General features: G+C 73.5%; 51 protein-coding genes, 1 tRNA gene and 1 riboswitch (2 of these 53 running past the window's edge). Of the genes, 37 read left to right on the top strand and 15 right to left on the bottom strand.

Annotated features, from left to right (window positions below):
- Positions 1–605 carry the start of a UDP-N-acetylglucosamine 1-carboxyvinyltransferase gene (gene murA, locus ACIRBX_RS30980; RefSeq protein WP_402302007.1) on the bottom strand. The gene continues 736 nt to the left of window position 1, outside the view, so only the first 605 of its 1,341 coding nucleotides appear in the window; its start codon is at positions 603–605; the stop codon falls past the left edge of the window.
- Between the two features lie 283 nt (positions 606–888).
- Between murA and ACIRBX_RS30975 the strand changes: the two genes are divergently transcribed.
- The 9 genes from ACIRBX_RS30975 to ACIRBX_RS30935 all read left to right on the top strand — a co-directional run bounded on the left by ACIRBX_RS30975 (position 889) and on the right by ACIRBX_RS30935 (position 11,838).
- Entirely contained in the window at positions 889–1,458 is a 570-nt protein-coding gene (locus tag ACIRBX_RS30975) for a YqgE/AlgH family protein (protein WP_402302006.1), read from the top strand.
- Between the two features lie 73 nt (positions 1,459–1,531).
- Positions 1,532–1,810 (top strand): DUF3039 domain-containing protein, encoded by a 279-nt coding sequence (locus ACIRBX_RS30970; protein ID WP_402302005.1) that lies wholly within the window; start codon positions 1,532–1,534, stop codon positions 1,808–1,810.
- Between the two features lie 73 nt (positions 1,811–1,883).
- The gene (locus ACIRBX_RS30965; RefSeq protein ID WP_402302003.1) at positions 1,884–3,500 is read left to right on the top strand and encodes a beta-N-acetylhexosaminidase; all 1,617 of its coding nucleotides are present in this window, start codon (positions 1,884–1,886) and stop codon (positions 3,498–3,500) included.
- 286 nt (positions 3,501–3,786) lie between these two features.
- On the top strand, positions 3,787–4,647 hold the full coding sequence (locus tag ACIRBX_RS30960; protein WP_402302099.1) for an FAD binding domain-containing protein: 861 nt from the start codon (positions 3,787–3,789) through the stop codon (positions 4,645–4,647).
- Entirely contained in the window at positions 4,644–5,945 is a 1,302-nt protein-coding gene (locus ACIRBX_RS30955) for a (2Fe-2S)-binding protein (RefSeq protein ID WP_402302001.1), read from the top strand. The genes ACIRBX_RS30960 and ACIRBX_RS30955 overlap by 4 nt, the downstream gene beginning before the upstream one ends.
- Positions 5,942–8,281 carry a xanthine dehydrogenase family protein molybdopterin-binding subunit gene (locus ACIRBX_RS30950; RefSeq protein ID WP_402301999.1) on the top strand — a complete coding sequence of 780 codons (2,340 nt, stop codon included), beginning with the start codon at positions 5,942–5,944 and terminating at the stop codon, positions 8,279–8,281. Before ACIRBX_RS30955 ends, ACIRBX_RS30950 begins: the two co-directional genes overlap by 4 nt.
- A 143-nt stretch (positions 8,282–8,424) precedes the next feature.
- Positions 8,425–9,816 carry a S8 family serine peptidase gene (locus tag ACIRBX_RS30945; protein ID WP_402301997.1) on the top strand — a complete coding sequence of 464 codons (1,392 nt, stop codon included), beginning with the start codon at positions 8,425–8,427 and terminating at the stop codon, positions 9,814–9,816.
- A gap of 140 nt (positions 9,817–9,956) precedes the next feature.
- Positions 9,957–10,283, top strand: a complete 327-nt coding sequence (locus tag ACIRBX_RS30940) for a hypothetical protein (protein WP_402301995.1) — start codon at positions 9,957–9,959, stop codon at positions 10,281–10,283.
- 1 nt (position 10,284) lies between these two features.
- Entirely contained in the window at positions 10,285–11,838 is a 1,554-nt protein-coding gene (locus tag ACIRBX_RS30935) for a WXG100 family type VII secretion target (RefSeq protein WP_402301993.1), read from the top strand.
- A gap of 179 nt (positions 11,839–12,017) precedes the next feature.
- Here ACIRBX_RS30935 and ACIRBX_RS30930 read toward each other — a convergent pair.
- A tRNA-Cys gene (locus ACIRBX_RS30930) sits at positions 12,018–12,092 on the bottom strand.
- 263 nt (positions 12,093–12,355) lie between these two features.
- A riboswitch (guanidine-III (ykkC-III) riboswitch) is annotated at positions 12,356–12,416 on the top strand.
- Between the two features lie 34 nt (positions 12,417–12,450).
- Between ACIRBX_RS30930 and ACIRBX_RS30925 the strand changes: the two genes are divergently transcribed.
- Together ACIRBX_RS30925 and ACIRBX_RS30920 are read left to right on the top strand one after the other, a co-directional pair.
- Positions 12,451–12,765 (top strand): DMT family transporter, encoded by a 315-nt coding sequence (locus ACIRBX_RS30925; protein WP_402301991.1) that lies wholly within the window; start codon positions 12,451–12,453, stop codon positions 12,763–12,765.
- A gap of 113 nt (positions 12,766–12,878) precedes the next feature.
- Positions 12,879–14,447 carry an MFS transporter gene (locus ACIRBX_RS30920; RefSeq protein ID WP_402301989.1) on the top strand — a complete coding sequence of 523 codons (1,569 nt, stop codon included), beginning with the start codon at positions 12,879–12,881 and terminating at the stop codon, positions 14,445–14,447.
- Here ACIRBX_RS30920 and ACIRBX_RS30915 read toward each other — a convergent pair.
- Positions 14,444–15,688: a hypothetical protein gene (locus tag ACIRBX_RS30915; protein ID WP_402301987.1), complete on the bottom strand. Its 1,245-nt coding sequence runs from the start codon at positions 15,686–15,688 to the stop codon at positions 14,444–14,446. The two genes, ACIRBX_RS30920 and ACIRBX_RS30915, sit on opposite strands and share 4 nt — an antisense overlap.
- Positions 15,689–15,949: 261 nt before the next feature.
- Between ACIRBX_RS30915 and ACIRBX_RS30910 the strand changes: the two genes are divergently transcribed.
- The 4 genes from ACIRBX_RS30910 to ACIRBX_RS30895 all read left to right on the top strand — a co-directional run bounded on the left by ACIRBX_RS30910 (position 15,950) and on the right by ACIRBX_RS30895 (position 23,242).
- Positions 15,950–18,496, top strand: coding sequence for a phosphatidylglycerol lysyltransferase domain-containing protein (locus tag ACIRBX_RS30910; protein WP_402301985.1), 2,547 nt, complete (start codon positions 15,950–15,952; stop codon positions 18,494–18,496).
- 198 nt (positions 18,497–18,694) lie between these two features.
- Positions 18,695–19,327, top strand: a complete 633-nt coding sequence (locus ACIRBX_RS30905; protein WP_402301983.1) for a class F sortase — start codon at positions 18,695–18,697, stop codon at positions 19,325–19,327.
- A gap of 94 nt (positions 19,328–19,421) precedes the next feature.
- A complete protein-coding gene (locus ACIRBX_RS30900; protein WP_402301981.1) occupies positions 19,422–20,732 on the top strand; it encodes an alpha/beta hydrolase in 1,311 nt (436 codons plus the stop codon).
- Positions 20,729–23,242: a bifunctional lysylphosphatidylglycerol flippase/synthetase MprF gene (locus ACIRBX_RS30895; RefSeq protein ID WP_402301978.1), complete on the top strand. Its 2,514-nt coding sequence runs from the start codon at positions 20,729–20,731 to the stop codon at positions 23,240–23,242. The genes ACIRBX_RS30900 and ACIRBX_RS30895 overlap by 4 nt, the downstream gene beginning before the upstream one ends.
- A 19-nt stretch (positions 23,243–23,261) precedes the next feature.
- Here ACIRBX_RS30895 and ACIRBX_RS30890 read toward each other — a convergent pair whose 3' ends face one another.
- Complete coding sequence (locus ACIRBX_RS30890) at positions 23,262–23,687, bottom strand: SsgA family sporulation/cell division regulator (RefSeq protein WP_402301976.1); 426 nt, start codon at positions 23,685–23,687, stop codon at positions 23,262–23,264.
- Between the two features lie 364 nt (positions 23,688–24,051).
- Between ACIRBX_RS30890 and ACIRBX_RS30885 the strand changes: the two genes are divergently transcribed.
- The 3 genes from ACIRBX_RS30885 to ACIRBX_RS30875 all read left to right on the top strand — a co-directional run bounded on the left by ACIRBX_RS30885 (position 24,052) and on the right by ACIRBX_RS30875 (position 27,865).
- Positions 24,052–25,872 carry a DEAD/DEAH box helicase gene (locus ACIRBX_RS30885; RefSeq protein WP_402302097.1) on the top strand — a complete coding sequence of 607 codons (1,821 nt, stop codon included), beginning with the start codon at positions 24,052–24,054 and terminating at the stop codon, positions 25,870–25,872.
- A 411-nt stretch (positions 25,873–26,283) separates the two neighbouring features.
- Positions 26,284–26,934, top strand: coding sequence for a helix-turn-helix domain-containing protein (locus ACIRBX_RS30880; RefSeq protein ID WP_345290396.1), 651 nt, complete (start codon positions 26,284–26,286; stop codon positions 26,932–26,934).
- Positions 26,935–27,085: 151 nt separating this feature from the next.
- Positions 27,086–27,865, top strand: a complete 780-nt coding sequence (locus ACIRBX_RS30875; protein ID WP_402302096.1) for a S16 family serine protease — start codon at positions 27,086–27,088, stop codon at positions 27,863–27,865.
- A 21-nt stretch (positions 27,866–27,886) separates the two neighbouring features.
- Here the strand turns inward: ACIRBX_RS30875 and ACIRBX_RS30870 are convergent, their stop codons facing one another.
- Positions 27,887–28,453 carry an Lrp/AsnC family transcriptional regulator gene (locus ACIRBX_RS30870; protein WP_402301974.1) on the bottom strand — a complete coding sequence of 189 codons (567 nt, stop codon included), beginning with the start codon at positions 28,451–28,453 and terminating at the stop codon, positions 27,887–27,889.
- A gap of 235 nt (positions 28,454–28,688) precedes the next feature.
- Here ACIRBX_RS30870 and ACIRBX_RS30865 point away from each other — a divergent pair, with 235 nt between their 5' ends.
- Complete coding sequence (locus ACIRBX_RS30865; protein WP_402301971.1) at positions 28,689–29,225, top strand: VOC family protein; 537 nt, start codon at positions 28,689–28,691, stop codon at positions 29,223–29,225.
- Positions 29,226–29,375: 150 nt separating this feature from the next.
- Here the strand turns inward: ACIRBX_RS30865 and ACIRBX_RS30860 are convergent, their stop codons facing one another.
- Positions 29,376–30,752, bottom strand: coding sequence for an ATP-binding protein (locus ACIRBX_RS30860; protein ID WP_402302094.1), 1,377 nt, complete (start codon positions 30,750–30,752; stop codon positions 29,376–29,378).
- Between the two features lie 35 nt (positions 30,753–30,787).
- Positions 30,788–31,561, bottom strand: coding sequence for a response regulator transcription factor (locus ACIRBX_RS30855; protein WP_402301969.1), 774 nt, complete (start codon positions 31,559–31,561; stop codon positions 30,788–30,790).
- 167 nt (positions 31,562–31,728) lie between these two features.
- Here ACIRBX_RS30855 and ACIRBX_RS30850 point away from each other — a divergent pair, with 167 nt between their 5' ends.
- The 3 genes from ACIRBX_RS30850 to ACIRBX_RS30840 all read left to right on the top strand — a co-directional run bounded on the left by ACIRBX_RS30850 (position 31,729) and on the right by ACIRBX_RS30840 (position 35,648).
- Positions 31,729–32,337, top strand: a complete 609-nt coding sequence (locus ACIRBX_RS30850; protein WP_402301967.1) for a hypothetical protein — start codon at positions 31,729–31,731, stop codon at positions 32,335–32,337.
- A 202-nt stretch (positions 32,338–32,539) separates the two neighbouring features.
- Positions 32,540–34,126: a cellulose binding domain-containing protein gene (locus ACIRBX_RS30845; RefSeq protein WP_402301965.1), complete on the top strand. Its 1,587-nt coding sequence runs from the start codon at positions 32,540–32,542 to the stop codon at positions 34,124–34,126.
- Between the two features lie 148 nt (positions 34,127–34,274).
- Positions 34,275–35,648, top strand: a complete 1,374-nt coding sequence (locus ACIRBX_RS30840) for a glycosyltransferase 87 family protein (RefSeq protein WP_402301963.1) — start codon at positions 34,275–34,277, stop codon at positions 35,646–35,648.
- 340 nt (positions 35,649–35,988) lie between these two features.
- Here ACIRBX_RS30840 and ACIRBX_RS30835 read toward each other — a convergent pair whose 3' ends face one another.
- Complete coding sequence (locus ACIRBX_RS30835; RefSeq protein ID WP_345290404.1) at positions 35,989–36,405, bottom strand: SsgA family sporulation/cell division regulator; 417 nt, start codon at positions 36,403–36,405, stop codon at positions 35,989–35,991.
- Between the two features lie 229 nt (positions 36,406–36,634).
- Between ACIRBX_RS30835 and ACIRBX_RS30830 the strand changes: the two genes are divergently transcribed.
- Positions 36,635–38,065: an RDD family protein gene (locus ACIRBX_RS30830; protein ID WP_402301960.1), complete on the top strand. Its 1,431-nt coding sequence runs from the start codon at positions 36,635–36,637 to the stop codon at positions 38,063–38,065.
- An 81-nt stretch (positions 38,066–38,146) separates the two neighbouring features.
- Positions 38,147–38,842 carry an RDD family protein gene (locus tag ACIRBX_RS30825; RefSeq protein WP_402301958.1) on the top strand — a complete coding sequence of 232 codons (696 nt, stop codon included), beginning with the start codon at positions 38,147–38,149 and terminating at the stop codon, positions 38,840–38,842.
- A 77-nt stretch (positions 38,843–38,919) separates the two neighbouring features.
- Here ACIRBX_RS30825 and ACIRBX_RS30820 read toward each other — a convergent pair whose 3' ends face one another.
- Complete coding sequence (locus ACIRBX_RS30820; RefSeq protein ID WP_402301956.1) at positions 38,920–39,210, bottom strand: hypothetical protein; 291 nt, start codon at positions 39,208–39,210, stop codon at positions 38,920–38,922.
- A gap of 333 nt (positions 39,211–39,543) precedes the next feature.
- Between ACIRBX_RS30820 and ACIRBX_RS30815 the strand changes: the two genes are divergently transcribed.
- The 5 genes from ACIRBX_RS30815 to ACIRBX_RS30795 all read left to right on the top strand — a co-directional run bounded on the left by ACIRBX_RS30815 (position 39,544) and on the right by ACIRBX_RS30795 (position 44,293).
- On the top strand, positions 39,544–40,251 hold the full coding sequence (locus ACIRBX_RS30815; protein WP_402301954.1) for an endonuclease V: 708 nt from the start codon (positions 39,544–39,546) through the stop codon (positions 40,249–40,251).
- A 182-nt stretch (positions 40,252–40,433) separates the two neighbouring features.
- Positions 40,434–40,901: a hypothetical protein gene (locus ACIRBX_RS30810; protein WP_402301952.1), complete on the top strand. Its 468-nt coding sequence runs from the start codon at positions 40,434–40,436 to the stop codon at positions 40,899–40,901.
- Between the two features lie 51 nt (positions 40,902–40,952).
- A complete protein-coding gene (locus ACIRBX_RS30805) occupies positions 40,953–42,428 on the top strand; it encodes a WXG100 family type VII secretion target (RefSeq protein ID WP_402301949.1) in 1,476 nt (491 codons plus the stop codon).
- An 83-nt stretch (positions 42,429–42,511) separates the two neighbouring features.
- A complete protein-coding gene (gene mycP / locus ACIRBX_RS30800) occupies positions 42,512–43,948 on the top strand; it encodes a type VII secretion-associated serine protease mycosin (protein ID WP_402301948.1) in 1,437 nt (478 codons plus the stop codon).
- Positions 43,949–44,050: 102 nt separating this feature from the next.
- The gene (locus tag ACIRBX_RS30795; RefSeq protein ID WP_402301947.1) at positions 44,051–44,293 is read left to right on the top strand and encodes a hypothetical protein; all 243 of its coding nucleotides are present in this window, start codon (positions 44,051–44,053) and stop codon (positions 44,291–44,293) included.
- On the opposite strand, the gene ACIRBX_RS30790 is transcribed toward ACIRBX_RS30795, so the two are convergent.
- Positions 44,284–44,868, bottom strand: a complete 585-nt coding sequence (locus ACIRBX_RS30790; RefSeq protein ID WP_402301946.1) for a GNAT family N-acetyltransferase — start codon at positions 44,866–44,868, stop codon at positions 44,284–44,286. The genes ACIRBX_RS30795 and ACIRBX_RS30790 overlap by 10 nt on opposite strands.
- Positions 44,869–44,967: 99 nt before the next feature.
- Here ACIRBX_RS30790 and ACIRBX_RS30785 point away from each other — a divergent pair, with 99 nt between their 5' ends.
- From ACIRBX_RS30785 to ACIRBX_RS30775, 3 genes are all read left to right on the top strand, one after another.
- Positions 44,968–45,471 (top strand): GNAT family N-acetyltransferase, encoded by a 504-nt coding sequence (locus ACIRBX_RS30785; RefSeq protein ID WP_402301944.1) that lies wholly within the window; start codon positions 44,968–44,970, stop codon positions 45,469–45,471.
- A gap of 79 nt (positions 45,472–45,550) precedes the next feature.
- Complete coding sequence (locus ACIRBX_RS30780) at positions 45,551–46,042, top strand: GNAT family N-acetyltransferase (protein ID WP_402301942.1); 492 nt, start codon at positions 45,551–45,553, stop codon at positions 46,040–46,042.
- A gap of 138 nt (positions 46,043–46,180) precedes the next feature.
- Entirely contained in the window at positions 46,181–46,726 is a 546-nt protein-coding gene (locus ACIRBX_RS30775; protein ID WP_402301941.1) for a DinB family protein, read from the top strand.
- Here the strand turns inward: ACIRBX_RS30775 and ACIRBX_RS30770 are convergent.
- From ACIRBX_RS30770 to ACIRBX_RS30760, 3 genes are all read right to left on the bottom strand, one after another.
- Positions 46,719–47,807 (bottom strand): DUF2332 domain-containing protein, encoded by a 1,089-nt coding sequence (locus tag ACIRBX_RS30770; RefSeq protein WP_402301939.1) that lies wholly within the window; start codon positions 47,805–47,807, stop codon positions 46,719–46,721. The two genes, ACIRBX_RS30775 and ACIRBX_RS30770, sit on opposite strands and share 8 nt — an antisense overlap.
- Before the next feature lie 171 nt (positions 47,808–47,978).
- Positions 47,979–48,386 (bottom strand): hypothetical protein, encoded by a 408-nt coding sequence (locus ACIRBX_RS30765; RefSeq protein WP_402301937.1) that lies wholly within the window; start codon positions 48,384–48,386, stop codon positions 47,979–47,981.
- A 631-nt stretch (positions 48,387–49,017) separates the two neighbouring features.
- Positions 49,018–49,449, bottom strand: a complete 432-nt coding sequence (locus tag ACIRBX_RS30760; protein ID WP_402301935.1) for a hypothetical protein — start codon at positions 49,447–49,449, stop codon at positions 49,018–49,020.
- 318 nt (positions 49,450–49,767) lie between these two features.
- On the opposite strand from ACIRBX_RS30760, the gene ACIRBX_RS30755 reads away from it, so the two are divergent.
- The gene (locus ACIRBX_RS30755) at positions 49,768–50,793 is read left to right on the top strand and encodes a hypothetical protein (protein WP_402301932.1); all 1,026 of its coding nucleotides are present in this window, start codon (positions 49,768–49,770) and stop codon (positions 50,791–50,793) included.
- 214 nt (positions 50,794–51,007) lie between these two features.
- On the opposite strand, the gene ACIRBX_RS30750 is transcribed toward ACIRBX_RS30755, so the two are convergent.
- Together ACIRBX_RS30750 and ACIRBX_RS30745 are read right to left on the bottom strand one after the other, a co-directional pair.
- Positions 51,008–51,598: an isochorismatase family protein gene (locus tag ACIRBX_RS30750; RefSeq protein WP_402301931.1), complete on the bottom strand. Its 591-nt coding sequence runs from the start codon at positions 51,596–51,598 to the stop codon at positions 51,008–51,010.
- Positions 51,599–51,764: 166 nt separating this feature from the next.
- Positions 51,765–53,078, bottom strand: coding sequence for a nicotinate phosphoribosyltransferase (locus ACIRBX_RS30745; RefSeq protein ID WP_402301930.1), 1,314 nt, complete (start codon positions 53,076–53,078; stop codon positions 51,765–51,767).
- A gap of 127 nt (positions 53,079–53,205) precedes the next feature.
- Between ACIRBX_RS30745 and clpS the strand changes: the two genes are divergently transcribed.
- The 4 genes from clpS to ACIRBX_RS30725 form a co-directional block, all read left to right on the top strand.
- Complete coding sequence (gene clpS, locus ACIRBX_RS30740; protein WP_402301928.1) at positions 53,206–53,499, top strand: ATP-dependent Clp protease adapter ClpS; 294 nt, start codon at positions 53,206–53,208, stop codon at positions 53,497–53,499.
- Between the two features lie 67 nt (positions 53,500–53,566).
- Positions 53,567–54,139 carry a DUF2017 domain-containing protein gene (locus ACIRBX_RS30735; protein ID WP_402301927.1) on the top strand — a complete coding sequence of 191 codons (573 nt, stop codon included), beginning with the start codon at positions 53,567–53,569 and terminating at the stop codon, positions 54,137–54,139.
- 172 nt (positions 54,140–54,311) lie between these two features.
- Entirely contained in the window at positions 54,312–55,754 is a 1,443-nt protein-coding gene (locus tag ACIRBX_RS30730) for an amino acid permease (RefSeq protein WP_402301925.1), read from the top strand.
- Between the two features lie 44 nt (positions 55,755–55,798).
- Positions 55,799–56,141 carry the 5' portion of a Mov34/MPN/PAD-1 family protein gene (locus ACIRBX_RS30725; protein WP_402301922.1) on the top strand. It continues 83 nt past the right edge of the window, so 343 of the gene's 426 nt are visible here — the first part of the coding sequence; its start codon is at positions 55,799–55,801; the stop codon falls past the right edge of the window.

The raw sequence follows: 56,141 nt of genomic DNA, 5'->3' as shown, positions 1-56,141 counted from the left end.
ATCAGGTCGACGATCTCCGGCTCGACGGCCGCGTTGCGCAGCTCGGTGACGCCCTCGGCGAGCACCGCGGTGAGCAGCACCTGCTCGGTCGCGCCGACCGAGGGGTAGGGCAGCTCGATCTTGGTGCCCTGGAGCCGGGTCTGCGCCACCAGGTAGGTGCCCTGCGGGTGCTTCTCGATGGTGGCGCCGAACTGGCGGAGCACCTCGAAGTGGAAGTCCACCGGCCGGCCGCCGATGTCGCAGCCGCCCAGGCCCGGGATGAAGGCGTGGCCGAGGCGGTGCAGCAGCGGGCCGCAGAACAGGATCGGGATCCGGGAGGAGCCCGCGTGCGCGTCGATGTCGGCGACGTTGGCGCTCTCGACGTGCGAGGGGTCGAGGATCAGCTCGCCCTCCTCGTCGCCGGTGCGCACGGTCACCCCGTGCAGCTGCAGCAGGCCGCGCACGACCTTGACGTCGCGGATGTCCGGGACGTTGCGCAGCCTGCTGGGGCCCGTGCCGAGCAGGGCGGCGACCATGGCCTTGGGGACCAGGTTCTTCGCACCACGGACGCGGATCTCGCCTTCGAGCGGGTTTCCGCCGTGAACCAGCAGGACGTCGTCGGTCATCGTTCTCGCAATCCGGGGTGACTGGGGGAGGAATCGGCTGCGGAGCAGGGCAAACACGAGTGGAAGGAACTTCCACCACGAGGCGAAGGCCCTTCCACCACCCATAGATGGTAATGGCCGGACGGATGGTTCCCTTGCGCCCTAAGGGTGATGGTCGCCTCTCCGGTGCCGGTTCCGCAGCGACACGGCGGTACGGTGCGGCCGTACGGGTGTTCGCCCACGGCGTGTCGGGGCTTCCCGTGTTGTCCGCACCGGGCGGGCCGGACTGGGGGATCATGTGGGCATGACCCCGGCCTCCTCGCACACCGGCCGACTGCTGGTCGCGACCCCGCTGCTGACCGACCCGAACTTCTCCCGGGCCGTGGTGCTGCTGCTGGACCACGACGCGCAGGGCGCGCTCGGCGTGGTGCTCAACCACCCGACCCCGATCGAGGTGGCCGCCGTGCTGGACGGCTGGTCCGCCCTGGCCGGGGCGATGCCGGTGGTCTTCCAGGGCGGCCCGGTCGGCCTGGACTCGGCGCTCGCGGTGGCCGTCGTCCCGGGCGAGCCGGGCGGGGACGAGCCGCTGGGCTGGCGGCGGGTGCACGGGGCGATCGGCCTGGTCGACCTGGAGGCCCCGCCCGAGGTGCTGGCCGGGGAGCTGGGCGGCCTGCGGGTGTTCGCCGGCTACGCGGGCTGGTCGCCCGGCCAGCTGGAGTCCGAGATCGCCGAGGGCGCCTGGTACCTGGTGGACTGCGAGCCCGGCGACATCTCCTCGCCCGAGCCCGAGCGCCTGTGGCGGTCGGTGCTGCGGCGCCAGCGGGGGCCGCTGGCGGTGCTGGCGACGTACCCGGACGACCCGACGCTGAACTGAGCGGGACGGCCGTACGGCCGGTGGTGGGCGCGTGCCTTCTGTTCGGTTCGGCGGGCCCATAGACTTGAGCGTCATGAGCACTCTTGAGCCCGAGCGCGGCCTCGGTACCGGCACCCTGGTCGAGCCCGTCCCCCAGGTCTCCCACGGGGACGGCGACCACGAGCGCTACGCGCACTACGTCCAGAAGGACAAGATCATGGAGAGTGCGCTCTCCGGATCCCCCGTGGTCGCGCTCTGCGGCAAGGTCTGGGTGCCCGGGCGGGACCCGAAGAAGTACCCGGTCTGCCCGATGTGCAAGGAGATCTACGACGGCATCGGCGGCCCGCAGGGCGGGGACGACGACAAGAAGTAGCCTGCGTCAGCATGCAGAACACTTCCCCGATTGGTCTATGCCACTCGGGTGTCAGCGGGGCAGGATGCAGGTCATGGACCTCATCCCTGCCCCGCTGAGTGTCATCCGACCCGAGACTCCCGGCACCTTCGCCCTGGACGCGGGCACCGGCCTGACCGCCGCCCCCGGGCTGGCCCCGGTCGAGACCTGGCTGCGCACCGTGCTCGGTGCCGCCACCGGCCTGCCGCTGCCCGCCGCCCCGGGTGGCATCGAACTCCGCCTCGACCCGGCCGCCGCCCCCGAGGCGTACCGGCTGAGCATCGGCCCCGAGGGCGTGCTGCTCACCGCGAGCACCCCGGCCGGCGCCTTCGCCGGCGCCCAGACGCTCCGTCAGCTGCTCGGTGCCGACGCGTACCGCACCGCCCCGCTGTGCCGCACCGGCTGGGAGCTGCCGTACGCCGAGATCGAGGACGCGCCCCGGTTCGGCTGGCGCGGGGTGATGCTCGACGTCTCCCGGCACTTCATGCCGAAGGCGGGCGTGTTCCGCTTCATCGATCTGATGGCGGCTCACAAGCTGAACGTGCTGCACTTCCACCTGACCGACGACCAGGGCTGGCGGATCGAGGTCAAGCGCTACCCGCGGCTGACCGAAGTGGCCTCCTGGCGGGAGCGGTCGATGGTCGGCTTCCGCGCGGCGGACCGCCGGGACGACCGGCCGCACGGCGGCTACTACACCCAGGACGACCTGCGCGAGATCGTCGCCTACGCGGACGCCCGGCAGATCACCGTGGTGCCGGAGATCGACCTGCCCGGCCACTCGCAGGCCGCCATCACCGCCTACCCCGAGCTGGGCAACACCGACGTGGTGGACACCGCCGCGCTCGGGGTCTGGACCGACTGGGGCGTCAGCGAGAACGTGCTGAACGTCTCCGAGGCCACCCTGCGGTTCTTCGAGGGCGTGCTGGAGGAGGTGCTGGAGATCTTCCCCTCGCAGTTCGTCCACCTGGGCGGGGACGAGTGCGCCAAGGCCCAGTGGCGGGAGAGCGAGGCCGCCCAGGCCCGGATCCGCGAGCTCGGGCTGGCCGACGAGGACGAGCTGCAGAGCCACTTCATCCGGCACTTCGACGGCTGGCTGGCCGAGCGCGGGCGCCGGCTGATCGGCTGGGACGAGATCCTGGAGGGCGGCCTGGCGGAGGGCGCCGCGGTCTCCTCCTGGCGCGGCTACGAGGGCGGCATCGCCGCCGCGAAGGCCGGGCACGACGTGGTGATGTGCCCGGAGACGCACGTCTACCTGGACCACCGGCAGGGCCCGGGCGAGGAGGAGCCGATCCCGGTCGGCTTCGTCCGCACCCTGGAGGACGTCTACCGGTTCGAGCCGGTGCCGGCCGAGCTGACCTCGCTGGAGGACGGGGGAGCCGCCGCCGCGCACGTGATCGGCACCCAGGCGAACATCTGGACCGAGTTCATGGACGACGCCCGGGACGTCGACTTCCGGGCCTTCCCCCGGCTGGCCGCCTTCGCCGAGGTGGCCTGGTCGGCCCTGCCGGCCCCGGCCGAGCGGGACTGGGAGGGCTTCGAGCGGCGGATGGCGGAGCACTACCGGCGCCTGGACGCGCTCGGCGTGGAGTACCGCCCGCCGGGCGGCCCGCACCCGTGGCAGAAGCGCCCCGGAGTGCTCGGCCGTCCACTCGACGGGCCGAAGGGCACCTGACGGAGGGTCGGCGACCTCGGGGAACTCCTGACGGAGGCTCGGACGTCAACAACAGATGAAGATCCGATCCGGTGGCCGCCGGATCGGATCGCTGTGTGCCGGGATTCGTCCGGGATTGACACGGCTTGTTCGCGGGCCGGGAAATGATCTCCGAGCTTTGTGTGCCAGAGTTGCCCAACCCGCACCGATCGCCCGTACCCTACGGGCCAGGCCACACACCGCCGGGGACGGCGGGGCAGTTGATGAGCAAGTGGAGCACGGTGGATTCCTGGTGAACCGGACGATCATGCTGCCGGCCTCGCTCGACGAGGCCGTCGAGGCGCTCGCCGCCACACCCGGCGCGGTGCCGGTGGCCGGAGCCACCGACCTGATGGAGGCGGTCAACGCCGGCCGGCTCCGCCCGGCCGCCCTGATCGGCCTCGGCCGGATCACCGAACTCCGGGGCTGGCGCTACGAGGACGGCGGCACCGCTGTCCTCGGGGCCGGCCTCACCTTCGCCCGGATGGACCGGCCCGACTTCGCCGCGCTGATCCCGGCGCTGGCCGACGCGGCCCGCACCGCCGGCCCCCCGCAGATCCGCAACGTCGGCACCCTCGGCGGCAACGTCGCCACCGCCGCCCCCGGCGGCGACACCCTGCCGGTGCTGGCCGCCCTGGAGGCCGCCGTCACGCTGGCCCGCCCCGGCGGCAGCCGCGAGGTGCCGGTCAGCCACCTGCTCACCGGCCTCGACCCGGTCCGCCCCGGTGAGCTGCTCACCTGGGTGCGGGTGCCGCTGCTGCACGCCCCGCAGGTCTTCCTCAAGTCCACCGGCCGCAACGGCCCGTCCCGGGCCACCGCCTCCGTCGCCCTGGTGCTCGACCCGGCCCGCCGCGCGGTCCGCTGCGCGGTCGGCGCCGTGGCGCCCGTACCGCTGCGCCCGCTGGAGGCCGAGGCCTGGGTGGCCGGCTGCATCGACTGGGACGCCCGGGGCGACCAGGCCGCCGACGCCATCGACCCGGCCGCCGCAGCCGCCTTCGGCGAGTACGTGGCGGCCGCCTGCGTCCCCGACGCGGCGCTGGAGGGTGAGGGGGCCCCGGCCGCCGCCGCCCGGCTGCGGCGTACCGTATCCGTGCTGGCCCGACGGGCGCTGGGAAGGGCACTGAAGTGACGGATCTGGTGAGCGACGGCCTCGGCGCCGTGGTCAGCGGCGACCTGCGTCCGACCGCCTCCTACACCCTGCGGGTCAACGGCTTCGAACGGCCCGTCAGCGACGCCTGGATCGGCGAGAGCCTGCTCTACGTGCTGCGCGAGCGGCTCGGCCTGGCCGGTGCCAAGGACGGCTGCGAGCAGGGCGAGTGCGGGGCCTGCTCGGTGCAGGTGGACGGCCAGTTGGTGGCCGGCTGCCTGGTGCCGGCGGCACTGGCCTCCGAGAGCGAGATCGCCACCGTCGAGGGCCTGAGTGCCGACGGCTCGGCCAGCGACGTCCAGCAGGCCCTGGCCGAGTCGGGCGCGGTGCAGTGCGGCTACTGCACCCCCGGCATGGCGATGGCCGTGCACGACCTGCTCCAGCGCAACCACCGGCCCAGCGAGGTCGAGACCCGGCAGGCGCTCTGCGGCAACCTCTGCCGCTGCACCGGCTACCAGGGCGTGCTGGCCGCGGTGCAGGCGGTGGCCGAGGCGCGCGGGGACGCCGAGGAGGAGGCGCTGGCCGCTGCCGCCGAGGCGGCTGCGGCCGTGTCTGCCGCGTCGGCTTCGGCGTCAGCTTCGGCGTCGGCTTCGGTGGAGGGCGGGGCGAGCCCGTCCGAGATGGCCTCCGCCGCTGCCGCAGCCGCTGCCGCCGCGCAGTCGGTGGCCGATCTGCCGCTGGCCGGTGAGCTGCCGCTGTACGCCGACTCCGAGGTCTGGGTGGAGGCCGAGCCCGCGCAGGCCGAGTACGGCCTGACCACCCATCAGACCGGCGTCTACGAGCCCGGCTTCCCGGCCGGTGCCGCGTACCAGCCCGGCTTCGACGCGGCCTCGTTCGAGCAGGCGGCCTTCGACCCCGGAGCCTTCGAGCAGCCGGCCTTCGAGCAGGCGGCCTTCGACCGGGGCGGCTTCGACCCGGCCCCGTACGACCCGGGCCACGAGGCCGTCTACGAGCCCGCCCGGAGCGAGGCCACCCCCGCCCACGGCACCGCCTTCGACGGCCCGGCCGGCGCCGGGACGCCCGCGCACGGCACCCCGTACGTGCCGACCCCGGCGCACGGCACCGCCTACGACCCCGGCACCCTCTACGAGGGCGGCTTCGAGCAGCAGCAGACGCCGCAACAGCATCAGCAGCAGGGCTACCAGGGCTTCGAGGGCGGCGGCTTCGACGGCGGCGGCTACCCGGCCGGGTACGACCCGGCCGCCACCGGCGCTCCCCACGCCCATGACGGCACCACCCCGCCGCACGGCATCCGGCACCCCGAGGACGATCGCGCATGAGCTCGCCCACCGACCTCACCGCCCCGACGGCGCCCGCCGGCGCGGAGGCCGAACTCCCGGACGGCGCCGAGCCGTTCGGCCTCGGCGCGTCGCCCCGGCGCAGCGACGCCCTGCCCAAGGCGCTCGGCATCTACCCGTACGCCGCCGACCTCTGGGCCGAGGGCCTGCTCTGGGGCGCCGTGCTGCGCTCCCCGCACCCGCACGCCCGGATCGTCTCGGTCGACACCAGCGCGGCCCTGGCCGTCCCCGGCGTGCACGCCGTGGTCACCGCCGCCGACCTGCCCTCCGTACCGGCCGAGGACCTGGCCGAGGCCCCGGCCGACCGCCGGGGCGTCGCCGACCGGCCGGTGCTGGCGGACGGCCTGGTCCGCCACCACGGCGAGCCGGTCGCCGCGGTCGCTGCCGACCACCCCGACACCGCCCGGCTGGCCGCCGCCTCGATCGTGGTCGAGTACGAGCTGCTGGAGCCCGTCACCGACCCCGAGCAGTCCTTCACCTGCCCGCCGCTGCACCCCGACGGCAACCTCTTCCGCCACCTCCCGCTGCGCACCGGCGACCCGGAGGCGGCCGGCGAGATCGTGGTCGAGGGCCTCTACCAGGTCGGCCGCCAGGACCCGGCCCCGATCGGCGCCGAGGCCGGCCTCGCGGTGCCCCGCCCCGACGGCGGCGTCGAGCTGCACCTCTCCTCCACCGACCCGCACGGCGACCGGGACCGTACCGCCGCCTGCCTCGGCCTGGAGCCCGACCGGGTCCGGCTGGTCGCCACCGGCGTGCCCGGTGCCACCGCCGACCGCGAGGACCTCTCCTTCCAGGTGGTGCTGGCGCTGCTCGCGCTGCGCACCGGCCGCCCGGTGAAGATGACCCTCACCCGCGAGGAGTCCTTCCACAGCCACACCAGCCGGCACCCCGCCCTGCTGCGCTACCGCCACCACGCCGACGCCGAGGGCCGCCTGGTCAAGGTCGAGGCCCAGATCCTGCTGGACGGCGGCGCCTACGCCGAGGTCTCGGCGGAGGCGCTGGCCGCCGCCGCCGCCTTCTCGGTCGGCCCCTACACCTGCCCCAACGTCTTCGTGGACGCCTGGGCCGTGCGCACCAACAACCCGCCGGCCGGGCGGATGCGCGGCGAGGGCGCCCTGCAGGTCTGCTTCGCGTACGAGTCCCAGCTCGACCAGCTGGCCGCCCGGATCGGGGTCGACCCGGTCGAGATCCGCCGACGCAACGCGATGGCGACGGGTGACCCGCTGCCCACCGGCCAGGCCGTCACCTGCCCCGCCCCGGTGGCCGCCCTGCTGGACGCCGTCTCCACCGCCCCGCTGCCCGCACTCCCGGTGGACGACCCGGACAGCGAGTGGCTGCTCCCCGGCGGCCCGGGCGGAGCCGGCGACCCGGCCGCCGTCCGGCGCGGCATCGGCTACGCGCTCGGCATGGTCCACATGCTCGGCGCCGAGGGCGAGGACGAGGTCTCCACGGCGACCGTCCGGGTCAGCGGCGACCACGCCACCGTCATCTGCGCCGCCGTCGACGCCGGCCAGGGCTTCGCGACCCTGGCCCGGCAGATCGTCCAGTCCGTGCTCGGCGTCTCCGAGGTGTACGTCGCACCGGTGGACAGCGACCAGTCGGTGGCCGGCCCGTCGGCACGGGGGCGGCACACCTGGGTCAGCGGCGGCGCGGTGGAGCGGGCGGCGGTGATGGTCCGTCACCAGCTGCTCCAGCCGATCGCGGCCAACTTCGGGATGTCGGTCGAACTCCTCACCATCGCCGACGGGAAGATCTCCTCCTACGACGGCGTGCTCGGCATGCCGGTGACGGAGGCACTGGAGGGCAAGGAACTCTGGGCCACCGCCCAGTGCCGCCCGCACCCCACCGAACCGCTCGACGAGAACGGGCAGGGCGACGCCTTCGTCTCCATCGCCTTCTGCGCGATGCGGGCCGTGGTCGACGTCGACATCGAGCTCGGCGCGGTCCGGGTGGTCGACGTGACCGTCGCCCAGGACGTCGGCCGGGCCCTGAACCCCCGTCAGATCGAGGACCGCATCGAGGCGGGCGTCGCCCAGGGCGTCGGCCTCGCCCTCCTGGAGGACCTCCGCACCGAGGACGGACGCCTCCTCAACCCCTCCCTCACCGGCTACCGCCTCCCCACCGCCCTCGACACTCCCGAGGTCCGCATCGCCACCCTCGTCGAGGACCGCGACGTGGTCGCCACCTTCGGCGCCAAGGCCGTCAGCGCCGTCCCCGCCGTCACCGCCCCCGCCGCCGTCGCCGCCGCCGTCCGCGCCGCCACCGGCCTCCCCGTCGCCCGCCTCCCGATCCTCCCGGAGGACGCCATCTCGGCGTGACGCCGCACCGCCGCCGCGTTCGTGCGGAAGCTGTGCAGTCGCGTGGGCTCCTGCCCGGGTGGGCCGATCGGGCGATACGATCGACCGGTCCGTGCCCTGACGGTGCGGCCGTGGGTCTCCAACTGACGGGGTACGGGGTAGGGATGACGCTCAAGAGGACCTGGCGTGCGCTCGGCGCCACGACGCTGGCGGCCGGGTTGCTGGCGACCACCGCTCCGCTGGCCTCGGCGGACGCGGTGCGGGACGGACAGTGGTCGATCCAGCAGTTCGACCTGGTGAAGGCGTGGGGCGTCAGCAAGGGCGACGGCGTTATCGTCGCGGTCATCGACTCGGGGTTGGATCCCACGCACCCCGACCTTGTGGGGCAGGTCCTGCCCGGCTACGACCCCGGTGGCCAGGGACGTGAGCTCAAGCCTGCCGGCGACGGGCACGGCACCTCGATGGCCTCCGTCATCGCGGCCAAGGGGCACGGCAACGGTGAGGGCATGATGGGTGTCGCGCCCGGAGCCAAGATCCTGCCGATCTACAAGAACTCGGCCGACAACCTCGACGCCATCCCGAAGGGCATCCGCTGGGCTGCGGACAACGGCGCGAAGGTCATCAACATCTCGCAGGGCACCAACAACCCGGTCGGAACGTCGGACGACGACCAGGCAGCCATCAACTACGCGCTGTCGAAGGACGTCCTGGTGGTGGTCGCCGCCGGTAACGAGGGGGCGTCACAGGTTTCGAGCCCCGCCAACCTTCCTGGGGTGCTGGCCGTCGGCGGCGCGGGGAAGAACGGCAAGATCTGGGCGAAGTCCAACTCCGGGCCCGAGGTCCTCGTGGTCGCACCCGCGGACGAGGTCGTGTCGGCCGGTGAGTGCTCGGGGTCCAAGTACTGCCTCGGGAACGGTACGTCTCCCGCCACCGCGTTCGTCTCCGGTACGGCGGCGCTCCTGCGGGCCAAGTACCCGAAGCTGTCGGCGGGGCAGATCGCCAATCGCATCGTCAAGTCGGCGAAGGCGCCCGCAGGGGTCACCGTTCCCGATGTGCGGTACGGCTACGGCCTGATCCGCCCGTACGAGGCGCTCACCCTGGACATCCCCGCCGGCCCCGTGCAGGGGCCCCTGGCCGTTCAGGGTGGTACTCCCACGAGCCCCGGTGACAGCAAGCCGACCACGGCTGCGCCGACCGCAGGGGCCGGGGCGCTCGGCGGCACCGGCGTCGGCACGGGTGACCCGGCGCCCGAGGTGAAGGACTCCGACGGTTTCGGGTTCCTGGGCAAGGGCCTGGCGATCGGAGCAGCCGTACTGGTGGGCCTGTTGCTCCTGTTCGTACTCGTCATCGTGCTGGTGGTGAGGGCAGCCAAGCGCCGGCGGACACCCGCCCCTCCGTCCGCTCAGGGCCTGTACGGTCCGCCGCAGCCCCAGCAGCCGTACCCGAACCAGCCTTACGGGCAGCAGCCTCCGGCTCCCGGGTACCCGCCCTACGGCAACCAGGCTCCGCAGCAGCCGCCGTACCAGAATCCTTATGGAACCGGTGGCAACCAGTGACGCTGAGGGTGTGTCAGGCCCTTCCGAACTAGCGATACGATCGAACGTCCTGACCGCGTGACAACAACGGGTCGACCGGGCGTCAGCAGCGTCCGTGACAGTCAGTACGGGGAAGCAGACACTCCAGGGGGAGGAGCCGGATGTCGGACGGATATCGGGTCAACACCGACGAGTTGGAAGCGGTCGTCAGGCGACTGCGGGCACTCCAGCAGAACATCGGTCAGACCGCGAACAGCAGCAAGTACAACACCGTGGTCACTCCGGGCGACTTCGGCGGCAGCGGCTTCAAGGAGGCCAAGGCGCTTGCCGACGCACACGGTGGCATGCAGGCGTTCCTGGCCCGGACCATCGCGGAACTGAACTCGCTCATCAACGAGTTCGGCGACAAGACCCAGACGGTCAACGAGAACTACCGTGGCGTCGAGTACGACCAGACGTCCGCACTGAACTCGCAGAAGGCGGGCTGACATGGGAAGCCGTTCGTACTTCGAGGACCACGCACTGATCCCGCTCCAGGGGATGCTCAGCGGCTCGAACCCCGGTCGTCTCAAGGAAGTTGCCGACCACTGGAAGAACGTCGACGCCGAACTGCGTGCAGCGGCGGACGACTTGCAGAAGGCCGTCCAGCATGCGCTGCAGAACTGGGAGGGCAAGGCGTCCGAGGGGTTCACCCAGGCGGCCACGCGGATCCAGAGCAGCCTGACCAACACCGCGAGCTACGCCGTTCGCACCTCCAGCGCGATGGAGTACGCCGGCAAGGTCCTGGAGCAGAGCAAGTCCACCATGGCCGACATCGACGTCCCCAGTGACTTCGAGAGCGGCATGAAGTGGGTGGGCGACCTCGGTCAGCGTTCCGACGCCCAGTTCAAGGCGGACCTCGCGGCCAACATGGACCGGGCTGCGGCCGTCAACAAGAACTACGACGAGCTGTCGGCCACGGAAATCGCCCACCAGCGGGCCATCGTGGTGATGGAGCACCTCGCGCCGCAGTACAAGGAAGCCGTCGACTTCCTGGGGAAGCCTCCTGCCGGCGACTACAGCGAGGACCCGCGCAAGCCCTTCCCGGCGGAGCCGACCCCGCCGCAGACGCCCCCGCAGCCCAAGCCCCAGCCCCGTATCACTCCGCCCACCCCCAACGTCCCGCCCGGCGGCAGTGACCGTCCCGGCTGGACGCCGCCGGGTACGCCCGGCATGCCGAAGCCGGACGCGCCGAACTCGCCGAACCTCCCGGGCACCCCGGGCGGTCCGGGGACGCCGGACAACACCCGGCCGGGTGTGCACCTGCCGACGCCCGGCGGTCCGCGGCTGGACAGTGTGGTGCCGCCGGTGTCGACCCTGCCGACGCCGGGGCACAACGTGCCGACGATTCCGACCGGCCCTGGGGTCGGTGGTGGCGGTGGCGGGTTGCACCCGACTCCGCCGATCGGCTTCCCGGGGATCCCGGGCGGCGGCGGTGCCGGCGGTGGCCGGGGCGGCGGTGCCGGTGGTGGTCGTGGCATCGGCGGTGGTGTCGGTGGCGGGATCGCCGGTGGTGCCGGTGGCCGTGGGCTCGCCGGTGGTGCGGGTGCCGGGGCGGGCCGTGGTGCCGGTGGCGGGGCTGCCGGCGCGGGTGGTGCCGGTGGTGGCCGTGGGGCTGCTGGCGGTGCGGCCGGGGCTGCCGGTGGTGCGGCGGGTGCCCGCTCGGGTACGCCCGGGATGGGTGGCATGCCGGGTGCCGGTGCGGCCGGTGGCGCTGCGGGCAAGGCCGGGGGCGGCAAGCCCAGCCTGGTCCGTCGTGAGGGCGGTACGGTCGGCGGCGCCAAGGGGGGCGGGGCCAGTGGCCGGGCGTTCACCCAGGGCGGCTCCGGTCTGGGCCAGGCCGGCGGGGCGCGCGGTGGCGCGGCCGGTTCGGCGGGCATGCCCGGGATGGGCGCGGCCGGCGGCGGCAAGAAGAAGGACAAGGGGCAGCGCCCCGACTACCTGGTCGAGGACGAGGACACCTGGCGTACCGGCGGCAAGGCCAACCCGCCGGTGATCGACTGATCCGTCGGGTGGTAGCAGTGGTGGCCGGGGCCCGGCCGCGGGGAGCGATCCCGCGGCCGGGCCCCGGCTTTTCTGCGGAGCCCTTTCTGCGACACCGTCTTTTCGTGATCCCGGAGGATTTCCCGGAAAAGGGAATGCCGAATTCACCCGCCCGGTCCGGGCGGGTGAATTCGGCAACGTGGAGGCCATGACGGGAATTGAACCCGTGTACACCGCTTTGCAGGCGGTTCCCTAAGCCACTCGGGCACACGGCCAGGCAGGGGGTGACGGCAGGTCAGAGACGGCTGCCGGCAAGGGTGGTGCGGGAGGAGAGGTCAGCGACAGGAGGGACAACAGGGAGCGGCACAGGTGCGGTGCGCTGCGATCGCCACCGTCTTCCTGCTCATGGCCTGCTCCCGTCGTCCGGCCCCGGAATCCCCGGGGGCGCTGTTGAATTCATAGTGGCCGATAGGGGGATCCCCCGTCAACAGCCGCATATGAATTCCGTGTGTCGGGTCGGCCGCGTGCTAGCCTCGACGGCAGGTGAGTGATCACCCCGGACGAGGCGCGTCGTACCCGGAACGACAAGACGGCGCAGTAGTGAAGTCGAGACCTACTGCGAGGAGTGCCGTCATGGCCTGGGTCGTGTTGATCGTCGCCGGTGTGCTGGAGACCGTGTGGGCCGTCGCCCTGGAGGCGTCGAAGGGGTTCACCCGGCTGGTGCCGAGCGTGGTGTTCGGGGTGGGCCTGGTGCTGAGCATGGGCGGGCTGGCGTACGCGATGAAGAGCATCCCGCTCGGGACGGGGTACGCGGTCTGGGTCGGGATCGGGGCGATCGGGACGGCGCTGTACGGGATGGCGGTCATGGGGGACGCGGTGACGGCGGCCCGGGTGACCTGTCTGGTGCTGATCCTCGGCGGTGTGGTGGGGCTCAAGGTGCTGCACTGAGGCGAGCAGGGCCCGCAATCAGGCGGCTCGGCAGGGCCTAGGACCAGCGGCGGAGAAGGATCGGAACCGCAGGTCAGGGGCAAATTCCGCATACGGCCCTTACGATGTCGGGCATGACCACAGCAGCCGGCAGCGCCACCCAGTCCGTGTCCCCAACACCCCCGGAAGAAGGGGGCGGGGTGCTCAGTGGCCCGTACCGGGCGCTGACGCTGGGGATCGTCTCGGTGGTGCTGCTGCTGGCCTTCGAGGCGACGGCGGTGAACACCGCGATGCCGGAGGCGGCCCGGCAGTTGGACGGGTTCGGGCTGTACGCCTTCGCCTCCTCGGGGTACTTCACCACCACGCTGTTCGCCATGGTGCTGTCGGGTCAGTGGGCGGACCGACGGGGGCCGGTCGGGCCGCTGTTCAGCGGGATAGCCGTGTTCGCCTCCGGGCTGGTGCTGTCCGGGACGGCGGCGAACATGTGGACCTTCGTAGCGGGCCGGGCGGTGCAGGGGTTCGGCGGCGGGCTGGTGATCGTGGCTCTCTACGTGGTGGTGGGGCGGTCGTTCCCGGAGCGGCTGCGGCCGGCCGTGTTCGCGGCCTTCTCGGCGTCCTGGGTGGTGCCCTCGATCGTCGGGCCGCTGGTCTCGGGTGCGGTGACCGAGCACGTGGGCTGGCGGTGGGTTTTCCTCGCGGTGCCGGTGCTGGTGCTGCTGCCGCTCGCGGTGATGGGGCCGGCCCTGCGGCGGTCCGAACGGGCCGCCGGCGCAAGGGAGTTGCAGACCGATCCGTACGACCTGCGGCGGCTGCGGTTGGCGGCGATGGCGGCGCTCGGTGCGGGGCTGCTCCAGTACGCCGGGCATCGTCGTGACCTGCTCGGCCTGGTGCCGGGCGTGCTCGGAGCGGCGCTGCTGGTGCCCGCCGTGCTGCGACTGCTGCCGGCCGGGACGCTGCGGGCGGCCCGGGGGCTGCCGACGGTGATCCTGCTGCGCGGGGTGGCGGCGGGGGCGTTCTTCGCGGCGGAGCTGTTCATCCCGCTGATGCTGGTCACCCAGCGGGGGCTGTCGGTGACCATGGCCGGGCTGGCGCTGAGCAGCGGCGGGCTGACCTGGGCGGCCGGCTCCTGGCTGCAGGGCCGGCCGTGGGCCCGGGCGCACCGGGCGGCGATGATCCGGCTCGGCTTCCTGCTCACCTCGGCGTCGATCGCGGGGGCGGCGCTGGTGCTGGTGCCGGGTGCGCCAGCCTGGGTGGTGGCGGTGGCCTGGGTGGTCGGCGGGGCCGGGATGGGGATGGCGGTGGCCACGGTCAGCGTCCTGATGATGGACCTGTCGGCGCCGGAGGACGCGGGGGACAACTCGGCCTCTCTCCAGCTCAGCGACGCGTTGGGCAACGTGCTGGTGATGGGCCTGGCCGGGGTGCTGTTCGTCTCGCTCGGCGGCGGCTCGCCGGAGGCGGTGGCCACGGCGGCGAAGGGGGACGTGCCGCCGCTGCCGTTCGCGGTGATCCTGCTGGTGATGGCGGGCCTGGCGCTGGTCGGCGCCCTGCTCTCCGGCCGGGTCCGGCCGTCCGGGGAACGGACGGCCGGAGCACGGGCCGCCGGAGAGCAGGCGCCCGGAGAGTGGACGGCAGCGGCGGAGGCACCCGGAGAGCAGGCAGTGCAGGCAGAGCAGGCAGTCGGGACGACGGCCGAGCGGCGCTAGGGGGTGCCGAGGAAGGTCTCCCAGCCTCCGGTGGGGGCCTGGCCGGGGGTGAGGGTCTGGAGCTTGCGGAGCACGGCCGGGTCCTGCACCTCCAGCCACTCGACGAGCTGACGGAACGACACCATCCGGACCTCCGGCTTGGCCGCGATGGTCCGGATGGTCTGTTCGACGGCGTCCATGTAGATGCCGCCGTTCCACTGCTCGAAGTGGTTGCCGATGTAGAGCGGGGCCCGGTTGCTGGTGTAGGCGCGGTCGAAGCCGGCCAGCAGGGAGCCGGTGGCCTGGGTGCGCCAGGCGTCGTACGAGCCGGGGTTGCCCTTGGTGTTGTTGCCGGACTGGTTGTACATGATGTTGTAGTCCATCGAGAGCACCTGGAAGCTGTGCCCGGGGAACGGGACGGACTGCAGCGGCATGTCCCAGAGCGCGCCGCCCTGGAACTTCTGCGGCCAGACCTGGGTGCCGCCGGGGCCGCTCGAGTCGTACTTCCAGTTCCGCTTGGCGGCGGTCGGCAGCAGGCCGCGCTGGCCCTCCAGGCAGGGGGTGCGGGCGCCGATCAGCTCCTTGCGGTAGTCGAAGGGCAGCGCGGGCAGGTCGGTGAAGCCGGTGTTCGTCTTCCAGTTCATCACGAAGTCCATCGCCTGCTGGATCTCGCTGTCCCACTCCTCGGGTGACCAGCGCCCGCCGCCGTTGGCGCCGCAGAAGTGGCCGTTGAAGTGGGTGCCGACCTCGTGGCCCTCCAGCCAGGCGGCGCCCAACTGCTCGATGGTGTCGTGGATGTGCTGGTCCGACAGGTAGCCGATGTCGCTGGCGCCGACCCGGTGCTGGGGCGGGTGGTAGAGGTCCTTCTTGCTCTCCGGCAGCAGGTAGATGCCGGAGAGGAAGAAGGTCATCGACGCCTTGTGCTCCTTGGCCAGGGCGCGGAAGCGGGTGAACAGGCGGTTGTCCAGCTCGCCCGCGCCGTCCCAGGAGAAGACCACGAACTGCGGCGGCCGCTCACCGGGCTTGAGCTTCTCGGGGGTGGGCTGGTTGGGCTGCGGGCCGGTGTCCGAGGTGGAGCCGTCGCCGATCGGCACCGCGGCCGGTTTGGCGGGGGCGGCCTGCTCGGCGGCGGCCGGGGCTCCGGCGGCGGGCGGTGCGGCCTGCTCGCCCTCGTTGGTGGTGCCGCTGCCGCAGCCGGCCGCCAGGGTGGCGGCGGTGGCTGCTCCGGCGGCCAGCAGACTGCGTCGGGAGATTGCGTCCATAAGCACGTCCGTTCCGGTAGCTCGTCGGAGCAGGGGCAGCGTGGGCTGTTTGTCCGATAAGTGCATGGATGTCGTGGATCGGGCCACAGCTTCCCACGCACCCGGGCGCGAATCGGGTAAGGCGGGGCGGGCGTCCGGGGTGATCCTGCGGGCGTGCACGGCGCGCTCACCCGCGCGGAGTACCCGGCTGGCGCGCCGGGCTGACCGGTCGTCAGATGGGTGGGGGTCACCAGCCGAACCCGGAGGGAGGGCCGGCCGCCGATGTGGCAGTCGCTGCTCGACGCCTACCGGGAACGGATCGTCGACACCGGCCGGGAGCCGCTCTTCCTGCTGCTGCTCGGGCTGATCGGCTCGTTCCTGTTCATCCGGTTCAGCGTCCGGATGATCCGCCGGGGCACCAGTTGGTGGCCCGGCAACGTCACGCCCGGCGGCCTGCACATCCACCACGTGGTCTTCGGCCAGGGGTTGATGGTGGTCTGCGGGGTGGGCGCGTTCGCCGTCCGGGGCGACGGCGGGCAGCTGTGGAACGTGCTGGCGGTCGGCTTCGGGATCGGCTGCGGGCTGGTGCTGGACGAGTTCGCGCTGGTGCTGCACCTGGAGGACGTGTACTGGAGCGAGCAGGGCCGGGCCTCGGTGGACGCGGTGATCCTGGTGGTCTCGCTGATCGGGCTGCTGCTGCTCGGTGAGCTGCCGCTCGGCGGCTTCTCCGGGAAGCTGACCCTCGGTCAGGTCGGGGTGGCCGGGCTGCTGCTGGTGCCGGTGCTGGTCTGCCTGTTCAAGGGGAAGACCTGGACCGGCCTGATCGGGGTGATGCTGCCCCCGCTCGCGGTGGTCGGGATGCTCCGCCTGGCCCGCCCGGCCAGCCCGTGGGCGCGCTGGCGCTACCGCTCCCGGCCCCGCCGCCTGGCCCGGGCGGAGCGGCGGGAGGAGCGCTTCCACCGCCGGGTGGTGAAGGCCAAGACCTCCTTCTACGACGTCCTGGCGGGCGCGCCGGACCCGAGCCCGGCGGGGGAGCCGCCCGCCCCGGCGCCGGTCGCCCCGCCACCGCGCACGGAGCCCGGGCCGGAGCCCGTACCGGAGCCGGCCCCGCCCGCTCCGGTGCCCCGGTGGCGGCAGCGCTGCGCCACCGCCGCCGAGTGGTACCTGCGGGTGGCCGCCCTACTCAACCTGGTGGCCGCCCTGGTCGCCCCGTTCCGGGACCGGGTGCAGCGGGCCAACAGCGGCGAGTACTTCACCCCCGTGCTGATGACCGCCGGCTTCACCGCCGCGCTGCTGGCCGCCCTGCTCGCGGTGATGACCCGCCGTCGCAAGCGGGCCGCCTGGCTGGTCACCACCGCCGTGGTGGCCGGGTACGCGGCGTACTGCGCGCTGGCCCTGGCCGTCCTGCCGGAGGACCGCGCGCACCCCTTCAACTGGGTCTCGATCGCGCTGACCACCGCCCTGCTGCTCGCCCTGCTGGCCGCCCGCCCGGCCTTCCGGGCCCGGGGCGAGCGGGGCAATCTGGCCGCCGCGCTGGCCGTGCTGTTCGGCGGCGGCGCGCTGGTCACCGGCCTCGGCACGGTGCTGCTCCGGCTGGCCGACGACGGCCCGCACCCCGGCTGGTCGGACTGCGTGCAGTACGTGGTGCTGCGGCTGTTCACGCTGGCCCGGATCGTGGAGTACGCCGACCTCGCCGTGCCGCGCTGGCTGGACGTGCTGATCAACGTGCTGGGCGCCGCCGTGCTGCTGTTCGCGGTGCGGATGCTGTTCCGCTCCCCGCGCGGCACCGAGCGGCTGGAGCCGCCCGAGGAGGAGCGGCTGCGCGCGCTGCTGGCCCGGTACGGCGAGCGGGACTCGCTGGGCTACCTGACGCTCCGTCGGGACCGGGCGGTCTGCTGGTCGCCGGACGGGCGGGCCGCCGTGGTGCACCGGGTGCTCAACGGGGTCTCGTTCGCGGCCGGGGACCCGGTCGGCGCCCCGGACGCCTGGGCCGGGGCGGTGGAGTGCTGGCGGGAGCGGGTCCGGGCGGCCGGCTGGGTGCCCGCCGTGATCGGGCCGGCCGGGGCGGGCGCCGAGGCGTACCGGGTGGCGGCGGGGCTGCGGGCGCTGGAGTACGGCACCGAGGGGGTGGTCGCGGTGGCCGGCTTCCGGCCCGGGCCGGAGCTGCGGGCGATCCGGGCCCGGGTCGGTGCGGCCGGGTACCGGGCGGTGATCCGGCGTCACCGGGACGTCCCGGCCGCCGAGTCGGCGGAGCTGGTCCGGCTGGCCGACGCCTGGCGGCACGGCCGGGACGTCCGGGACTTCGCGCTCACCCTCGGGCGGTTCGGCGACCCGGCGGACGGCGACTGCCTGCTCGCGGAGGCACGGGACGAGCGGGGTCGGGTCTGCGCGCTGCTCAGCCTGGTGCCCTGGGGCGGGGACGGGCTGACGCTCGACCTGGTCCGCCGGGACCGCGAGTCGGACGACGGGCTGGTCTCCCACCTGCTCTGCGAACTGCTGCTGCGGGCCGGGGAGTTCAGGGTGCGGCGGATCTCGCTGAACTTCACCATGGCCCCCGGGGCCGGGCACCGGGCGCTCCGCCTGCTCGCCCGCTGGTGGCGGCTGGACGAGCGCTACCGGGCGGCCGAACGGTTCGGCCCGACCCGGCGGGCCCGCCACCTGCTGTACGAGAAGTCCTCCGAACTCCCCGCCATCCTGGCCGCCGGCCTGGTCGGGGACAGCCTGCTGACCCGCCGTCGGCTGCGCGGCGCTCGGGAGGACGGGCGGGAGCACGGGCGGGAGGACGGGCGTGCGCCCGAGCCGGACCGGGCGGTGGCGCCGGGCAACTGAGACCTCGTCGGCACGGCCGGTCCGCCCACCCCCGTCCCCGGCCTCGTCCCCCCGCCCCGCGCCGTCCGCCCGGCCGGGAGCGTGCTGCGGCTCACCCGTTCAGTAGTCCACAGCGGGTGGTCCGGCCCGATGGCGGGTTGACTGGCCGGGCGTGGGTCGGGCGGAGTCGGGTGGACGAAGAGACGAAGAGGAGTGCAGGTGGCGGGTCGTCAACTGGTCTCGGGCTCCTGGGCCGGGGCGGTGCTGGCGGGCGGGGCGTTGGTGCTGGGCGCGTGGCTGCTCGGTGGCGGCGGGCTGGTGCTGCCCCCGGCGCCGGGGGCGGCGCAGGCGATGGACGGGGCCACCTCGGCCGCGCTGCTGGTGCCGCCGAGGGAGCGGGCGGTGCCCACCCGGGTCCGGATCCCGGCGATCGGGGTGGACGCCCCGGTGGCCCGGCTCGGCCTGGACGGAGGCGGCCGGCTGGAGGCCCCGGCGGTCCGGGAACGGAACCTGGCGGGTTGGTACCGCGACGGCATCACCCCAGGTCAGCGTGGAACCGCGATCCTCGCCGGGCACGTCGACACGGCAGAGGGCCCGGCGGTCTTCTACCGGTTGGGAGCCCTGCGCAAGGGCGACCAGGTGGAGGTGGAGGGGGAGGACCGGGGCACCGGCTGGTTCGTGGTGGACGCGGTGGAGAGTTTCGCGAAGCGGGACTTCCCGGACACCCGGGTCTACGGCCAGGGCCGTGACTCCCAACTGCGCCTGATCACCTGCGGCGGCGACTACTCGGCGGCGCAGGGCTGGGAGGCCAACGTGGTGGTCTTCGCCCACCTGGTGCGCAGCGTGACGTAGCCACCCACCCGGGCTGCCCGGCTGCGCCGCGTGCGCACCCGGGACGGCGTCGGCAGCCGGGCCGGAACGGACCGAGACGGAAGAGAAGAGCGGCATGACGATCGCGGCCTGGAACCCGCTGGACTGGCGGATCACTGCCGGGGTGATCCCGTACCTGGTGCTGGCGGTCGGCTGCGCCGCCCTGCTGGGGCTGGCGGTGGCCCGCGGGCGGGGCTGGTGGACCCGGCGCTTCCCGTGCGCGGTGGTGCTCGCCGCCGCGCTCTCGGTGCTGCTGAAGTACGCCGTGGACGACTGGTGGCAGCCGCTGCCCGACGGGCTGCCCCGGCCGACCCTGTACTGGATCTCGGTCGCGATCCTCGGCGTCTGCCTGGCCGCGTTCCGGATGCCGCCGCTGCGCTGGCGCGGGCGGGCCCTGGCGGCGCTGGCCGCCGCGCTGGTGGTGCTGATGTCCTCCTCGCAGATCAACCGGGAGTTCGACCAGTACCCGACCCTGCGGGTGCTGCTGGCGCCGTGGCTGGAGAAGACCGACGCGCTGCCCGCCGGCCGGGTCCGCACCGTCGAGGTGCCGCCGGGCAAGGTGCTCTCCGAGGTCTGGCAGGCCCCGCCCGGGCTGCCGGCCAAGGGCACCGTCTCCACCGCGCCGCTGCCGGGCGTGAAGTCCGGCTTCAAGGCCCGGGACGCGTACGTCTACCTGCCGCCCGCCTACCAGGCCGACCCCCGGCCGCTGCTGCCGGTGCTGGTGCTGATGGCCGGTCAGCCCGGTTCGCCCGCCGACTGGGTGAACTCCGGCGGGATGCCGGAGCTGATGGACGAGTTCGCCGCCGGGCATCAGGGCCTGGCCCCGATCGTGGTGGTGGTGGACCAGATCGGCTCCCAGTGGGGCAACTCGCTCTGCATGAACTCCCGGATCGCCCAGGCCCAGACCTACCTGGCCGAGGACGTGCCGGACTGGATCCGCACCCACCTGCAGACCGCCACCGGCCGGACCGCCACCTCGATCGGCGGCCTCTCGCTGGGCGGCACCTGCGCGCTCCAGCTGGGGGTCAACGCCCCGCAGGTCTACGGCTCCTTCCTGGACATCTCCGGCCAGCAGGAGCCCACCCTGGGCAGCCGGGAGAAGACCGTGGACGAGGCCTTCGGCGGGGACGAGGCGGCCTTCCTGGCGGTCGACCCGGTGCACGTGATGGCGCGTCAGAAGTTCCCCGACACCGCCGCCACCTTCGTGGTCGGCGCGAGCGACGGCGAGTACGGGCCGCAGCAGAAGGTGGTCCACCAGGCGGCGGTGGCCGCCGGGATGAAGGCGCGGGCCCTGACCGTGCCCGGTGGCCACGACTGGGGCACCTTCCGGGCCGGACTCGGCACCAACGTGCCCTGGCTGGCCCAGACGACGGGACTGATCCGATGACCGGTATCCGGGCCGCCGAGGCCCCCACCACCCCCGCCCCGGAGCGGCACCGGCGACTGCGGATGCTGGCCCTGCTGGCGGCCCGGGTCCGTACCGCCCCGCTGACCCTGGCGCTGTTCGCGGCCCTGTGGATCGTCGGCGCGGCCACCGGCAGCCTGGGCTCGGGCCCGGACCAGCCGCTGCTGGAGCAGGTCGGGGCCGGACTGCCGACCCTGGAGGCCGGGCGCTGGTGGACCCCGCTGACCTCGGCGCTGTGGATGCCGGGGATCGGCGCGTACGTGGTGACCGGCCTGGTCCTGCTGCTGGTCGGGCCGGTCGCCGAGCAGCGGCTCGGCCGGGGCCGCAGCGTGCTGGTGCTGACGGTCTGCCAGGTGCTGGGCTCGCTGCTCGCGGCGGCCGTGGTGCGGCTCGGGGTGGCGGCCGACCTGAGCTGGACGCAGGCCATCCAGGACCAGATCGCGGTCAGCCCGGAGCCCGGACTGCTCGGCCTGGCGGCGGTGCTCAGCTACCGGCTGACGGTGCTCTGGCGGCGCCGGCTGCGGCTGCTGGTGGTGCTGATGCCGGTGATCACCATGCTCTACATCGGGCACCTGGAGGGGGTGCGCCGGGTCTGCGCCGTGCTGGTGGGCCTGCTGCTCGGCGCCCTGCTGTATCACCGGGGGCCTGCCCGGCCGCGCGGCATCTCGCACACCGAGGCCCGGGTGCTGGTGGCGCTCTGCCTGGTGGCCACCGCCGTCGGCCCGCTGGTGGCCTCGCTCTACAAGGACGCGATCGGGCCGTTCAACACCATGAGCGAGCTCTACTTCTCGCACGTCCCCTCGGGCGAGGAGGTGGCCGCCGCCTGTGAGGAGTCGGCCCGGGCCTGTGCCGCCGCGCACTCCACCCAGCGGTTCTTCGACTCGCCTGGGCGGCTGATGGCGGCCCTGGTGCCGGCCCTGCTGCTGGTGCTGGCCGAGGGGCTGCGCCGGGGCCTGCGGCTGGCCTGGTGGCTGACCGTGGTCACCGAGCTGGCCTGGGCCGGGGTGCTGACCTGGCTGCTGGTGGACAACTACGACGAGTTCGCCGAATCCGACGGCGCGGGCTTCCTGGTCCAGCTGATGGGGGAGGCGATGCTGCTGCCGGTCCTGGTGCTGGCGCTGCTGCTGATCACCCGTCAGCGCTTCGACCAGCGGCTGCCGGTGCGGGTGGTGCGGCGGCTGTCGGCCGTCATCGGTGCCGCGCTGCTGCTCACCTGCGGCGCGTACGTCGGGATCGGCTGGCTGGTCCGGGACCAGTTCGAACCGGACGCCACCTTCGGCCAACTGGTGGCCGGGCTGCCCTCCGAGCTGCTGCCGCCGGCCTACAACGCGCTGGTGCCGGACTATCCGATCGCGGACGGCGGCACCGCGCAGGCGCTCCAGATCTGGTGCGGGGTGCTGTTCTGGGCGGTGGCGCTGACCACCCTGCTGGTGGCCTTCCGCCGCCCGGTGGTGCACGTGGACGCCGAGGACGCGGCCCGGGCCCGGGCGCTGCTGACCGCGCACGGCGGCTCGACGCTCTCCTTCATCACCACCTGGGACGGCAACCACTACTGGTTCGACGAGCGGGGCGAGGCGGCGGTCGCGTACCGGGTGCTGGCCACCGTCGCCCTGACCACCGGGGACCCGTTCGGCGAGCCGGAGGCCCGGCTGCGCGCGGTGGCCGGCTTCGCCCGGTACTGCGACGAGCGCGGCTGGACGCCGTGCTTCTACAGCGTCACCCCGCAGGTCCAGCAGGAGGCCGAACGGCTCGGCTGGCGCTCGCTCCAGGTGGCCGAGGACACCGTGGTGCCGCTGCCCGACCTGGCCTTCACCGGCAAGAAGTGGCAGGACATCAGGACCTCGCTGAACAAGGCGGGCAAGCAGGGCATCACCGCCGAGTGGTGGAGCTGGGCGGAGGCGCCGATCGCGATCCGGGACCAGATCCGCTCGATCTCCGAGGAGTGGGTCTCGGACAAGGGCCTGCCCGAGATGGGCTTCACCCTGGGCGGCCTGGACGAGCTGGCCGATCCGGCGGTGCGGATCCTGATCGCGGTGGACGCCGACCGCACCGTGCACGGGCTGACCAGCTGGATGCCGGTCCACCGGGACGGCGAGCCGGTCGGCTGGACGCTCGACTTCATGCGCCGCCGCTCGGAGGGCTTCCGGGGCGTGATGGAGTTCCTGATCGCCTCGGCCGCGCTGGGCTTCAAGGAGGAGGGCGCCGAGTGGCTCAGCCTGTCCGGTGCCCCGTTGGCCCGGGTCGAGCGGGGCGGGCAGCCGACCGCGCTGGACCGGCTGATGGACTGGCTGGGCCGGAGCATGGAGCCGGTGTACGGCTTCCGCTCGCTGCTCGCCTTCAAGGCGAAGTTCCAGCCCGAGTACCGCCCGATGTACATGGTGTACCCGGACCCGGCGGCGCTGGCCAGCATCAGCCGGGCGATCGGCAAGGCGTACCTGCCGCACCTGACGCCCGCTCAGGGGGTGCGCCTGATGCGCAAGCTGTCCTCCTAGCGGCCGTCCCCTCCTCTCCTCAGCCCAGCAGTTGGGCGAGCGCCCGGTCGGCGTCCAGGAAGCGGTGCTCCTGGCCGGGGGCCACCAGGGCGTGGCTGCGCCAGAGGAAGCGGCGCAGCTCCGGACTGGGGAAGCGGACCAGCGCGGTGCCCTCGGGGGAGCGCAGCTCCACCAGGGTGTGCCGGGTGGAGGACGGCCGGACGTGCACGTCGCCCTCGCCGCAGGCCCGGTCCACCCCGTCGGCGAGCAGCTCCCGGGCGAACACCCAGGTGATCTCGGGGACGTCGGCCGGGACGGGCTCCCCGTCCAGGGCGAACTCGGCGGGGAAGCCCAGCCGCACCGCCAGCGGATCCCCGGCCAGGTAGCGCAGGGTGGCCCGGAGCGGGACGGCGCGGCGGGTGCTGAGGATCAGGTGGGCCTGGACGGCCTGCTCGACGGCGGACATGGGTTCCTCCCGGTGGTGGTGCGCGGCGGTGCGGGGTGCTGCGGGCGGGCCGCGTTGTCGCGGCCACACCAGGAGAGACGCCGGGGACGCCCGGGGCTTACGCGGTTCGAGGGGTGCGAACGGGTGATCCGCATCACAGTTCGAGGCTCGTCCGGGAGTGCCGGAAGGGGCCGCCGGGAGCCGCTGACCAGGGCTCCGGGGGCACCCGCGCGGCCCCCGTGTCGGGCCGCCCTCCCGGCCCGGCCCCGGTAGGCTAGGCGGGTTGTCCGACCGCCGTCCCACCGTGGATCGGGCCTGCCACACCGGCCCTGACCTGCGACGATCCCCCCCCTCGGAGACCGTGAGTACTGCCGCCAGCTCCGCCATGACCCCGCTCTTCTCGGACGCCCAGCAGCCGCATGCGGCGAAGGCCGCCCACGCGGGCTCGCACCACCTGTCCCCGGCCTTTCCGAGCCGTGCCGCCTACGGCACCGCCGGCAAGCTCCGGGCCTGGCAGCAGGGTGCGCTGGACAAGTACGTCGAGAAGCAGCCGCGCGACTTCCTCGCGGTCGCCACCCCGGGCGCCGGGAAGACCACCTTCGCGCTCACCCTGGCCTCGTACCTGCTGCACAACCACCTGATCCAGCAGATCACCGTGGTCGCCCCGACCGAGCACCTGAAGAAGCAGTGGGCGGAGGCCGCCGCCCGGATAGGGATCAAGCTCGACCCGGCCTACTCCTCCGGCCCGCTGTCGAAGGAGTACCACGGCATCGTGGTCACCTACGCGGGCGTGGGCGTCAACCCGATGCTGCACCGCAACCGGACCGAGGCCCGCAAGACCCTGGTCATCATGGACGAGATCCACCACGCCGGTGACTCCAAGTCCTGGGGCGAGGCCTGCTTCGAGGCCTTCGAGCCGGCCACCCGGCGGCTCGCGCTGACCGGTACGCCGTTCCGCTCCGACACCAACCCGATCCCGTTCGTCCAGTACGGCGTGGACACCGACGGCCTGCGCAAGTCGGTGGCCGACTACACCTACGGCTACGGGCACGCGCTGGCCGACCACGTGGTCCGCCCGGTGATCTTCCTGTCCTACAGCGGGAACATGCGCTGGCGGACCAAGTCCGGCGACGAGCTGGAGGCCCGGCTCGGCGAGCCGATGACCAAGGACCTGATCGCCCAGGCCTGGCGCACCGCGCTGGCCCCGCAGGGCGAGTGGATCCCGAGCGTGCTGGCCGCCGCCGACAAGCGCCTCACCGAGGTCCGCAAGGCCATCCCGGACGCCGGCGGCCTGGTGATCGCCACCGACCAGACCGTGGCCCGGGCCTACGCCAAGATCCTCCGGGAGATCAGCGGGGAGAAGGTCACCCTGGTGCTCTCGGACGAGACCGAGGCGTCCCAGCGGATCTCCGACTACGCGGCCGGCACCTCGCGCTGGATGGTCGCGGTCCGGATGGTGTCCGAGGGCGTCGACGTGCCCCGGCTGTGCGTCGGGGTGTACGCCACCTCGATCTCCACCCCGCTGTTCTTCGCCCAGGCCGTCGGCCGCTTCGTCCGCGCCCGCAAGCGCGGCGAGACCGCCTCGGTCTTCCTGCCCACCGTGCCCACCCTGCTCGGCTTCGCCAACGAGATGGAGCTCCAGCGCGACCACGTGCTGGACCGTCCGAAGAAGGAGGGCGAGGGCCTCTTCGACGAGGAGGACCGGCTGCTCGCCGAGGCCGAGAAGGCCGACGACGGGCCGGACGGCGCGGGCGGCGACGAGTTCAGCTACGAGGCGATCGGCTCGGACGCGGTCTTCGACCGGGTGCTCTACAACGCCATGGAGTTCGGGATGCAGGCGCACCCGGGCAGCGAGGAGGAGGAGGACTACCTCGGCATCCCGGGCCTGCTGGAGCCGGACCAGGTGCAGATGCTGCTGCAGAAGCGCCAGACCCGGCAGATCCAGCGCTCCAAGGGCAAGCCGGCCGAGGAGGCCGACCTGCTCGAACTCCCGGCCGAGCAGCGCCCGGTGGTGACCCATCAGGAGCTGCGCGACCTGCGCAAGGAGCTGAACGGCCTGGTGGCCGGCTGGCACCACCGGACCAACCAGCCGCACGGCACCATCCACAACGAGCTGCGCCGTCAGTGCGGCGGCCCGCTGACCGCCCAGGCCACCGCCAACCAGCTGAAGGCCCGGATCGCCAAGGTCAAGGAGTGGGCCAACTGACGGGCCGCGCCCCGGCGCACGAGGGCCCCGCCGGAACGTTCCGGCGGGGCCCTCTGCGTCTCCGTGCGTTCACGGGCCGTGTCCGGAGTCCGGAATTCCTTCGAACACCTGCCTGAATATGCCATTTGAAATGGGCTGGATGTCCGCTTTTGGCGAGCCTTCGATAACGGATGTTGACCGAATTTTGGACAAGGGGTTCCGCAGCGCACCCTCCGTTCACTACTTTCTCCCCACGCTCTCCCGTACGACCACCCACGGCCGGGACGGGCGCACCGCAAGGCCGTGCGCTCGTCGACGACGCCGACGCGCGGTCGAAGCGCGGAACCCCCCACCTGCGCGCGACACCCCGGTCTCCGGCTTCGATCTCCCCTGCCCGGAGCCCGGCGACCGCCGCAGAAAGGAATGCGCGTCGTGACTGCCGAGACCTCCCAGACCCTGGACCGTGGCGTCCGGGTCCTCAAGCTGCTCGCCGACTCGGAGCGCGGCCTGACCGTCACCGAGCTGGCCGCCCGGCTGGCCGTCAATCGGACCGTGGTCTACCGCCTGCTGGCCACCCTGGAGCAGCACGGCCTGGTCCGCCGCGACATCGGCGGCCGGGCCCGGGTCGGCCTCGGCGTGCTCCGGCTCGCGCACCGGGTCCACCCGCTGCTGCGGGAGGCCGCGCTGCCCGCACTGCGCAGCCTGGCCGAGGACCTCGGTGCCACCGCCCACCTGACCCTGGTGGACGGTGCGGAGGCGCTCGCGGTGGCCGTGGTCGAGCCCAGCTGGACCGACTTCCACGTCGCCTACCGCACCGGTCTGCGGCACCCGCTGGACGAGAGCGCGGCCGGCCGGGCCATCCTGGAGGCCCGCAACTTCCCGGGCCAGCGCCGCCCCGACCAGGGCTTCGTGATCACCCGGGCGGAGGAGCAGTCCGGCGCCAGCGGGGCCGCCGCCGCCCTGATCGGCCTGAGCGGCATCGAGGGCAGCGTAGGCGTGGTGATGCTCAACGGCCTGGTGCCCGAGCGGGTCGGCCCCCGGGTGGTGGAGGCCGCCACCGAGGTGGCCGACGCGCTGCGCTGACCCGCCGCCGCAGGCCCGGCCGATCGGCGCCGGGCCGCACCGGACCGGCCCGGCGGTGAGCACGGCCGGGCGGGCGACCCCGTACGATCTCGGTGTGTCCGATCTCGGTGTGCCCGACCAGAACCCGCCCCAGGCGAAGCCCGCCCGTCGGCTGCCCGGCCCGAGGGCCCGTGCGCTGACCCTGTGCGGGGTGCTGGTCGCGGCGCTGTTCGGGACGGCCGCCTTCGTGCCGCTGCCGTACACCCTGACCATGCCCGGCGACACCGCCGACGTGCTCGGCTCGTACCAGGACCGGACGGTGCTCACCGTCACCGGGGCGCCGGTCCGGCCGACCGAGGGGCAGCTGCGGATGGTCACCATCTCGGCCACCAACCCCGGCGAGCGGCTGTCGCTGGCCGAGGCGGTGAGCGCCTGGATCGACCCGGACGAGGCGGTGCTGCCGTCCGAGGCGGTCTACCCCGACACCGACCCGGTGAAGGCCGAGCAGGTGACGGCCGAACAGATGACGGACTCCCAGGACAGCGCCACGCTGGCCGCCCTGGACTACCTCAAGCTCTCGCCGAGCCAGGTCAAGGTCCAGGTGGACCTCGGCGCGGTCGGCGGCCCCAGCGCCGGGCAGCTGATCGCGCTCGGCATCGTGGACAAGCTGGCCGGCGACGGCAAGGGCGGGGACCTGACCGGCGGCAGGGTGATCGCCGGGACCGGGACCATCGACGAGAAGGGCAACGTCGGCGCGGTCGGCGGGGTCCCGCTGAAGACCCAGGCCGCCGCCCGGGACGGGGCGACGGTCTTCCTGGTGCCCAGGAGCGAGTGCTCGGAGGCGAAGGTCAACCTGCCGGCCGGCCTGCGGCTGGTGCCGGTGGAGACCCTGGCCGGGGCGATCGGCGCACTCACCGCACTGAACGCGGGCGGCGCCGTACCGTCCTGCTGAGCCCGGCTCCGTGACGGCGCGTCAGGCGCTCTGCTCCCGGTTCGCCTGGTCGCGCACCGCCTGTTCCCGGGCCGCCTGCTCGCGCGCGGACTGCTCCCTGGCGGCTTGGTCCCTGGCGGCCTGGTCCACCAGCGGCAGCACCCGGAACGGCACCGGATTCTCCAGCGCGATCGCGGTGGAGGCCCGGACGATCCCGTCGAAGCCCACCACCCGGTCGATCACCCGCTGGAGGTCGGCGTTGGACCGGGCCACGATCCGCACCAGCATGTCGCCGTGCCCGGTGATGGTGTGCAGCTCCAGCACCTCCGGCACCGAGGTCAGGTGCGCCCGGACGTCCACCCCCTGGCCCTGGGAGATCTCCAGGGTGGCGAAGGCCGTCACCGGGTAGCCGATCGCCGCCGGGTCCACCTGCGGGCCGAAGCCGCCGATCACGCCCCGGGCCTGCAGCCGGTCCAGCCGGGCCTGCACGGTGCCGCGCGCGACCTGCAGCCGGCGGGAGCACTCGAGCACGCCGATCCTCGGCTCCTCGCTGAGGAGCCTGATCAGCCTGCCGTCGAGTTGGTCGATGGCGTCGTTCGGCGTCTGCACGGCGGCTGCTCCGTCCGGGGTGGGGGCGGTTGGGGCTGGTGGGGCGGGCCCGTGGGGGCGGGCGGGGGATGGGCAATCTGTCCATCGGTGACCGCCATTCTCCGGCCCCGGGACGCAGCTTGCCCAGGACCGGGAGCACCGGTTGCGTAACGCCGGGCGCCACGGCACGCTCCCTGCACCGCCCCGTGGCACGGGCCCCCACACCGGGCCGCGGGGCCTACCGGGGAGGTACTCGTTGACCGACGTCTCCACCGCACTGCCCGTCCTCCATCCGGACGGGGACGGCCCGCTCCCGGTCCTGCGCACCGACGCGGTGTACGCGGTCCGGGACGCCCACCGCACCGCCCGCGCCTACGCCGTCTCGCTCGCCATGCGCTGCACCGCCTGGGCCGGCCCGGCCACCGGCTGCCCCTCGGTGCTCTCCTACGTCCTGGAGTCCGGCGCGACCCGGCTGGTCGTCAGCTCCGCGCTGTCCGGCGGCAGTTCGCACGCCCGGCGGCTCACCGAGCACGTCCGCCGGCACGGCGACGCTCTGCTGGACCTGGTGATCGAGGTGCCCGACGCCTACGCTGCCTACGACTACGCGGTCGACCGGGGCGCCAGCTCCGTCACCGAACCCTTCGAACTCTCCGACCGCTACGGCACCGCCGTCCTGGCCGTCCTCGGCACCCCCGGCCCGGCCCGCCACCTGCTCGCCGACCGCACCGCCTACCCCGGCCCGTACCTCCCGGGCTACCGCCCGGCCCCGCCGGACTGCCTCGTGGCGGCGTAGCGCTGCCGGGGGCGAGGCCGGTCGCCGGTCGGGTGACGCCCCGTCAGGCCGGTGCTGCCGCCCTGGTTCCCGTACTCCCGCGATCCCGCGCCGGTCGGCTCGGGCCGCTCGGGCCGACCGCCGACCGCCGGCCGACTGCCGACCGGCCGGTCAGCGGCGGCGGCGGGAGAGCCGGGGGGCGGTCGGGCGGGTCTCCAGCCGGAGGCGGAGCTCGGCGCCGCCGAGGCCGGCCGAGCGTCCCAGCGCCAGGTCGCCGCCGGTGGTCTCGGCCAGCTTGCGGACGATGTCCAGGCCGAGGCCGGTGGAGCCCTCGCCGCCCTGGCCCCCGCCGCGCCGCAGGGCGGCCTCCGGGTCGGCGAAGCCGGCCCCTGCGTCGCCGACCAGGACGATCACCGAGCCGTCGGTGACCAGCACGTCCACCGCGAAGGCGGTGCCCACGGGAGTGTGCCGGAAGACGTTGCCGAGCAGGGCGTCGACCGCCGCCGCCAGGTCGCCGCGCTGGACCGGCACCGGCGCCGGGCTCTCCGCCCCGGCCAGCTGCCAGCCGCGGCCCTCGTCCTCGGCGAGCGCGGACCAGAAGCCGACCCGCTCGCGGATCACCTCGGCCGCGTCGCAGCCGATCGCCACCTGCGGCACCTCCTCGGGCGAGCGCCGGGCGGCCCGGATGATCTGGTCCACCTCGCGCTCCAGCTGGGCCACCGCGTGCCGGGCCGCGTCCGCCGCGTCGCCGCTGCCCAGCGACGCGGTGTTCAGCCGGAGCACGGTCAGCGGGGTGCGCAGTCGGTGGGACAGGTCGGCCGCCAACTCCCGTTCGGCAGCCAGCAGATGGACCACCCGGTCGGCCATCGCGTTGAACGCGCGGGCGGCGTCCCGGAGTTCGTTCGGCAGGCCTTCGGTCTCCGGGCCCTCCACCGGGACCCGGACGGCCAGGTTGCCACCGCCCAGCGAGCGGGCCGCGGCGGCCAGCCGCCGGGCCGAGCCGACGATCCGGGCCCCCATCCGGTCCGCCACCAGCACCGAGATGGCCACCAGGCCGACCGCCACCCCCGACAGCACCCACCAGGCGGTGGAGACCCCGTGGCCGAGCTCCTCCTCGGCCACGAACACCTCCACCACCGCCACCCGACTGCCGCTCACCGCAACGGACTTGAGCAGGACGAAGCCGCCGGGCGCCTCGGCCACGAAGGACCGGCCCTGCCCGGAGCGGCCCTGACCGGCCGCGTCCGCCACCGAGGACTGGTCGGCCCGGCCGTGGCCGACCACGGTGCCGGGCCCGAAGCCGGTGACCGGCAGGTGCACCGCGACCCGGTCCTGGGTGGCCGCGTCGGTGGAGGCCAACGCCCGGGCGATGGCGTCCCGTTCGGTGGTGATGGCGAGCGCCGGGCCGAGTGCGGCGGCCTGCCGTTCGGCGGCGGTGAAGGCGCGGTCCCGGGCGGTCTGCTGGACCATCAGGCCCAGCGGGATCAGGAAGGCCAGCGCGACCATGGTGGTCCCGGCCACCGCTGCTCTGACGAGTGCCCAGCGCAGCGAGTGGCCGCCCCCGCCGACCCGGTCGCCCCGCCTCACGTCGCTGCCCCGCCCTCGGGTTCGGAGCCGGTGGAGTCGGTGGTCGGTCCGGCGGCGGGCCCGGCGGTGGGCCCGCCAGTGGGTTCGGCGGCGGGGGCCTCCAGCCGGACTCCCACCCCGCGCACGGTGTGCAGGTAACGCGGCCTGGAGGCGGTCTCACCGAGCTTGCGGCGGAGCCAGGACAGGTGGACGTCGATGGTCTGGTCGCCGCCGTAGGTCTGCCGCCAGACCTCGGCCAGGATCTCCTTGCGCGGCACCACCACGCCCGGCCGGGCGGCCAGGAAGGCCAGCAGGTCGAACTCACGCCGCGTCAGGTCCAGCGGCCGGCCGTCCAGCAGGGCCTCCCGGCGCTGCACGTCGATGGCCAGCCCGCCCACCCGCAGCACCCGCCCGGCCGGTGCGCTGCCGCCGCCGAAGCGGCGCAGCACGGCTGCCATCCGGGCCGTCAGGTGCTCGACGGAGAAAGGTTTCACCAGGTAGTCGTCGGCGCCGTCGTTGAGCAGCCGGACGATCTCCGCCTCGTCGTCCCGCGCGGTGGAGATGATCACCGGGACGTCGGTCAGCCCACGGATCATCTTGAGCGCCTCGCTGCCGTCCAGATCGGGCAGCCCGAGGTCCAGGATCACCAGGTCGCAGCCGACCTGCGCCACCTCGCGGAGCGCCTCCAGCGCGGTGCCGACGCTTCTGACGGCGTGGCCGGACTCGGACAGGTGCCGGATCAGGGCGGAGCGTACGAAGGGGTCGTCCTCGACCACGAGCACTGTTGCCATGGGGCCGCAGGCTACGCCATCCCGGGAGATTGGTCTGTACCTCGGTGGCTCCGGCAGGGAACCGGCCCGTTCGGCACCTGCCACCTCGGTGTCATTTGCGCAACTTCCCTGCCGATTCCCTGACCTGCACTCCTGCCGGTCCCGGTGTTACGGCAGGATGGCACGCGATGCGGAACGGACTCGTACAACTCGGCGCCTGGACGGCTGCCACCGGGGCGGCGGTGGCGCTGTCCTGGTTCGGCGTGCACGCGGTGCTGGCCGAGACCGCCTACGAACAGCCCACCGCCCTCCAACTCCCCAGCTCGGCCGCCAACCCGCCGTCCGACGCCCCGTCAACTCCCGCCGCCCCCAGCGCCGAAGCCGTCTCCACCGAGGCCGTCACCCCGAGCCCGTCGCCGACCGCCTCGGCCCCCGCGATCGCCCCGCTCGGTACCCCGGCCCCCAGCCCCAGCCGCACCCCGGCGAAGAAGCCCAGCCCCACCCCCAGCGCACCGTCCGCGCCCGCCGTCGCCGCCACCACCCCGCCGGCCGACCAGCCGAACCCGGCGCCGGTCTCCTCGGTCAGGAGCTACCGCGTCCCCGGTGGCCTGGTCGCCCTCGACATGCAGCCCACCACCGCCGAACTGGTCTCCGCCACCCCCGACAAGGACTGGCAGATGCAGATCTGGCAGGGCGACAAGTGGCTCCGCGTCGACTTCACCAAGGACGGTGCCACCAACTCCGTCTTCGCCACCTGGAACGGGCACCACCCGGACGTCCAGACCGTCGTCCGCTGACCCCGGCGGGTCGCGGACCCGGCACCGTCGCCGACGGAGGGCACGCCGGTGGCCGCCGTCGCTCTTCTCCCCTTCTTCCTTAACGGGCCCCTAAGAGAGGCGTTCCGCTGGCTGAGGCGCCGCTTCCGGCCGGTCCGCCGGGGCTAGCGTCTGCCGGGTCCGGAGGCGTGGGGCCTCCGGTGACGCCGGAGGTAGCGCGCAGATGAGCCAGCCCACCCGCCACCCGGGACACCGCCGCCGCAGCCGGAAGGGGCCGGCCGTGCTGGGCGCGGCGTTGGCCACCGTGCTCGCCGCCGGGGCCGCCGTCACCTTCGCCACCTCGGCCGGCGCGGCCGGCCTCGGTGCCGTCTACAGCCGCACCAGCACCTGGGACAGCGGCTACACCGGCCAGTACCTGGTGACCAACCCGGGCAGCGAGGCGATCGACGACTGGACCCTCGGCTTCGACCTCCCGGCGGGGGCCCGGATCGACTCGCTGTGGAACGCCTCGGTCAGCACCACGGGGCAGCACGTCACCGTGAAGGCCCAGTCCTGGAACAGGCGGATCGAGCCGGGCCGGACCGTCGAGGTCGGCTTCGTGGTCCAGGGCAGCGGCCCCGCCCAGGCCGAGCCCACCAACTGCACCGTCAACGACGCGCCCTGCAAGGGCGGTTCGACCCCACCGCCGACTCCCTCGGGCCGCCCCACCGTGACCCCGAGCGCGTCCCCCTCCGCCCCGGCCTCCCCGAGCGCCAGTGCCAGCGCCAGCGCCGGCACCACTGCCACGCCCCGGCCGACCGCGACCGTGACGCCGAGTCAGTCCCCGACCGCGACCGCGGCCCCCACCCCGAAGCCGACCCCGACTCCGACGGCCACCACACCGCCCCTGACGGCGGCTCACTTCGCGCCGTACGTCGACACCTCCCTCTGGCCCCCCTTCGACCTGGTGGCCACCGCCAAGGCCGGCGGCGCCAAGGACTACAACCTCGCCTTCGTGGTCTCCGGCGGCGGCTGCACCCCGAAGTGGGGCGGCGTCAGCGACCTCGCCGCCGACCCGGTGGCGGCCCGGATCGGCGAGCTGCGCGCGATCGGCGGTGACGTCCGGGCCTCCTTCGGCGGCGCCAACGGCAGCGAACTCGCCACCGCCTGCACCTCAGTGGCCGACCTGACGGCCGCGTACCAGAAGACCGTGGACGCCTACGCCCTGACCAAGGTCGACTTCGACGTGGAGGGCGGCGCGCTCGGCGACACCGCCGCCAACACCCGCCGCGCCCAGGCCATCGTCCAGCTCCAGAAGAACGCCGCCGCCAAGGGGCGCCCGCTGGACGTCTCCTTCACCCTCCCCGTGCTGCCCAGCGGCCTCACCCAGGACGGCGTGAACCTGGTCGCCGGGGCCAAGGCCGCCGGGGTGGCGATCGGGGCGGTGAACGTGATGGCGATGGACTACGGCGCCGGCGCGGCGCCGAACCCGCAGGGCCGGATGGGCACGTACGCGATCGACGCGGCCACCGCGACCCAGGCGCAGCTGAAGTCGGTGCTCGGCCTGTCCGACGGGGCGGCCTGGGCCAAGGTCGCGGTCACCCCGATGATCGGGGTGAACGACGTCACCACCGAGGTCTTCACCGTCGCCGACGCCGAGCAGCTGGCCGCGTTCGCCAGGACCAAGCACCTGGCCTGGCTGTCGATGTGGTCCGGCACCCGGGACAAGGCCTGCCCCGGCGGCCCGAAGCAGGCGGCGGACGCGACCTGCAGCAGCATCGCCCAGCAGCCGCTGGACTTCACCCGGGCCCTCGGCGCCTACACCGGCTGACGTCCCGTCCGACCGGTGAGCAGCGGCTCCTGACCCACGGGGGGTCAGGAGCCGCTCCGCTCTCCCCTCCTCCCTCCTGCTCGCCGGGCCGGGGCCGGAGGCGGTCGGGTAAGGTCGCTAGCTGGTCGACCGGCGGACGGAGCGGAACGTGACAACGGCGCAGGAACAGCGCAGGGCCCCCGAGCGGGACCCCTCGGATCCGCCTGCCCGCCCGCTCCGGGCCGCTCCGCAGGCGGTCCGGGAGGCGGTCCAGGGAGCACCCCGCCGACTGATGGTCGGCGCCTCCCTGCTGGCCGTGTTCTCCCTGCTGGTCTACGCGGTGCTGCGGCACTTCGTCGGCACCTCGATGGTGGACATGATCGTCTACCGGGCCGAGGGCGCCGCCGTGGCCAACGGCACCGACCTCTACGCGCTGCGCGTGACGGAGTGGAACCTGCCGGCCACCTACCCGCCGTTCGCCGCGATGCTGTTCGTGCCGACCACCTGGTTCGGCGTCCCGTTCCTCCGGGTGGCGATCACCCTGGGGAACGTCGCGCTGCTCGCGCTGCTGGCCCACCTCTCCTTCAAGCTGGTCGGCTGGCCGCGCAAGGACCTGCGCCCGGTCGGTGTGGTGCTGGTGGCCGGGCTCGGCGTCTGGCTGGAGCCGGTCTTCACCACCTTCCGCTACGGCCAGATCAACCTGGCGCTGGCCTGTCTGATCCTCTACGACCTGACCCGCCCGGACGGCAAGCGCTCCAAGGGCGTGGCCATCGGCATCGCCGCCGGCATCAAGCTCACCCCCGGTCTGTTCGCGGTCTACCTGCTGATCACCGGTCGGATCCGGGCCGCCTTCGTCGCGGGCTTCACCTTCCTCGGCACCTTCCTGCTCGGCGCCCTGGTGCTGCCCGACGCCAGCTGGGGCTTCTGGACCAAGTACCTCTACGACTCCTCCCGGGTCGGCAAGACCGAGATCGTCGACAACCAGTCGGTGCGCGGCGCCGTCGCCCGCCTGCTGCACACCGCCGAACCGGGCACCGTGGCCACCCTGGCCGGCGCCCTGGTCGCGGTGGCCGGACTGGCCACCGCCGCCTGGGCCTACCGCAGCGCCCGCTGGGCCCCCCGGGCCGAGGCGTGGGGCGTCTGCTGCGCGGCCGTCACGGCTGTGCTGATCTCGCCGATCAGCTGGACCCACCACTGGGTCTGGTGCGTGCCGATGCTGGTGCTGCTGGCCGCCGAGGCCGCGCACGAGCGCTCCCGCCCGGCCGCCGTCCGGCGGCTGCGGTGGCGGCCGATCTTCGCCGCCACGCTGCTCGCCTTCGTCTCTTTCGGCATGTGGCTGGTGCCCCACAAGGGCGACCTCGATCTGCGCCTCTCCCCGCTCGCCCAGCTCCCCGCAGCCGTCTATCCCCTGGTCGGCCTCTGCTTCCTGCTGACCGCCGCGCTCCGGGTGCGCTCCCGCCGCCGCTCCGCCGGGGCGCCGCTGATCAGCCTGCCGGCCCAGCGCCGGGCCCCGGTCGAGGCCGGGGCCGCCCCGCGACGCTGACCTGACGGTCCCTCAGTGGTCGGCGTCGTCCGCCGGACCGGCCTGTCCCCTCCGAAGGCCGGTCCGCTCGCCGTTGCCCCCGCTCGCCGCTGACCCGGCGCGGTGAGCCCACTCGGCGGGAGTCCCCGCCACCCCGGGCCTCCTCCACCCGGCAGCGCGGCCGCGTGCATCCCCGGGCGGGCGTCGCTGACGGAGCGTCGGCCGGCCCCCACGCCCGGCCGCGCACTCCCCGGCGCGGACCGTGACGGCCCACGCCGCACGAGCCACGCCGCCCGACGACACCCGGCGGTACCTGCTGAGCGGCCGTCCGCCTGCGCCGCTCCGCCGCCGCCCGGCCACCTCACGCGAGCAGCTCCGCCAGCGAGTGGTCCAGGTCCAGCGCCGCCAGCTCCGCACCCGGCGGGACCAGCCGGTGGGCCCGCTCCAGCCAGGCCGCCACGGCCGGCAGCGGCGCCTCCAGCAGCGCGTCCCCGGCCGGGGAACTGAGTGCCATGCAGAGCACGCTGCGCCGCCCGGAGCGGGTCGGCCAGATCCGCACGTCCCCCTGCCCGCACGGCCGGAAGGTCCCCTCCACCAACAGCTCCCGGGCGAACACCCAGGTGACGGGGGTGCCGGTGTCCAGGTGGAAGGTGATGTGCACCGCGTACGGGTCGTGGCTGCCGTACGACAGCCGGGCCGGGACGGGGACGCTGCGCTCGGGGGAGAGCACCAGGTTCAGTTCGAGTTCGTGCTCGACCACGCTCGTGGACCGCTCCATGACGGCATTCCTCTCGGTGTCGGGGGCCCGCCGTCGAGCCCCTCCACCGGAGGAGAGCGCGCTGCGGCGAGGGTCTTACACGCTTTCGGCGGATGTCCTGGGATTCGCCAACTGCCCGCCACAGTGGCGCCGAGGCACTACCCTTTGTGACTGCTCGACGACTGTCCGACCGTGACCGGCCGGTGACGGTCCGTCGCCCCACGGTGCTGCTGCCAGGAGAGAAGACCCCATGACGGAACGCCCCTTCGCGGCACACCAGGGCGAACCGGGGGTGCTGGCCGCCGCTCCGCCGGCCCCGCTTCCGGGCTACTACCCCGACCCCTCCGTCCCCGGCTTCGTCCGCTACTGGGGCGGAGCCGCCTGGGTGCCCGGCACCAGCCGGCCGGCGCCCGGCCCCGGTGAGCACCTGGAGCCGCCCCGGGGTGTCGCCCAGCGGCCCGCCAACCTGGCCGCGGCCGCCCCACCCCCGCCGGTCGTGTTCCCGCCGGCCACCCACCCGGCGGCCGGCCGGCCGGGCCCCTTTCCGGGTGACTCGTACGCCCGGGTGGACGAGACCGGTCCGATGTACTTCGACGAGACCTCGGGCGGCGCGTCCTTCGTCATGACACCGTTCCCGGCCGGCCCCGTCACCGCCCAGGTCCCGGCGCCCGCGTCCGCGCCGACCCCTGCTTCGGCTTCGGCTCCGGCTCCGGTACCGGTGGCGATCCCGGCGCCGGCCTCGGCCGCGACCGCCGGGGCGGCGGCGGGGTGGCAGGCGGCCCAGGTCCGGCCGGGCGAGCGGATCTCCTGGGGTGCCCCGCGCGCCGTGCCCGCTGCTCCCGAGCTGTCGGCCCCCGCTCCCGAGGCGCCGTCCCATCCGGTGGCCCCGGCCCCGGCCATCCCCGCGCCGGCCGCGTCCCCCGTCCTCGCTCCGGCCTCCGATCCCGCGCCGGGGTCGACCGTGGTCGAGCCGGCAGTCGTCGAGGCGGAGTCGGTCTCCGGGCCGACCTCCCCGGCGCCCGGGCCCACCGTGGTCCGGTCGGCTCGGCAGACAGAGCCCGAGGGCCGTCGGAAGCCGGTCACGGCCACCGCCCCGGCGCGGTCGGCTCCTGCCGCTCCTGCCGCTGCTGCCGTCTCGGGCGATCCGGCCCGCCGGGCGTCGGGGGCGCCCCGCAGCAGGCCCGCCGCTCCCGTCCCGGCCGGAGCGGGCCGCCGCCTGACGGCCCGTCTGGTCGACAGCCTGGTGCTCGCGGTGGTGGCCGTCTCGGCCGGGGTGCCGACGGTCCGCTCGATCACCGTCCACCTGGAGCAGAAGGTCACCGCGGCCCGTGCCGCCAGCACCGCCGGGAAGGGCGCCGAAGTGCAGGTCTGGCTGGTCGACGGCACCGTGCTCGGCCGGATCGGGGTGCTGCTGGGGGTGCTGCTGCTGGCCGGCCTGCTCTACGAGGTGCTCCCGGTGTCCCGGACCGGGCGGACCTTCGGCAAGCGGCTGGCCGGGATCAAGGTGATCACCGGGGTCGGGGCCGGCACCCCGCCGTCGTTCGGCCGGTCGGTGCTGCGGTGGCTGGTGCGGCAGTTGGCGGTGCTCTCGGTGGTCGGCCTGCTGGCCCCGGTCCGCGACCGGAAGGGGCGGCGGGGCTGGCACGACCGGGCCGCCGGTACCCGGGTGGTCCGCTCCTGATCCCGAGCTGACGGGGCGTCGGGTAGGCAAAACGGACCAAATATCCCAACACCACAGTATTCATGATGTTCTACTCGGTTCATGAGCACCCATGACCCCTCGTCAGGACCCGAACCGGAGGGGGGCGACCGGCCCGCCTTCGACAAGCAGCCCCCGCCGTCCGGTGCGCCGGCCGACCCGTACGGCACCCCGCCGCCCGCCCCCGGCGGCAGCCCGTACAACGGTGCGCCCGGCGGCTCGCCCTACGGTGCGGCGCCGCCTCCGCCACCCCCGCCGCCCGGCTACGGTCAGGCCCCGTACGGCCAGTCGCCCTACGGCGGCCCGTACGACCAGGGCGCCGGGGTGGCGCCGGGCATGCCGCCGCTCGGAGGTTGGGGCGCCCGGATCGGCGCCCGGGTGATCGACTACCTGATCGTCCAGGTGGTGGCCCTGGTGCTGGCCGCCCCGTTCGCCGACCTCGGCTCGCGCAACGGCTGGCTCAGCGCCGCCTGGATCACCTACGCCCTCTTCCTGGTCTACGACGGCGTGATGCTCAGCCGGGACGGCCAGACCGTCGGCAAGAAGCTGACCAAGGTCCGGGTGGCCATGCTGATCGACGGCAGCACCCCGACCGCCGGAGCGGCCTGGAGCCGGGCGGCCACCTTCGCCGTCCCCGCGCTGCTCTGCTGCGGTCAGCTCTGGTGGGTGGCCGACGGCCTGTTCGGCGTCTTCGACAAGCCCTACCGCCAGGCGGTCCACGACAAGGCGGCCAAGACCGTGGTGGTCAGCACCGCCTGACGGACCCTCGGCCCCGTCCGCCACCCGGGTGCCCCGTGCGGCCGCGCCTCCCGCCGCCGCACGGGGCACCCGCGCGTTCAGCGCCGGGCGGCGTACTCCGGGTGCGGCGCCCGCGCCGCGGACCCGGCCTGCTCCGCGGATGCCCGCACCGAGCTGGTCCGCCGGGCCCGGAGGCCCTCCACCCGGTGCCGCCGCTCCGCCCCGGTCACCAGCAGAGCGGTCGTCAGGGTGCCGAGCGCGACCGCGAATCCGACCAGCACCGCTATCTCGAACACCCCCCTCGACCCCGAGACGGCGAGCAGGACGGCCGCCGCGACCATCACGGTCAGGACGCCGGCGCTGAGATGGGCCAAGGTGGGACGCGACATGACGGACCGTCCTTCGCACGGGTGGGTGCCCGCTCGATCGACTACGGGGGAGGGGTGGTGCCGGGGGACCTGCCGGGTGGCTCGACCGCGACCGCGACCGCGACCCGGCCCGAACTCGGCGAGGTCTCGCCGGGCTGTGACCCGGCCTCGGCCCGGGGTGTGCGGGGAAGCCTCGCCTTACCTCATCCTCAACGGTCTACCCACCCCCGCGCCCCGACAAGTACCTTTCCCGCCCCACTCGGGGGCGCACGGGTTCACGCCGCCGACGCTGCCCACCCCGCCGGCTGGATACGGTGACCCCGAACACTCGAACACCCCGGGGGAGCAGTGCCCGTGCCACCGTCGTCGTCCCACCCGTCCAGCGCCCCCGAGGGTTGGCCGCGCACCGAGGCGGAGGCCGTCGCGGAGCAACTCCGCCTGTGCGCGCTGACCGACCCGACCGGCCCCGAACCGGCCCCCGACGCCCTGGTCGCCGGCGTGGACGTCGCCTACGACGACGAACGCGACGTGGTCGTCGCCGCCGCCGTCCTGCTCTCCCTCCCCACCCTCGACGTGGTCGAGGAGGCCACCGCCACCGGCCGGATCTCCTTCCCCTACGTCCCCGGCCTGCTCGCCTTCCGCGAACTCCCCACCGTCCTCGACGCCCTGGCCGCCCTCCGCACCCGCCCCGACCTCGTCGTCTGCGACGGCTACGGCCTCGCCCACCCCCGCCGCCTCGGCCTCGCCACCCACCTCGGCCTCCTCACCGACCTCCCCACCCTCGGCGTCGCCAAGACCCCCTTCACCTTCACCCACACCCCACCCGCCCCCACCCGCGGCGCCACCACCCCCCTCCTCGACCCCACCACCGGCGAACAGGTCGGCGCCGCCCTCCGCACCCGCCCCGACGTCAAACCCGTCTTCGTCTCCGTCGGCCACCGCATCGGCCTCCCCGAATCCCTCGCCACCGTCCTCCGCCTCACCCCCGCCTACCGCCTCCCCGAGACCACCCGCAGGGCCGACTCCCTCTGCCGCCGAGCCCTCGCGGCCACCCTCCACTGACACGCCTGTACGGATTCCGTCCCAATGTCCGACGGGGCGTCACGTCCCCGTCCGGACCGGGTAAGCCATGTGTTAGACATAAGGGTTGAGGGGGACGACCGCCACGGGTCCGTCGCCCACGAAACACTTGATACCGGGTCAAACCAACCAGTCCAGCACTGGCTCCACGGGGGAGGACAGTCGTGAGTACGGGCAAGGGCTACCGCGTCGAGGTGGACAGCCTGCGGGCCTTCGCCGCGCAGGTGCGCGGCCTACTGGACGAGTTCCAGTCACGAGCGGATGGCACCCGCACCCACGGCCAGACCGGGGTGGCCAACACGGCGTTCGGGTCGTTCGCCGAGGCGAACGCCCTGCGCGAGCAGTACGAGCGCACCCGCGACGGTCTTCGTGACGTGCTCAACATGTTGCAGGACGCCGTTGACGAGGCCCAGCGTAAGGCGGACCTGACCGCTGCCAACTACGAGGACCAGGAGGCGGAGACCTCTCGCCACCTCAAGGTCAACTCGGATGGGTGGTCGGTCGAGGGCGGTGTCACTGCGGCACCCGTGTCGTACGGCTCCGGACGGCGTCCGGCTACGGTGCCCACACCCAAGGCGCCGTCACCCACCGTCAGCCCGACAGTTGGCGGAGAGTCCCAGGGGACATGGTGAGGAAACAGGACTCCGTAGCACCGACCGCCAGCGGGATGGAGGTACCAACTCATGGGTGAGCACACCAATTTCAACGGCTACAGTCACGGCGACCTCCGTCGGATGGTCGGCTCCATGGACTCCGGCGGCGTGATGTCCGCTGCTGATCCATGGCGTCGGGCCACGGCGACGCTCAAGCAGATCCACACCTCGCTCGTGACCTCGACCAGTGATGCCACGACAACGTGGGAGGGTGATTCCAGCGACGCCTTCCATACGAAGATGACCGAGTTGGCGACCCACGTGCAGTACGTGGCGGCCTACACCAACGACGCCGCGATGACTCTCGAGTTGATGTCGAACGCCATTGCCGAGGCGAAGAGCACCATGCCTGAGGAGCCCAGTTTCTGGTCCAAGGCGGCTGACGCGATCGGTGACACCGCGTCAGCCGCTGCCGGCAATGACGACGAAGACACCAAGACTGCCGTCACGGACGAGAAGAAGGCTCAGGCTGTGGCAGTCATGAACCTTCTTGCGACCCGCTATCGAGCGGCTACCGACTACCTCAAGCCTCCGCCGAAGCGGTTTGAGGAGATGGGGGACGTCGTCGCGTCCGACTCGATGGGCACGGCAGCGGTAGCTGCCATGATCATGGGTGGTGGCGTGGGGATGGCTGGCGGGAAGGGCGGAAACGCCGGGTCCGTGACCTCCCGGGTGAGCGGGCCCGTGGGTTCCTCGGCGCCTCCGTCTCCGAAGGCGAGTCAGCAGTTCCGTCCCACTGACCCGGGGATCAAGGGCGGTATGGCGAATCCGCTTCCGAAGTCACCCTCGTCCACTCCGTACGGACCGGTGACCGGGCTCGACGGGGTGACCACTGCCCCGAAGCCCGGGGGTTCCGGTCCGACCGGCCCGGGCACCACAGGTCACGGGTCTGGCGGCAGCGGCGGTGGGTCGTCCTACGGTGGCGGCAGCGGTGGCACCAGCACCATCGGTGGCGGCCAGTTGAATGGGGCCAAGAGCGGCGGGGGGCAGTTGAACGGCGCCAAGGGCGGTGGCGGTCAGCTCGGCGGCGGCAGCCGGGCCGCTGGCCCGTTCGGGGGCTCCGCACGAGGCGGGGGAAGTGGCCTCGGGCAGGGTGTCGGCGGTTCTGGACGTGCCGGCGGTGCGTTCGGGGCCGGAGGCATGCAGGGCGCCGGAGGTTCGGCCACGAGTGGCCTTGGCGGTGGTGGCCTCGGCGGCAGCCAGGCGAGCCGTGCGGCCGGTGGTACCGGTGCTGGTGCTGGCCGAATGGGCGGAGGCACGGTGGGCGGTGCGGCAGGCGGCGGTGGTGGCCGGAGTGCCTTCACCGAGGGCGGGTCCGGGCTCGGCCGCAGCCGGGGCCAGGCTGCAGGGCAGGGCGCGGCCGGACAGGGGGGCGGAGCGATGCCTGCCGCCAATCAGACGGGCAAGAAGAAGGACCAGAAGGAGAAGCGACGTCCGGGCTACCTCGTCGAGGACGAGGAAACCTGGGCATCCGGAAAGCCGTCCAACCCCAACGTGGTGGACTGATCGAGATCGACAGGGCGGGTATCCGAACGGATACCCGCCCTGGTACGCAGCACGGACGATTCCAGCGAGCGGAGTGGCGAGTCTTGAGGTTCAACCGGAAGGCCCGAGGAGCAGCTGCGCTGACGCTGGGAGCCATTCTGTGGGGTACTGCGGCCTTCCCGGCGACTGCGGACAACATCCGTGAGGCGCAGTGGCCGATCGACAAGTTCGACATGGCCAAGAAGGTGTGGCCGATCACCCAAGGAGAGGGCGTCACCGTCGCCGTCATCGATACGGGTGTGCTGCCGGATCATCAGGATCTCGTTGGCCAAGTGCTGCCTGGAGCCGACTTCACGGGTCAGCAGAGCGACGGGCGGATCGATCCCGACGGCCACGGCACGGGGCTGGCGAGCCTGATCGCGGGGCACGGCAACGGGGGTGAGAACGGCATCATCGGACTCGCGCCGAAGGCCAAGATCCTCCCCGTGCGGATCAACCTCGGTGGTACCGACAAGACCGTGGGGGCCAACGCGGACGAGGTGCCCAAGGCGATTCGGTTTGCGGTCGACAACGGTGCCAAGGTCATCAACATGTCATTCGGCAGCGGCATCGATACGGGTATCCGGGATGCCATCAAGTACGCGGCTGACAAGGACGTCGTCCTGGTGGCAGCTGCTGGGAACTTGGCACATCACGACACGCCTGTGGAGTACCCGGCCGCGGCCCCTGGGGTTGTTGCCGTCGGTGCGGTCGACAAGGACGGCAAGGTCTGGGAGAAGTCGAACCGGGGGCCCGAGATCACCCTGATGGCACCGGGAGTGGACATCTACTCCGCAGGGCCCAAGGCCAAGGCGCCCGGCGACTATCACAAGGCGAACGGCACATCCGACTCCAGCGCTTTCGTAGCTGCCACCGCCGCTCTCATTCGCTCCAAGTATCCAGAACTGTCGGCCGGTCAAGTCATCAACCGGATGATCAAATCAGCCGTGGTGCCGGCCGGGGAGAAGCTCCCGAACAGCTCCTACGGCTACGGGATCGCCTCACCGTCGAAGGCCCTCGCCCCTAACCCCGAGGTCGACAGCGGCCCTCGGGAGAACCCGCTCCTCGCCCGCCCGGAGTCGCAGCGCTCCGCCGCCCCGTCGGCGCCCGCCGCGTCCGCACCCGCCCCCACCCCCGGTGGCCAGGCGGCGGCGTCGCCGGAGGCGAAGAAGGACGACGACGGTGGGATCCCGGTCTTCGTGTGGGCGGTCGTCGGGCTGCTGGCCGTGGTGGTGGTCGGTGGGGTGATCGTGCTGGCCCGCCGTGGTGGCGGGGGGCGTGGTGGGCAGCCGCCGCAGGGGGGTGGCGGGGGGCAGGTGTATCCGCCTCAGCCGCAGGGGCCGTACGGGGGTGGGCAGCAGTACCCACAGCAGCAGTACCCGCCGCAACAGCAGTACCAGCAGCCGCAACAGCCCCAGCAGTATCCGCCGCAGCCCGGCCAGGGAGGCTACCCGCCGCCACCGCAGCAGGGCACGGGCGGAGGCGGCAACCCGTACCGCTGACACGCCCACGAACGGCGCACAATCCGCACACCACGAACGGCCCTTCGGGTACTGATGACCAGTCAAGTCGTCGGTACTCCGAAGGGCCGTCCCATGTTCCGGATGTCCAGCACCACGCAAGCCTCGCCGTCCTCGCCGTCCGCCCCCCGCCGTCTGCTGGCCGCCGTGCTCCTCACGGCCACCCTCGTCGGTGGAGGCGCCGCCACCGCGACGGCGGCGGAGAACCACGGGCCCACCACCCCCGAGGAGGCGCGGGTCTGTTCGGAACTGCTCGGTTGGGCGCAGGGGATCGTCGGGCTGCCGGCCACCTCGGTCGATGCGAGCTGCACGGTCCGTCAGGGCTGAGGTGCGGGGCGGGCGGAGGGGGCCGCCCGCCATTCGGGGGCGAGGGCGGCCATCAGCAGGATGTCGTGGCGGGTGCCGTCCCAGAGGTGGGCGTCGCGGAGGCGGCCTTCGAGGACGAAGCCGGCCTTGAGGTAGGCGGCCTGGGCGCGCGGGTTGTAGGAGAAGACCTCCAGGTGCACCCGGTGCAGGCCGACGGCGTCGAAGGCGTGGGCGAGCAGCAGCCGGGTGGCCTGGGTGCCGAGGCCCCGGCCGGCGACGGTGGGGTCGAGGGCGATCCGGAAGGAGGCGGACTCGGTCGTGCGGTCGAGTTCGTTGAGGGCGAGGTCGCCGAGGAAGGTGCCGGTGCGGAGGTCCTCGACGGCGAGGTCGAGGCGGTCGGGCTGGTCGGCCCGGGTGGCGCACCAGTCGTCGATCTCGGCGCGGGTGAACTGCCTGGTGGTGCCGGTGAGCCGGAGCAGTTCCGGGTCCTGGAGGGTGCGCCAGGCGGCCTCGGCGTGGGCGGGGGCGAGGGGGACCAGGCGGATGCGGTCACCGGTCAGGGTGGGCTTGTTCCGGAGTGCTTCGTCGTTGATCACCCGTCAGTTCTAGCCAGCGCGTGCCGCCGCACGCCACTCGGATTCCGGGTGCGGCCGAGGGCCGGTGAATTCGGTTGCCGTGGTCCGGAGAATGTCCGTATGAGTGCTGAGACCCGCCACGACCCGCAGGGTTGGACGATCGAGCCGACCCCGGTGCACGATCCGCTCGCCGCCGCCGTGCTGTACGAGTACGCCGACGAACTGGTCAGCCGGTACTTCGGGCGGCCGTCCGCTCCGGAGGAGATCGCGATGGCCGAGGGTGACGGGGCGGACCTGGTGGAGCCGCGCGGGGTGCTGCTGCTGGGGCGGGACCCTGCGGGCGAGCCGGTGGGGTGCGTGGGGGTGCGCTGGTTGGACGGCGGGGAGGCGGAGTTGACCCGGGTGTTCGTGCGGCGGGCGGCCCGGCGGGGCGGGGCGGGGGCGCGGTTGGTGGGCGCGGCCGAGGACGCGGCCCGGGCGCGCGGGGCCGGGCTGGTCCGGTTGAACACCCGGCTGGACCTGACCGAGGCGATCGCACTGTACCGCCGGCTGGGATACGAGCCGACCGACCCGTACGGCGACGACCCGTACGCGGAGGCGTGGTTCGCCAAGCGGCTCCACTGAGCCCCGCCGCTCCGCCGCTCGCGCACCGTTCCGCCGAAAACCGCTGGTCGGTGGCGGACGGCCGGGGCAGACTGGCGGGATGATCATTCGTGAGGCGACCTCGGCGGACTGGCCGGCCATCTGGCGGTTCCTGAGCCGGATCGTGGCGGCGGGCGACACCTTCACCTGGCCCCGGGACATCGGGGAGGAGGAGGCCCGCTCGATCTGGATGAAGCGGGCCCCGGGTCGGACGGTGGTCGCGGTGGATGCCGAGGGCACCGTGCTCGGCAGCGCCGAGACCCACCCCAACCAGATGGGGCCCGGTGCGCACATCGCCAACGCCGGGTTCATGGTGGCGGCCGAGCACTCCGGCAAGGGGGTGGGCCGGGCGCTGGCGGAGCACGTGATCGCACAGGCCCGGGCCGACGGGTACCGGGCGATGCAGTACAACGCCGTGGTGGCGACCAACACCCGGGCGGTCGAGCTGTGGAAGTCGCTCGGTTTCACCGTGATCGGCACCGTTCCGGAGGGCTTCCGGCATGCCGAACTCGGCTACGTGGACCTGCTGGTGATGTACCGCCCGCTGACCTGACCTGATCCCACTCCACCCGACCCCACCCCACCCCACCAGACCGCGCCCGAGCGGCGGAGGCGGGGTTGGCAGGATCTAGGCGGTCGCTGGCGGGCACGCCGCTGGCCGGGCCGCCCCGGTCGGCGCGATGCTGGGGTCATGATCACGCCTGACACCAAGGACTGGACCTGGGTCCTGCACCGCGCCTGCCCCGACTGCGGCTTCGACACCCCGGCGGTGGCGGCCGAGCTGGTCGCCGGGCTGGTCCGGGCCAACGCCGCCGCCTGGACGGCGCTGCTCACCGAGCGACCGGACGCCGACCTCCGGCGCCGACCGGTCCCGGAGGTCTGGTCCGACCTGGAGTACGCCTGCCACGTCCGGGACGTGTTCCGGCTGTTCCGGGTCCGACTGCGGTCGATGCTGGAGGAGCAGGACCCGCTCTTCGCCAACTGGGACCAGGACGAGACCGCCCTGGCGGACCGCTACGGCGAGCAGGACCCTGGCCGGGTCGCGGCGGAACTCGCCGCAGCGGCCGAGGAGTTGGCGCTCGCCTTCGAGCAGGTCGAGGGCGAGCGGTGGCAACGGGTCGGCCGCCGCAGTGACGGTGCGCGGTTCACCGTGGAGTCCTTCGCCCGGTACCTGATCCACGATCCGGTCCACCACCTGTACGACGTCACCGGCGCACCGGCGGCGACGGTCAGCTGAGGGTCCGGGCCGGCAGGCCGTGCGGGGCGGCCTCCGCCAGTACGGCCTCGGGGCCCTGCCCGGTGCGGACGGTGAGCAGGAAGCGGTGCTCGCGCCAGTCCGGCGTGCGGCGCGGCTCGAAGGACACGTGGGCGAACGGGGCGGCGGGGGTGGACTCGGCCGCCAGTCGGTCCAACTCGGCTTCCACCAGCGCCCATTCCTCCGCCGGGACGTACTGGCGCATCACCGAGTGCCAGACCACGGTGAGCGCGCCCTCCCGGACCGAGACCCCGCGCAGGAAGTCGGCCGCGCCCGCCCGTTCGACGGTGCTGGGCAGCCGGCCGGCCAGCTGTGCGGCGCCGGCCAGCCGGGCGGCCCGCTCGGGTTGGTCGGCCCAGACGTAGGAGCGCAGGGCGAGCAGCCCCTCGGGTGTGCGCGGGTCGATCGGGTCGAGGTCGCAGCCGCGCCGTTCGCTGAAGCGCAGCGGTGCGGGGGAGGTCGGCCCGTCGAGCGGGGCCGGGGGGCTGCCGTGCCAGGCGTCAGCCAGCAGCACGGGGGAGTCCACAGGACCGAACCCGCCGGGCCGTCCCGGGCCGGACCACTCGCAGCGGAAGTGGTCGGCGAGCAGGTTGAGTCCGGCACTGGAGCCGAGTTCGAACAGGCGGACCGGCAGGTCGGCGCCGCCGAGGGCGTGCAGGGTGCCGGCGATCAGCAGGTTGGCCCGGCCGGTCTCGTTGGTCTGCGGCGGCCTGGTCAGCCAGTCCTTCAACCACTCCGGGTGTTCGGCGACGGTGGCGAGGAACGCGTGCCAGACCGACTCCGGGACGGGCAGTGGGCAGTCCCCGCCGACACTCGGGTAGTGGGCGGCCAGGGCGGGCGCCTGGCCGCTCAGCACCAGGGCGTGCACCCCGCCCATCAGCCGCAGTCCGATGGCGTCCGGCCCGGGGGCGTCCTCGTGGCCGGCCACCGCGGTCGCGCACGGGCCGCCGGCCAGCAGGTCCTGGGCGGCCCGCCGGAGCAGGAAGGCGTAGAGCGGCGAGCCGAGCTCGGCGCAGGCGTCGGCCTGCCGCTCGAACATCGCGGCGGTACGGGTGAGCGACACGGACACCTCACAGGGACACCGGAGCGGTGAAGCGCCGAAGCGCGGGGCGGATCGGATCAGGCGGATGGCGGAGCGCCCGGCGACGCGGCTGGCCATCCCTCAGATGACGTTCCCCTGGCATCATTTCGCCTGTTCACCCGGTCTGAGAAGGACCCACCGGGGTGATCACGATCACCAGTCGGCGGCCTCGCGCAGGGCGTGCCGGAGCTGGCTGGCCACGTTGGCGTGGTCGGCGCCGACCACGTCGGCGATCTCCGGGGTGGCCAGGCCGACCACGTAGTGCAGGATGGCGAGGTCCTCGTCCGGCGTCGCGCTGGGCCGCTGGGGCGGCACCCGGGTGGGGTCGCCGCGCTCGGCCACGGTGGCCCGCAGGATGCGCCAGGCGTCGGCCGTCGGGTTGGGGCTGCCGAGCAGGTCGGACCAGGCGGCGGCGAGCGCCCCGAAGGCTTCCTCGACCACGGCGGCGGCCTGGGCGGCGTCCCGGAACCAGACGCGGGCGTAGCTCAGGTAGCGCGGATGGTGCAGCTCCCGGAAGGCGGCGAATTCCACCGAGGGGACCGGGTCATGACGGTCGGTCACATCAGCCTCTCGATCCGGGTGCGACAGCGGGTCGGCCGCCTTCACTCTAGGGCCTCGGGCGACTGCTCTGTGTGACAAGTCCCATCAGATACCCATGGGGAGGCGCATTCGAGCCGTTGTGTGACGGTCCGTCAGTTTCCGTCAGGTGGGCCCGGATCGGGGGCGGGTGGGGGTCGGGCAGGTCGGTCCGGGCGGCCCGGCGGGGGCGTGGGCGGGCCGTGGCGCGGCTCGCGGGGCCGACGGGGCGTTCCGGATGGCTCCGCGCGGCTCAGGGCGGCTCCGGGGTGCTCACGGGGAGTTCGCGGGGCTGCGGAGGGGCGGCTCCCGGTTCGGGAGGGGTGGTGCTGACGCGCGCGGCGGGCGTGCGCGCGCCGGGGACAGCGCGCCCCGGACCGGTCGCGCTGCTCGGCGGGGCCGGTCCGGGGCGGCGATGCCGTACCGGGGGTGTGGGGAGTCGAGGGTGGTGCGTGCTCGGGAGAGGGGTGGGGCGGGTGGCAGTCGACAGGGTCCGGGGCTGTGGCGGGGCGGGGTGCGGTCCCGGTCCGGGCGGCGGTCGGACCCCGGGCGGGCTGCCTGCCCGCTCCGGTGGCGCGAGGTCTGCTGGGTGTGGTCTCCGGCTGCTGGGCCGGATTCAGCAGGTGCGGTTGGGTTCGTCGGGTTTGTGGCGGGCTCGCTTGGCGGCGGCGGTGGCCGCCGAGGCGGCAGCGGCGGCGGCGGAGGGAGCGGCGGCACGGCGGTTCTGCTGCTCGGGCAGGCCGGCCGCCTCCAGTGCTTCCCGGGCGGCGAGGTAGGCGTGCACGGCGGCGATGCCGTACACCGGCTGGATCAGCTGGTTGCCCTTGAAGAACGGTCGCGCCGGGGCGAAGCCCGCCGCGACCACCAGGTCGCGGATCTCCGCTATCTCCTCCTCGGTCCGCGCGGTGAAGCGGACCTCCCACCCCTTCTTGTACAAATGGCCCTCGTCGCCGCTTCGGCGGGCCAGGTCCGGCTGACGGACGTATCCGGGCAGTCGGCCCAGGCGCAGCTGAGCGGCGCGCAGGGAGGCGGTTTCGTCACGTGGCATGAAGGTGATGTTAGGCAATCGGGGGCGGACGGTGTGACCCCCGGGTGGCGGGGATGCGTATGGCGATCGTCACTCTCGGTCAGGCACCGCAGGTAGCGGCGGGTGCCGATGACCGGCGGCAACGGCCGAAACGCTGTGCGAAAAGCGGATGGTACAGGCCAAGAGCGGTCGATACCGGCAGTCCGATGAACGTCCATTGGGCCGAATGGGTGAGGGTATGGGGACTTTAGTGCGGGCTAGTCCCGGTTTCGCGACGGTTGGGTAACGGTGCGTCAGGTCGCGGGTGGCGGGCGGGGGGTGTTGGGGAGGGTAGGCGGCATGAGCAGCTACCAGATTCCGTCCCCGTCGCCCTCCCTCGAGGAGCTGGCCCGCCGCCAGCAGAACGTGATCACCGCGAGCCAGCTCCGGGCTCGCGGCGTCCCCACCCGGGTGGTCACCGAGCACTGCCGCCGTGGCGGCCCGTGGCAGCGTCTGCTGCCCAAGGTCTACCTGCTCCAGGGTGGCGAGCCGACCCCGGAGCAGCGGATGTGGGCCGCCCTGCTGTACGCCGCCCAGGACGGTCGCGAGGAGGGGCGCCGGGACGGCGCGGTGATCACCGGTGCTGCCGCGCTGGCGCTGTACGGCTTCGCCTCCGCGCCCCGGTTGCCCGCCGTCACCGGAGTCGAGGTGCTGGTGCCCCGCCAGCGCCGGCTCAAGGACGTCGGCGAGGTCCGGATCCGCCGCACGGCCCGGGAGTTGGAGGCCCAGTCGGTGCACGGCCTGGCGTGTGCCCCGGCTCCCCGGGCGGTGGCGGACACCCTGCGCGAGTGGACCGACTCGGCCGCCTTCGACACCGGCGAGGTGCACCCGGCGCAGCTCCGCGCGGTGCTCCGGGAGGCCGTCTCGCGGCCCGAACTCGGCTGCGCCATGCGCGATCTGCTGACCGAGCTGGCCGAGGCGGGGCTGTTGGAGGAGCCCCGGATCCGGGCCGCCGTGGACGAAGTGCTGGCCGCCGGACGGGAGTCGGTGCTGGAGCGGCTGAACGAGCTGGTGGACGAGTGGCTGCTGCCGGCTCCGCTGGCCGGGCCGGAGCTGCGGATGAAGGGCGGCACCTTCGTCGCCGTGCCGGACCTGTACTGGCCGGTGGCGGCGGTCGCCGTCGAGGTGGACTCGGAGCTGCGCTGCGTCAGCGAGGGCGAGGCGGCCTGGGTCCGGGGCGGTCAGCACCGGATGGAGTACCTCGGGGTCCGGGTGGTCTACGTCTCCGCCGACCGGCTGGCGGCCGAACCCGACGCGGTGGGCGGCGAGTTGCGCGAGGCGTTCCTGGCCGGCGGCGAGGACGTGGTCGAGCTGGTGGTCACCTGAGGCCGCCGGGGGACCGCACCCCCGTCCCCGTCCCCATCCGTGGCTCCGCCCCGGACGGCCGTCCACCCCCGCAGGCCGGACCTCCCGCCGAGCCCTGTCCGGCAACCCCTCACGCTTCCCGACAAGGAACCGCGGGTCCCCAGGACGCCGACGATCCCGGCAGCCCCGACCGGCCCGGCGAACCCGACCGGCCCGACCGACCCGGCCGGTCCGCTCAGCCCCGGACGATCGGGGTGCCCCGCAACTCCACACCCGCAGCCGTGAGTTCGGCCAGCGCGGATTCCGTGGTGGCGGCCGAGACCCCGGCCGTCAGATCGAGCAGCACCCGGGTGGCGAAGCCCTCCCGGCGCGCGTCCAGGGCGGTCGCCCGGACGCAGTGGTCGGTGGCGATCCCGACCACGTCCACCTCCGTCACCCCGCGCTCGCGCAGCCATCCGGCCAGCCCGGCGCCGTTCTCGTCCGCACCCTCGAAGCCGCTGTAGGCGGCGGAGTACGCCCCCTTGTCGAAGACCGCCTCGATCGCGCCGGAGAGCACCACCGGCGACAGGTTGGGGTGGAAGCCCACGCCCTCCGTACCGGCCAGGCAGTGCACCGGCCAGGAGTCGCGGTAGTCCGGCTCGGCCGAGAAGTGCGGGCCCGGGTCGATGTGGTGGTCCCGGGTGGCGCAGATGTGCGCGTAGCCGGGGGTGGAGCCGGCGATCAGGTCGGTGATGGCGGCAGCCACCTCGGCGCCGCCGGCGACGGCCAGACTGCCGCCTTCGCAGAAGTCGTTCTGCACGTCCACGACGATCAGTGCCCGTTGCATGACGTTGCTTCCTTCTCCCCCGGGCGGGGGTGACGTGTGGGGCCTCGGCGAGTGCAGGGTGCAGGGTGCTCTGGGTCCTTGGTACTGGGAGCCGGGTGCCGGGGCCCGGTTGCCGCCACTGTAGGGAGTGACGCGCGTAGGCGGAAGGGGAGTGGGGTGGGGCCGGTCAGCCGAGCCGCAGCTCGGTGGGGAGCACCGGCTCGCCCCGGGAGAGCTGGGTGGCCGAGAGCGGCAGGGCGGCCCGGGCCCTGACGTGGCGGTCGCGCGCGGCGGCGAGCGGTTCCCGGCCGACCACCTCGCCGGCCTTGACCAGCGGCACCTGGAGCAGGTGCGGCGCCAGCTCGTCCGGCAGCGTCCCGGTGCCGGTCACCTCGGCCTCCGCGACGCCGTCGGCGTCGGGCCGCCGGGCGGCCCACTTCCGGCCGCCGACACTGGACTTGGCGCCGGCCGAGCGCTTGGCCACCGAGACCAGCGGGCCCTCCGGCCCGGCGGCCCGGGCGACCAGCTTGTAGACCATCGAGCAGGTCGGGTGCCCACTGCCGGTGACCAGGCTGGTGCCGACCCCGTAGCCGTCCACGGGCGCGGCGGCGAGTGCGGCGATGGCGTACTCGTCCAGGTCGGAGGTGACGATGATCCGGGTGGCGGTGGCGCCGAGCTCGTCCAGTTGGCGGCGGACCCGGTGGGCCAGCAGGGTGAGGTCGCCGGAGTCGATCCGGACCGCGCCGAGCTCGGGGCCGGCCACCTCGACGGCGGTGCGGACCGCCTCCTTGAGGTCGTAGGTGTCCACCAGCAGGGTGGTGCCCCGGCCCATCGAGTCGATCTGCGCGGTGAAGGCGTCCCGCTCGCTGTCGTGCAGCAGGGTGAAGGCGTGCGCGGCGGTGCCGGTGGTCGGGATGCCGTACCGGAAGCCGGCCTCCAGGTCGGAGGTGGCCTGGAAGCCCGCGACGTAGGCGGCCCGGGCGGCGGCCACGGCGGCCTGCTCGTGGGCCCGGCGGGCGCCCATCTCGATGCACGGGCGGTTGCCGGCCGCGCTGGTCATCCGGGAGGCGGCGGCGGCCACCGCCGAGTCAAAGTTGAGGATCGACAGGATCAGGGTCTCCAGGATCACCGCCTCGGCGAAGCTGCCCTCGACGGTCATCACGGGGGAGCCGGGGAAGTAGACCTCGCCCTCCGGGTAGCCGTGGATGTCGCCGGTGAAGCGGTAGTCGGCCAGGAAGCGCAGGGTCGGCTCGTCCACCACGCCCTGGTCGGACAGCCAGTCCAGCTGCGGGGTGGTGAAGCGGAAGTCCTCGACCGCGTCCAGCACCCGGCCGACTCCGGCCAGCACGCCGTAGCGGCGGCCCTCGGGCAGTCGGCGGGTGAACACCTCGAAGACCGAGCGCCGGTGTGCGGCGCCGCTGCGCAGCGCGGCCTGCAGCATGGTCAGTTCGTACCGGTCGGTGAGCAGCGCCGTGGAGTGGCGCGCAGTGGTGGCGTCCATGGGGATGATGCTACCGGACTTAGCGTCAGTTTGACGATTTCTCGTCCGAGTGGGACCGGATTCGCTCGCGAGTCCCCCGGATGGAAGCATGAGCACTGGTAAACCGTGCCCCGACGAGGAGTCAGCCGTGAGTGTCGCGCCCGTGGAGATCGAGCGCCCGGAGGTCGAAGGCGTCCCGGTACTGGAGCCGGACACCCCCTGGGTGACCATCGTCCACAACGACCCGGTCAATCTGATGAGTTACGTCCAGTACGTGTTCCAGGCCTACTTCGGCTACCCGAAGGAGAAGGCCAGGACGCTGATGATGGAGGTGCACCAGAAGGGTCGGGCGGTGGTCTCCAGCGGCACCCGCGAGGAGATGGAGCGGGACTGCCAGGCGATGCACGGCTACGGCCTGTGGGCCACCCTGCAGCACGACTGACCGGCCCGGCCGGCCGGTGTGCACCACCACCAACCACCCCACCACGCAGACGGGTTGACGAGGAATCATGGCTGGGCTGTTCGAGAGTGCCGGTGACGGCGGTGCGGCGATCGCGCTGGAGGAGGTCGAGGCGTCCATCCTGCGCTCCTTCGAGGTGCAGATGCTGGAGCTGATCGGTCCCGGTCCGGCCGGGCTGGGAGACGATCCGCTGGCCGCGCTGTTCGCCGAGGGGCCGTCCAGCCCGCCCGCCGACCCGGCGCTGGCCCGGCTGTTCCCGGACGCCTACGGCGGCCCGGACGGTCCGTCAGGTCCGGAGGAGGTGGCCGCGGCCGGGGAGTTCCGCCGCTACACCGAGCTCGACCTGCGGGCCCGCAAGCGGGACGACGCGCTGGCGGTGATCCGTTCGCTGGACGCCCTGGGCGGGTCCGGCGGGGTGCTCCAGGCGTCGGCCGAGGACTGCCGGCACTGGCTCGGCGGGCTGAACGACCTGCGGCTCACCCTGGGTGCCCGGCTGGAGGTCAGCGAGGACGACGAGGACCTCTACGAGCTGGACGACGAGGACCCGCGCAAGCCCCTGGTGATGGCCTACCTCTGGTTCGGCGCCCTTCAGGAGTCGCTGCTGGAGGCGATGGCCGGCTGACCGCCGCGCCCCGCGCGGAGCCCCGTCCCACGCTCTGGGACGGGGCTCCCGGCATATCGGGCAGATCCCACTGAACCGGGACGGTCCATGCTCAAATATCGCTCAGATACGCACCGGTATCCGGGCGTGCCGTGGTACGACTGCCACTCCCCACGAGCAAGGACGGTGGCCCATGGCCCAGCAGCAGTTCGACGAGGTGACGGATCCGGTCCCCGACGAGGAGGGCTACGAGCGGGGTCTGGGCAGCCGTCAGATCCAGATGATCGCCATCGGCGGGGCGATCGGCACGGGGCTGTTCCTGGGGGCGGGCACCGCGATCTCCAAGGCGGGCCCGAGTCTGATCCTCAGCTACGCGGTGGCCGGCCTGGTGATCTTCGCGATCATGCGGGCACTCGGCGAGCTGCTGACGTACCGTCCGGTCTCCGGCAGCTTCGCCGAGTACGCCCGCGAGTTCCTCGGCCCGTTCGCCGGGTACGTGACCGGCTGGACGTACTGGCTGTTCTGGGTGGTCACCGGCATGGCCGAGACCACCGCCGCCGCCGTCTACGTGAAGTTCTGGGCGCCGTCCATCCCCCAGTGGATCTCCGCCCTGGTCTTCCTGGTGATCCTCTACGGCGCCAACCTGATCTCGGTGAAGCTGTTCGGCGAGATCGAGTTCTGGTTCTCGATGATCAAGGTGACCGCGATCATCGGCATGATCCTGATCGGCATCGGGGTGCTCACCCTGGGCTTCAGCGACGCGGGGGACACCGCGTCCATCTCCAACCTCTGGTCGGACGGCGGCTTCTTCCCCAAGGGCATCGGCTCGACGGTGATGACCCTGCAGATCGTCATGTTCGCCTACCTCGGCGTCGAGTTGGTCGGCGTCACGGCGGGCGAGAGCGAGGACCCGGCCAAGACCCTGCCGCGGGCCATCAACACCCTGCCCTGGCGGATCGCGCTGTTCTACGTCGGCGCCCTGGTGGTCATCCTGGCGGTGGTGCCCTGGCGCGAATTCGCCCCCGGCGTCAGCCCGTTCGTGGCCGCGTTCGAGAAGATGGGCATCCCGGCGGCGGCCGGCATCATCAACTTCGTGGTGCTCACCGCCGCGCTCTCCTCGTGCAACTCCGGCATGTACTCCACCGGCCGGATGCTCCGCGACCTGGCGCTGCGCGGCCAGGCCCCGGGGCGGCTCACCACGCTCAACGGCAACAAGACCCCGGCGATGGCGATCACCGTCTCCTGCCTGCTGATGGGCCTGGGCGTGGTGCTCAACTACCTGGCCCCGGCCAAGGCGTTCGAGTACATCACCTCCGTCGCCACCGTCTGCGGCCTGTGGACCTGGGCGATGATCCTGATCTGCCAGATCCGCTACCGCACCGCCTGGAAGGCCGGCCACCTGCCGCCGCCCACCTTCAAGGCCCCCGGCGGGACGCTGCCCAGCTGGGCCTCGCTGGCCTTCCTGGCGCTGGTCGTGGTGCTGATCGCGATCGACGAGGACAGCCGGATCTCGCTCTACGTCTTCCCGGTCTGGGCGGTCCTCCTCGTGGTCGGCTACCAGGTGCTCAAGCGCCGCAACCCGGAGGCCGCCACCGGCCACGGCCACGACCACGTCCACCCGGGGTCCGGCCGCTGAGACGGACGGCGGAGGGCCGGCGGGCCCGTGGCTATCCTGACCGGATGCTGACCATCACCCGAGAGCTGCACGACGCGATCGTCGCCCACGCCCGCGCGGACCACCCGGACGAGGCGTGCGGCGTGGTCGCCGGCCCCGAGGGCACCGACCGCCCGGAGCGGTTCGTCCCGATGCTCAACGCCGCCCGCTCGCCCACCTTCTACGAGTTCGACTCCGGCGACCTGCTCAAGCTCTACCGCGAGATGGACGACCGGGACGAGGTGCCGGTGGTGGTCTACCACTCGCACACCGCGACCGAGGCGTACCCCTCCCGCACCGACGTGAGCTACGCCTCCGAGCCGGACGCCCACTACGTACTGGTCTCCACCGCCGAGGGGGCCGAGGAGG

Source organism: Kitasatospora sp. NPDC096147, assembly GCF_044763225.1.
Lineage (GTDB): Bacteria > Actinomycetota > Actinomycetes > Streptomycetales > Streptomycetaceae > Kitasatospora.
This window is presented reverse-complemented; position numbering and strand designations above follow the sequence as displayed.

Bases quoted from the DNA above. Each gene is read 5' to 3' on its own strand.
- ACIRBX_RS30975 (WP_402302006.1), top strand. From the start codon at position 889: ATGACCCCGGCCTCCTCGCACACCGGCCGACTGCTGGTCGCGACCCCG.
- ACIRBX_RS30970 (WP_402302005.1), top strand. From the start codon at position 1,532: ATGAGCACTCTTGAGCCCGAGCGCGGCCTCGGTACCGGCACCCTGGTC.
- ACIRBX_RS30965 (WP_402302003.1), top strand. From the start codon at position 1,884: ATGGACCTCATCCCTGCCCCGCTGAGTGTCATCCGACCCGAGACTCCC.
- ACIRBX_RS30960 (WP_402302099.1), top strand. From the start codon at position 3,787: ATGCTGCCGGCCTCGCTCGACGAGGCCGTCGAGGCGCTCGCCGCCACA.
- ACIRBX_RS30950 (WP_402301999.1), top strand. From the start codon at position 5,942: ATGAGCTCGCCCACCGACCTCACCGCCCCGACGGCGCCCGCCGGCGCG.
- ACIRBX_RS30945 (WP_402301997.1), top strand. From the start codon at position 8,425: ATGACGCTCAAGAGGACCTGGCGTGCGCTCGGCGCCACGACGCTGGCG.
- ACIRBX_RS30940 (WP_402301995.1), top strand. From the start codon at position 9,957: ATGTCGGACGGATATCGGGTCAACACCGACGAGTTGGAAGCGGTCGTC.
- ACIRBX_RS30935 (WP_402301993.1), top strand. From the start codon at position 10,285: ATGGGAAGCCGTTCGTACTTCGAGGACCACGCACTGATCCCGCTCCAG.
- ACIRBX_RS30925 (WP_402301991.1), top strand. From the start codon at position 12,451: ATGGCCTGGGTCGTGTTGATCGTCGCCGGTGTGCTGGAGACCGTGTGG.
- ACIRBX_RS30920 (WP_402301989.1), top strand. From the start codon at position 12,879: ATGACCACAGCAGCCGGCAGCGCCACCCAGTCCGTGTCCCCAACACCC.
- ACIRBX_RS30915 (WP_402301987.1), bottom strand. From the start codon at position 15,688: ATGGACGCAATCTCCCGACGCAGTCTGCTGGCCGCCGGAGCAGCCACC.
- ACIRBX_RS30910 (WP_402301985.1), top strand. From the start codon at position 15,950: ATGTGGCAGTCGCTGCTCGACGCCTACCGGGAACGGATCGTCGACACC.
- ACIRBX_RS30900 (WP_402301981.1), top strand. From the start codon at position 19,422: ATGACGATCGCGGCCTGGAACCCGCTGGACTGGCGGATCACTGCCGGG.
- ACIRBX_RS30895 (WP_402301978.1), top strand. From the start codon at position 20,729: ATGACCGGTATCCGGGCCGCCGAGGCCCCCACCACCCCCGCCCCGGAG.
- ACIRBX_RS30890 (WP_402301976.1), bottom strand. From the start codon at position 23,687: ATGTCCGCCGTCGAGCAGGCCGTCCAGGCCCACCTGATCCTCAGCACC.
- ACIRBX_RS30885 (WP_402302097.1), top strand. From the start codon at position 24,052: ATGACCCCGCTCTTCTCGGACGCCCAGCAGCCGCATGCGGCGAAGGCC.
- ACIRBX_RS30855 (WP_402301969.1), bottom strand. From the start codon at position 31,561: ATGGCAACAGTGCTCGTGGTCGAGGACGACCCCTTCGTACGCTCCGCC.
- ACIRBX_RS30850 (WP_402301967.1), top strand. From the start codon at position 31,729: ATGCGGAACGGACTCGTACAACTCGGCGCCTGGACGGCTGCCACCGGG.
- ACIRBX_RS30845 (WP_402301965.1), top strand. From the start codon at position 32,540: ATGAGCCAGCCCACCCGCCACCCGGGACACCGCCGCCGCAGCCGGAAG.
- ACIRBX_RS30835 (WP_345290404.1), bottom strand. From the start codon at position 36,405: ATGGAGCGGTCCACGAGCGTGGTCGAGCACGAACTCGAACTGAACCTG.
- ACIRBX_RS30830 (WP_402301960.1), top strand. From the start codon at position 36,635: ATGACGGAACGCCCCTTCGCGGCACACCAGGGCGAACCGGGGGTGCTG.
- ACIRBX_RS30825 (WP_402301958.1), top strand. From the start codon at position 38,147: ATGAGCACCCATGACCCCTCGTCAGGACCCGAACCGGAGGGGGGCGAC.
- ACIRBX_RS30820 (WP_402301956.1), bottom strand. From the start codon at position 39,210: ATGTCGCGTCCCACCTTGGCCCATCTCAGCGCCGGCGTCCTGACCGTG.
- ACIRBX_RS30805 (WP_402301949.1), top strand. From the start codon at position 40,953: ATGGGTGAGCACACCAATTTCAACGGCTACAGTCACGGCGACCTCCGT.
- ACIRBX_RS30795 (WP_402301947.1), top strand. From the start codon at position 44,051: ATGTCCAGCACCACGCAAGCCTCGCCGTCCTCGCCGTCCGCCCCCCGC.
- ACIRBX_RS30785 (WP_402301944.1), top strand. From the start codon at position 44,968: ATGAGTGCTGAGACCCGCCACGACCCGCAGGGTTGGACGATCGAGCCG.
- ACIRBX_RS30780 (WP_402301942.1), top strand. From the start codon at position 45,551: ATGATCATTCGTGAGGCGACCTCGGCGGACTGGCCGGCCATCTGGCGG.
- ACIRBX_RS30775 (WP_402301941.1), top strand. From the start codon at position 46,181: ATGATCACGCCTGACACCAAGGACTGGACCTGGGTCCTGCACCGCGCC.
- ACIRBX_RS30760 (WP_402301935.1), bottom strand. From the start codon at position 49,449: ATGCCACGTGACGAAACCGCCTCCCTGCGCGCCGCTCAGCTGCGCCTG.
- ACIRBX_RS30755 (WP_402301932.1), top strand. From the start codon at position 49,768: ATGAGCAGCTACCAGATTCCGTCCCCGTCGCCCTCCCTCGAGGAGCTG.
- ACIRBX_RS30750 (WP_402301931.1), bottom strand. From the start codon at position 51,598: ATGCAACGGGCACTGATCGTCGTGGACGTGCAGAACGACTTCTGCGAA.
- ACIRBX_RS30745 (WP_402301930.1), bottom strand. From the start codon at position 53,078: ATGGACGCCACCACTGCGCGCCACTCCACGGCGCTGCTCACCGACCGG.
- ACIRBX_RS30735 (WP_402301927.1), top strand. From the start codon at position 53,567: ATGGCTGGGCTGTTCGAGAGTGCCGGTGACGGCGGTGCGGCGATCGCG.
- ACIRBX_RS30730 (WP_402301925.1), top strand. From the start codon at position 54,312: ATGGCCCAGCAGCAGTTCGACGAGGTGACGGATCCGGTCCCCGACGAG.